General features: G+C 44.1%; 48 protein-coding genes and 4 pseudogenes (1 of these 52 running past the window's edge). 20 read left to right on the top strand and 32 right to left on the bottom strand.

Going from position 1 to position 57,671, the window contains the following annotated elements:
- The 4 genes and pseudogenes from DXA15_RS09315 to DXA15_RS09300 all read right to left on the bottom strand — a co-directional run.
- A pseudogene (locus DXA15_RS09315) lies at window positions 1–1,375 on the bottom strand (peptide chain release factor 3); it reaches 205 nt to the left of the window's first position.
- Between the two features lie 86 nt (window positions 1,376–1,461).
- A complete protein-coding gene (gene rfbD, locus DXA15_RS09310) occupies window positions 1,462–2,322 on the bottom strand; it encodes a dTDP-4-dehydrorhamnose reductase (protein WP_128133861.1) in 861 nt (286 codons plus the stop codon).
- A gap of 4 nt (window positions 2,323–2,326) precedes the next feature.
- The gene (locus DXA15_RS09305; RefSeq protein ID WP_128133860.1) at window positions 2,327–2,875 is read right to left on the bottom strand and encodes a DUF4924 family protein; all 549 of its coding nucleotides are present in this window, start codon (window positions 2,873–2,875) and stop codon (window positions 2,327–2,329) included.
- Entirely contained in the window at window positions 2,872–3,798 is a 927-nt protein-coding gene (locus DXA15_RS09300) for a Mur ligase family protein (protein WP_046146539.1), read from the bottom strand. The genes DXA15_RS09305 and DXA15_RS09300 overlap by 4 nt, the downstream gene beginning before the upstream one ends.
- Window positions 3,799–3,893: 95 nt before the next feature.
- Here DXA15_RS09300 and DXA15_RS09295 point away from each other — a divergent pair, with 95 nt between their 5' ends.
- From DXA15_RS09295 to DXA15_RS09280, 4 genes and pseudogenes are all read left to right on the top strand, one after another.
- Entirely contained in the window at window positions 3,894–4,724 is an 831-nt protein-coding gene (locus tag DXA15_RS09295; protein WP_128133859.1) for an MBL fold metallo-hydrolase, read from the top strand.
- Between the two features lie 125 nt (window positions 4,725–4,849).
- A pseudogene (locus DXA15_RS09290) lies at window positions 4,850–7,170 on the top strand (family 20 glycosylhydrolase).
- 95 nt (window positions 7,171–7,265) lie between these two features.
- A complete protein-coding gene (locus DXA15_RS09285; RefSeq protein WP_010800649.1) occupies window positions 7,266–9,125 on the top strand; it encodes an ATP-binding protein in 1,860 nt (619 codons plus the stop codon).
- Between the two features lie 104 nt (window positions 9,126–9,229).
- A complete protein-coding gene (locus tag DXA15_RS09280) occupies window positions 9,230–11,716 on the top strand; it encodes a S9 family peptidase (protein ID WP_128133858.1) in 2,487 nt (828 codons plus the stop codon).
- 112 nt (window positions 11,717–11,828) lie between these two features.
- Here the strand turns inward: DXA15_RS09280 and ahpF are convergent, their stop codons facing one another.
- From ahpF to DXA15_RS09265, 3 genes are all read right to left on the bottom strand, one after another.
- Window positions 11,829–13,379 carry an alkyl hydroperoxide reductase subunit F gene (gene ahpF / locus DXA15_RS09275; protein WP_128133857.1) on the bottom strand — a complete coding sequence of 517 codons (1,551 nt, stop codon included), beginning with the start codon at window positions 13,377–13,379 and terminating at the stop codon, window positions 11,829–11,831.
- Between the two features lie 314 nt (window positions 13,380–13,693).
- Window positions 13,694–14,260: an alkyl hydroperoxide reductase subunit C gene (gene ahpC, locus DXA15_RS09270; protein ID WP_009859723.1), complete on the bottom strand. Its 567-nt coding sequence runs from the start codon at window positions 14,258–14,260 to the stop codon at window positions 13,694–13,696.
- 160 nt (window positions 14,261–14,420) lie between these two features.
- Complete coding sequence (locus DXA15_RS09265; protein ID WP_128133856.1) at window positions 14,421–15,323, bottom strand: cation diffusion facilitator family transporter; 903 nt, start codon at window positions 15,321–15,323, stop codon at window positions 14,421–14,423.
- Window positions 15,324–15,427: 104 nt separating this feature from the next.
- Between DXA15_RS09265 and DXA15_RS09260 the strand changes: the two genes are divergently transcribed.
- Entirely contained in the window at window positions 15,428–15,730 is a 303-nt protein-coding gene (locus tag DXA15_RS09260; protein WP_128133855.1) for a DUF4884 domain-containing protein, read from the top strand.
- A 2-nt stretch (window positions 15,731–15,732) separates the two neighbouring features.
- Here the strand turns inward: DXA15_RS09260 and pflA are convergent, their stop codons facing one another.
- The 5 genes from pflA to DXA15_RS09235 form a co-directional block, all read right to left on the bottom strand.
- Window positions 15,733–16,455, bottom strand: a complete 723-nt coding sequence (gene pflA / locus DXA15_RS09255) for a pyruvate formate-lyase-activating protein (RefSeq protein ID WP_128133864.1) — start codon at window positions 16,453–16,455, stop codon at window positions 15,733–15,735.
- 13 nt (window positions 16,456–16,468) lie between these two features.
- Complete coding sequence (gene pflB, locus DXA15_RS09250; protein ID WP_128133854.1) at window positions 16,469–18,709, bottom strand: formate C-acetyltransferase; 2,241 nt, start codon at window positions 18,707–18,709, stop codon at window positions 16,469–16,471.
- Window positions 18,710–18,991: 282 nt separating this feature from the next.
- Window positions 18,992–19,579: a zeta toxin family protein gene (locus DXA15_RS09245; protein ID WP_128133853.1), complete on the bottom strand. Its 588-nt coding sequence runs from the start codon at window positions 19,577–19,579 to the stop codon at window positions 18,992–18,994.
- Window positions 19,572–19,793, bottom strand: a complete 222-nt coding sequence (locus DXA15_RS09240; RefSeq protein ID WP_128133852.1) for a hypothetical protein — start codon at window positions 19,791–19,793, stop codon at window positions 19,572–19,574. Before DXA15_RS09240 ends, DXA15_RS09245 begins: the two co-directional genes overlap by 8 nt.
- Window positions 19,794–20,497: 704 nt before the next feature.
- Window positions 20,498–21,115 carry a DsbA family protein gene (locus DXA15_RS09235; RefSeq protein ID WP_128133851.1) on the bottom strand — a complete coding sequence of 206 codons (618 nt, stop codon included), beginning with the start codon at window positions 21,113–21,115 and terminating at the stop codon, window positions 20,498–20,500.
- A 412-nt stretch (window positions 21,116–21,527) separates the two neighbouring features.
- Between DXA15_RS09235 and DXA15_RS09230 the strand changes: the two genes are divergently transcribed.
- The 15 genes and pseudogenes from DXA15_RS09230 to DXA15_RS09160 all read left to right on the top strand — a co-directional run bounded on the left by DXA15_RS09230 (window position 21,528) and on the right by DXA15_RS09160 (window position 35,557).
- A complete protein-coding gene (locus tag DXA15_RS09230; protein ID WP_009859728.1) occupies window positions 21,528–22,841 on the top strand; it encodes a hypothetical protein in 1,314 nt (437 codons plus the stop codon).
- Window positions 22,842–22,877: 36 nt separating this feature from the next.
- On the top strand, window positions 22,878–24,095 hold the full coding sequence (locus DXA15_RS09225; protein WP_128133850.1) for an imelysin family protein: 1,218 nt from the start codon (window positions 22,878–22,880) through the stop codon (window positions 24,093–24,095).
- Between the two features lie 92 nt (window positions 24,096–24,187).
- Window positions 24,188–25,594: a di-heme oxidoredictase family protein gene (locus DXA15_RS09220; RefSeq protein ID WP_128133849.1), complete on the top strand. Its 1,407-nt coding sequence runs from the start codon at window positions 24,188–24,190 to the stop codon at window positions 25,592–25,594.
- A 19-nt stretch (window positions 25,595–25,613) separates the two neighbouring features.
- Window positions 25,614–26,849: a porin gene (locus tag DXA15_RS09215; protein ID WP_128133848.1), complete on the top strand. Its 1,236-nt coding sequence runs from the start codon at window positions 25,614–25,616 to the stop codon at window positions 26,847–26,849.
- A gap of 14 nt (window positions 26,850–26,863) precedes the next feature.
- Window positions 26,864–27,571, top strand: a complete 708-nt coding sequence (locus DXA15_RS09210; RefSeq protein WP_128133847.1) for a hypothetical protein — start codon at window positions 26,864–26,866, stop codon at window positions 27,569–27,571.
- A gap of 21 nt (window positions 27,572–27,592) precedes the next feature.
- Complete coding sequence (locus DXA15_RS09205) at window positions 27,593–28,744, top strand: Rid family hydrolase (RefSeq protein ID WP_128133846.1); 1,152 nt, start codon at window positions 27,593–27,595, stop codon at window positions 28,742–28,744.
- A 25-nt stretch (window positions 28,745–28,769) separates the two neighbouring features.
- A complete protein-coding gene (locus tag DXA15_RS09200; RefSeq protein WP_128133845.1) occupies window positions 28,770–29,462 on the top strand; it encodes a hemerythrin domain-containing protein in 693 nt (230 codons plus the stop codon).
- Between the two features lie 10 nt (window positions 29,463–29,472).
- On the top strand, window positions 29,473–30,081 hold the full coding sequence (locus DXA15_RS09195; protein ID WP_128133844.1) for a response regulator transcription factor: 609 nt from the start codon (window positions 29,473–29,475) through the stop codon (window positions 30,079–30,081).
- A 103-nt stretch (window positions 30,082–30,184) separates the two neighbouring features.
- Window positions 30,185–31,330, top strand: a complete 1,146-nt coding sequence (locus DXA15_RS09190; protein WP_122328813.1) for a Rid family hydrolase — start codon at window positions 30,185–30,187, stop codon at window positions 31,328–31,330.
- A gap of 47 nt (window positions 31,331–31,377) precedes the next feature.
- Entirely contained in the window at window positions 31,378–31,620 is a 243-nt protein-coding gene (locus DXA15_RS09185; RefSeq protein ID WP_128133843.1) for a hypothetical protein, read from the top strand.
- The gene (locus DXA15_RS09180) at window positions 31,599–31,865 is read left to right on the top strand and encodes a type II toxin-antitoxin system RelE/ParE family toxin (RefSeq protein WP_233567055.1); all 267 of its coding nucleotides are present in this window, start codon (window positions 31,599–31,601) and stop codon (window positions 31,863–31,865) included. The genes DXA15_RS09185 and DXA15_RS09180 overlap by 22 nt, the downstream gene beginning before the upstream one ends.
- Window positions 31,866–32,061: 196 nt before the next feature.
- Window positions 32,062–32,754, top strand: a complete 693-nt coding sequence (locus DXA15_RS09175; protein ID WP_128133842.1) for a hemerythrin domain-containing protein — start codon at window positions 32,062–32,064, stop codon at window positions 32,752–32,754.
- 6 nt (window positions 32,755–32,760) lie between these two features.
- The gene (locus tag DXA15_RS09170) at window positions 32,761–33,375 is read left to right on the top strand and encodes a response regulator transcription factor (RefSeq protein ID WP_128133841.1); all 615 of its coding nucleotides are present in this window, start codon (window positions 32,761–32,763) and stop codon (window positions 33,373–33,375) included.
- A 152-nt stretch (window positions 33,376–33,527) separates the two neighbouring features.
- The gene (locus DXA15_RS09165; RefSeq protein ID WP_128133840.1) at window positions 33,528–34,094 is read left to right on the top strand and encodes a DUF3575 domain-containing protein; all 567 of its coding nucleotides are present in this window, start codon (window positions 33,528–33,530) and stop codon (window positions 34,092–34,094) included.
- 15 nt (window positions 34,095–34,109) lie between these two features.
- Window positions 34,110–35,557, top strand: a pseudogene (locus DXA15_RS09160) (DUF3868 domain-containing protein).
- Between the two features lie 78 nt (window positions 35,558–35,635).
- Here the strand turns inward: DXA15_RS09160 and DXA15_RS09155 are convergent.
- The 20 genes and pseudogenes from DXA15_RS09155 to DXA15_RS09075 form a co-directional block, all read right to left on the bottom strand.
- Complete coding sequence (locus tag DXA15_RS09155) at window positions 35,636–36,703, bottom strand: nitronate monooxygenase family protein (RefSeq protein ID WP_128133838.1); 1,068 nt, start codon at window positions 36,701–36,703, stop codon at window positions 35,636–35,638.
- Between the two features lie 141 nt (window positions 36,704–36,844).
- On the bottom strand, window positions 36,845–37,663 hold the full coding sequence (locus DXA15_RS09150; RefSeq protein WP_128133837.1) for a phosphate ABC transporter substrate-binding protein: 819 nt from the start codon (window positions 37,661–37,663) through the stop codon (window positions 36,845–36,847).
- 175 nt (window positions 37,664–37,838) lie between these two features.
- The gene (locus DXA15_RS09145) at window positions 37,839–39,125 is read right to left on the bottom strand and encodes a hypothetical protein (protein WP_128133836.1); all 1,287 of its coding nucleotides are present in this window, start codon (window positions 39,123–39,125) and stop codon (window positions 37,839–37,841) included.
- A 152-nt stretch (window positions 39,126–39,277) separates the two neighbouring features.
- Window positions 39,278–41,192, bottom strand: a pseudogene (locus tag DXA15_RS09140) (beta-N-acetylhexosaminidase).
- Window positions 41,193–41,237: 45 nt separating this feature from the next.
- Window positions 41,238–42,767, bottom strand: coding sequence for a discoidin domain-containing protein (locus DXA15_RS09135; RefSeq protein ID WP_369683052.1), 1,530 nt, complete (start codon window positions 42,765–42,767; stop codon window positions 41,238–41,240).
- Window positions 42,743–43,120 (bottom strand): alpha-L-fucosidase, encoded by a 378-nt coding sequence (locus DXA15_RS27930; protein ID WP_369683051.1) that lies wholly within the window; start codon window positions 43,118–43,120, stop codon window positions 42,743–42,745. Before DXA15_RS27930 ends, DXA15_RS09135 begins: the two co-directional genes overlap by 25 nt.
- Window positions 43,121–43,144: 24 nt before the next feature.
- Window positions 43,145–43,654: a hypothetical protein gene (locus DXA15_RS26180; RefSeq protein ID WP_233567049.1), complete on the bottom strand. Its 510-nt coding sequence runs from the start codon at window positions 43,652–43,654 to the stop codon at window positions 43,145–43,147.
- Entirely contained in the window at window positions 43,651–43,881 is a 231-nt protein-coding gene (locus DXA15_RS26175; RefSeq protein ID WP_233567047.1) for a hypothetical protein, read from the bottom strand. The genes DXA15_RS26180 and DXA15_RS26175 overlap by 4 nt, the downstream gene beginning before the upstream one ends.
- A gap of 29 nt (window positions 43,882–43,910) precedes the next feature.
- Complete coding sequence (locus tag DXA15_RS26170) at window positions 43,911–44,642, bottom strand: hypothetical protein (RefSeq protein WP_233567045.1); 732 nt, start codon at window positions 44,640–44,642, stop codon at window positions 43,911–43,913.
- Window positions 44,643–44,677: 35 nt separating this feature from the next.
- On the bottom strand, window positions 44,678–44,947 hold the full coding sequence (locus DXA15_RS09125) for a 6-bladed beta-propeller (RefSeq protein ID WP_233567043.1): 270 nt from the start codon (window positions 44,945–44,947) through the stop codon (window positions 44,678–44,680).
- A 122-nt stretch (window positions 44,948–45,069) separates the two neighbouring features.
- Window positions 45,070–45,867: a DUF4469 domain-containing protein gene (locus DXA15_RS09120; protein ID WP_128133835.1), complete on the bottom strand. Its 798-nt coding sequence runs from the start codon at window positions 45,865–45,867 to the stop codon at window positions 45,070–45,072.
- A gap of 38 nt (window positions 45,868–45,905) precedes the next feature.
- Complete coding sequence (locus tag DXA15_RS09115; RefSeq protein ID WP_128133834.1) at window positions 45,906–47,330, bottom strand: transglutaminase domain-containing protein; 1,425 nt, start codon at window positions 47,328–47,330, stop codon at window positions 45,906–45,908.
- Between the two features lie 11 nt (window positions 47,331–47,341).
- Window positions 47,342–48,073, bottom strand: a complete 732-nt coding sequence (lepB, locus tag DXA15_RS09110) for a signal peptidase I (RefSeq protein ID WP_233567039.1) — start codon at window positions 48,071–48,073, stop codon at window positions 47,342–47,344.
- A gap of 196 nt (window positions 48,074–48,269) precedes the next feature.
- Complete coding sequence (locus DXA15_RS09105) at window positions 48,270–49,817, bottom strand: O-antigen ligase family protein (protein ID WP_233567037.1); 1,548 nt, start codon at window positions 49,815–49,817, stop codon at window positions 48,270–48,272.
- Window positions 49,818–49,828: 11 nt separating this feature from the next.
- Complete coding sequence (locus DXA15_RS09100; RefSeq protein ID WP_128133833.1) at window positions 49,829–50,689, bottom strand: hypothetical protein; 861 nt, start codon at window positions 50,687–50,689, stop codon at window positions 49,829–49,831.
- On the bottom strand, window positions 50,686–51,318 hold the full coding sequence (locus DXA15_RS09095) for a hypothetical protein (protein ID WP_128133832.1): 633 nt from the start codon (window positions 51,316–51,318) through the stop codon (window positions 50,686–50,688). The genes DXA15_RS09100 and DXA15_RS09095 overlap by 4 nt, the downstream gene beginning before the upstream one ends.
- Window positions 51,315–51,875 (bottom strand): 6-bladed beta-propeller, encoded by a 561-nt coding sequence (locus tag DXA15_RS09090; protein ID WP_128133831.1) that lies wholly within the window; start codon window positions 51,873–51,875, stop codon window positions 51,315–51,317. Before DXA15_RS09090 ends, DXA15_RS09095 begins: the two co-directional genes overlap by 4 nt.
- Window positions 51,876–51,977: 102 nt before the next feature.
- On the bottom strand, window positions 51,978–52,340 hold the full coding sequence (locus DXA15_RS09085) for a hypothetical protein (protein WP_128133830.1): 363 nt from the start codon (window positions 52,338–52,340) through the stop codon (window positions 51,978–51,980).
- An 80-nt stretch (window positions 52,341–52,420) separates the two neighbouring features.
- Entirely contained in the window at window positions 52,421–54,103 is a 1,683-nt protein-coding gene (locus DXA15_RS09080; protein WP_128133829.1) for a RagB/SusD family nutrient uptake outer membrane protein, read from the bottom strand.
- Between the two features lie 16 nt (window positions 54,104–54,119).
- Complete coding sequence (locus DXA15_RS09075; RefSeq protein WP_128133828.1) at window positions 54,120–57,212, bottom strand: TonB-dependent receptor; 3,093 nt, start codon at window positions 57,210–57,212, stop codon at window positions 54,120–54,122.
- Window positions 57,213–57,671 lie beyond the last annotated feature (459 nt).

Here is a 57,671-nt window from a genome sequence, read left to right as displayed (position 1 = left end):
TTACATTGTGCGCCGTATTCATGCAGCAAGCGGTACTGGATAACCTCAAACTGCAACTGCCCTACCGTACCGATAATCTTGCGGCCATTGAACTGGTTGGTGAAAAGCTGTGCCACACCTTCGTCCATCAACTGCTCGATACCTTTGTTCAATTGCTTGGCTTTCATCGGATCGGCATTTTCAATGTATTTGAACATTTCCGGAGAGAAGCTGGGCAATCCCTTGAAATGAAGTTCTTCACCGGAAGTCAGCGTATCACCGATCTTGAAATTCCCGGTATCCGGCAAACCGATAATATCGCCGGCAAAAGCCTCGTCCACCGTCTCCTTCTTCTGTGCCATAAAAGCAGTCGGGCTACTGAAACGCACTTGTTTGCCAAAGCGGACATGTTTATAAGGAGCGTTACGCTCGAAACGGCCGGAACAGATCTTCACGAAAGCAATACAACTGCGATGGTTCGGGTCCATATTGGCATGTATCTTAAAGATAAAGCCGGTAAAGCTATCCTCTTCCGGTTCAACCACACGTTCCACCGCCTGGATAGGACGGGGAGACGGAGCAATCTTGATAAAGCAATCCAGCAACTCCTTCACACCGAAGTTGTTCAGGCAGAGCCGAAAAAGACAGGGGCTATATCCCCTTTCAGATACGTATCCACATCGAACTCCGGATAAACGCCTTCGATCAACTCGATGTCCGCACGCAACTTTTCTGCCAGCGTATCGCCGATATGGTTTTCCAGCTCCGGGCTGTTGATGTCGTTGAACTCGATCTTTTCCGTCACATACTGTTTGCTCGGCGTATAGAGGTCGAGTTTCTGTTCATATATATTATATACCCCTTTGAAACGCTGTCCCATATCGATCGGCCAGCTCAGAGGGCGCACCTTTATCTGCAATTCTTCTTCTATCTCATCCAGAAGGTCGAAAGGATCTTTACCGTCACGGTCCATCTTGTTGACAAACACGATCACCGGTGTCTTGCGCATACGGCAGACTTCCATCAACTTACGGGTCTGGGCTTCCACACCTTTGGCAATGTCGATTACAATAATTACACTGTCTACGGCTGTTAACGTACGGAAAGTATCTTCGGCAAAGTCCTGGTGGCCCGGGGTATCGAGGATATTTACTTTATGGTCGTCATAGTCGAAAGCCATCACAGAGGTTGCAACGGAGATTCCACGTTGTTTTTCTATTTCCATCCAGTCGGAGGTCGCTGTCTTTTTGATCTTGTTGGACTTAACAGCTCCTGCCACATGGATCGCGCCACCGAACAACAGTAGTTTTTCCGTCAATGTGGTCTTACCGGCATCCGGGTGGCTGACAATAGCAAACGTTCTTCTTCTTTTAATCTCTTCTGAATACTGACTCATTTTTATATCGTTTATTTTATTTCAAACAGGGTTATGAACAGGGTTTTCAACATACTTATCAACATATCAACAGGGTTATCAACAACCTACAGTTTCTCCATGCAAACGCGGAGACTCTCTTCCCAATGCGGGATGACAATGCCGTATGTTTCTTTTATCTTCCTCTTATTCAACACGCTATAAGGAGGACGGACCGCCTTTGTCGGGTAATCTTTCGTTTCGATCGGACGGACGCGGCATTCTATTCCGGCCACCTCAAGGATTTTCACCGTAAAATCATACCAACTGCAAACACCTTCATTGGAAAAATGATAAATCCCCGGCACAAAGGCATCCCGCTCGCCAGAGTCAACCACCGTGAGAATGGCTGCAGCCAGGTCGCCTGCATAAGTCGGCGTCCCGATCTGGTCGAATACGAAACCGAGCTCATCCCGTTCTTTTCCCAGACGGAGCACGGTCTTCACGAAATTATTCCCGAACTCCGAATATAACCAGGCGGTACGGATAATCACCGCATCGGGACAAACTTCCTGTAAAATCTCTTCACCGGCCAATTTGGTCCGGCCGTAAGCCGAAACAGGACGAGTGGCATCGGTCTCCACATAAGGACGACAGTTTGTTCCACTAAATACATAATCGGTAGAGATGTGAATCATTTTAGCTCCCGCCTCATGTGCAGCTTTACCCAGTACACCGACAGCAAAAGTATTGATGCGGCGGCACAGGGCTTCGTCGTCTTCCGCCTTATCGACGGCTGTATAGGCGGCACAGTTCAATATATAGTTCACTCCGTTGTCCTTTATCATCGCCCGCACAGCAGCAGGATCGGTAATGTCCAACGTGTCGACATCTGTAAACAGGAAATTATATCCGGAATATTTGCCGGCAAACAAACGAATCGAATTACCCAGTTGCCCATTGGCACCGGTTACCAGAATTGTTTTCATGTCATTAATCTTCTAATTTCAATTCTCCGTTCATATCTTCACGATACTTTTCGGCAAGGAGGGCCAAAAAAGAACTGATCTGTTTGATCGCTTCCTGCGTTTCCGGACTGACGGTCTTTCCCTGCATACGGAGAAGCAGATAGCCATAGATTGCATTAAAACAGGTCTCCAGTTCAGGTAAGTCCTCTCCTCCGGATTTTGCGCGGAGTTGTACTATATAAGGGAGCGTTTTATAGTAGGCCGCCCCGTAAACCATTTCTTTCGTAGATTTAAGCAGCCGCAGATGCAGGTCGGTCAGGGCAATGATGACATTCTTGTTCAACTGGATATGTCCTTTTTCCTTGACACCTTCGCTACGCATCATCTCAATCAGTTCCTCATACCATCCGGCTATTTCTTCCTTCACTTCGTCCGGCTGGTCGTATTGGGCGATCACCGTACGGCGGATCGAATCGATGTCAAACTGGTTGGCACGTATCAGGTCTTCCACCTGCCACATGTATAACAAATACTCGGCTATATTTTCTTTTCTTTTTTGCTTCGCTACAATCATGGTTGCAAAGATACACTATATTCGGATATCGCCCGATAGAAATCAGCATCTTTAACACCTAACTGACGGCATGCCAGACGTGCAGCATTGAGGTTTGTCAGGAAATAACTGTCCGGGACATGTATCGGGAAATCCCCGTAACGGGTCTGGAGGAACGTCGCCCCGTCTTTCTCGATCACAGGATGTTCGCCGTAAGAGATAGCTGTAATATCCTCGCGCACTTCCTCTGCCAGTTGCTTCACAGCCGGGTCGCCTTCAAAATAGATCAGTTTGCCTTCACGCTCGATCAGGGTCGTGAAGTTCCTGAACGTATCATAATAAGCATCCGGAGTGGGATGGTCGGTATCCGGTGTCCATGACAGATTGGTCAATATCGCGATATGGGGACGGAAAAACTCCAGCTGGAAACGTTTCTCCAAAGCAGACGTAACATGTTCATCTCCTTCGATCAGGGCAATACGTGCTTCATAGCTCATATGTACACGGTTCGGCAACAAAGGAATCTCACTGGTCAGGGCATAGTCGAAGGCCAACTTCTGCCGCTGAAGGGCACGAATAATCATCGAGATAATTGTCTTCTTTCCGCGGCTTCCCGCAACAACTACCCGTGTCTTCTCTTTGGTCCGCTGAAATATAAATTCAGGTATAGAGAGAATTAATAACCCTAATTCCTTAGCTCTTATCAGTTCCGGATTATCCTGTTTGACAGTGGCACCCAGAACGACAAAATTATTATCCTTTGTTAATCTCTCCGGAAACCAACCGTTTCCATGGCAAGTACAACCGGCAGCATGCAGCTTTGCTATCACATCTTCTGTTATACCATTGCCGGAAACACTCACATCATATCCCTTCTCATGAATAGCCAAAGCCAGGTCAAGCACAAGAGGTTCGGTTACGGAGATTAAATGAACTTTTCGCATCACTTTGAATTTGTCGCAAATGTACACATTTTCATCAAGCATCAACGTATAAGGAATAGAAAAAACATGCTTATCTTTGACACAAAAAAAGTGAAATGGATATACAGATAATCGATACGGGCTACTTTTATGCAGATGGCGGCGCCATGTTCGGAGCGATTCCGAAAACTGCCTGGAGCCGGCGTTACCCCAGCAACGAAACAAACGGCTGCGTCCTGGCAATGAGGAGCCTGCTCATATCAACCGTTCCTGAAAAAGTGATCCTTATCGACAACGGAGCAGGCACGAAACATCTCCGGCAACTGAGCTATTATAATTTCTTCGACCTGGTCGATCTGGGGGAAGAATTACATAAGCGCGGCATCTCGCCCGGACAAGTGACGGACGTTGTCCTCACCCACCTGCATTTTGACCATTGCGGTTATTCAACCTTAAAAAATGAAGAGACGGGAGAAATCTATCCGGCCTTTCCCAACGCAACATACTGGGTCAGCCGCAGGCAATGGGAAAATTTCCTGCATCCGAACGCACTGGAAAAGGATTCTTACTTCATAGAAAACATGAAGGCGATAGCCGACAACGGGCAACTGCGCCTCATCGATGCCGACACGCAGCTTTGTCCGGACATCGACCTGCGCCTCTTCGACGGACATACGCCGGGACAGATCGTACCTTATATTCAAACCGGCGGACAGACTTTCGTCTTTGCCGGAGACGTGATTCCCCTGGCAGCCAGTGTTTCGCCGGAGTGGATTTCGGCTTACGATACTTTCCCGGTCACTTCTTATCAGGAAAAAGTCCGCATGCTGGAAGAAGCCGCCAGGGAAGGTCAAGTCCTTATTTACTGTCATGATGCTTATACCAGATGCAGTACGGTAAAGAAAGTCAACGACTTTTTCAAGAAAGATAAAACAATAGAAATATAGTAAGTTTACCGATTAGCATCCGGATTCATTTCAGAAATAAAATAAATCACTATCTTTGGAAACAATCTGTTACAGATCATAAGATATATGAAAAAGACATTATCATTTATAACTTTTAATAACGCATGAATAAACTAAGCAAACTAACGCTGTTATGTGCAGCTTTTGCCGGAATGATGGCATGTTCCGATGGTAAAGTCGCGAAAGGCGATTACGGCATCATCCCTCTTCCGCAGGAAGTTTCCATGGTCAATGGAAGCTCTTTTGTGTTAACGCCTTCTACTTCTATCATTTACCCGGAAGGGAATGACTTACTGAAACAGGCTGGCGAGTTCCTGGCTTCTTATATTAAGGAAGCAACCGGCTATGCCCCGAAAGTGGGGACGGCAAAAAGTTCCAAGCCGATCCATTTGTCGGTCGACAAAAGCATCTCCAACCCTGAAGGTTACCGGCTGACCGTTACTCCGGAAGGAATCGAGATTGCTGGCGCGAGCGAAGCCGGCGTATTCTACGGCGTACAGACTTTACGCAAATCGATTCCCGCAGTAGCCGAGGGGATGAACATCGAACTCCCGGCCGTAACGATCAACGACTATCCCCGTTTCGCTTATCGCGGAATGCATCTGGATGTGTCGCGCCACTTCTTCCCGACTGATTCTATTAAGAAATACATCGACATATTGGCATTGCACAATATGAACACTCTCCACTGGCATCTTTCCGACGACCAGGGATGGCGTATCGAGATCAAGAAATATCCGGAACTGACGACAATCGGTTCCCAACGCAAAGAAACAGTGATCGGACGTAACTCCGGTGAATATGACGGCAAGCCTTATGGCGGTTTCTATACTCAGAACGAAATCCGCGACGTCATTGCCTACGCCAAAGAACGCTTCGTCACAATCATCCCCGAGATCGACCTGCCCGGACACCAGCAGGCAGCATTGGCGGCTTATCCGGACCTGGGTTGTACAGGCGGCCCGTATGAAGTATGGACACAATGGGGCATTTCCGACGATGTGATCTGTGCCGGAAACGACAAGGCAATGCAGTTCCTGGAGGATGTGCTGTCAGAGGTAATCGACCTGTTCCCGTCCGAATATATCCATATCGGAGGCGATGAATGTCCGAAAGTACGCTGGAAAACTTGTCCGAAATGCCAGGCACGCATCAAAGCGGAAGGCATCAAGGGAGACCAGAAACACAGCGCCGAAGAATATCTGCAAAGCTACGTGATCTCACGCATGGAAAAATTTGTGGAAAGCAAAGGACGCCATATCATCGGCTGGGATGAAATCCTGGAAGGCGGACTGGCTCCGAATGCGACGGTAATGAGCTGGCGTGGTGTTGACGGCGGTATCGAGGCTGCCAAACAGCATCACAATGTGATCATGACACCGAATACCTACCTTTATTTCGACTATTACCAGTCTACCGACACAGAAAACGAACCGCTGGCTATCGGTGGTTACCTGCCGCTGGAACGGGTTTATTCACTGGAACCGACTACCGGTATTCCTGACGAATATAAGAAATATGTGATCGGTGTACAGGCAAACCTTTGGACAGAGTATATCCCGACATTCTCACAGGTTGAATACATGGTTATGCCGCGTATGGCAGCCCTTGCCGAAGTGCAGTGGACCGACCCGAGCAAGAAAGAATACCAGAGTTTCCTACCCCACCTGGTCCGTATGACAAAACTGTATGACCGCCTGGGTTACAACTATGCCAAGAATATCTTTGACATTCACGCAGAATTCACCACCGATACGGAGAACAGCGAAGTCGTCGTAACTCTCTCTACCCTGGGTGACGGTGATATCTACTACACACTCGACGGCAGCGAACCGACAAGCGCAAGCAATAAATATGAAGCTCCCGTAAAGATCAAGGAAAACGCAACCATAAAAGCCGTTGTCGTTCGTCCGACAGGCAACAGCCGCGTATTCTCTGAAAAAATCAATTTCAGCAAATCGACGGCAAAACCCGTTACTTTGCGTGTAGCTCCGAGTAAAGGATACGATTTCAAAGGTGGTCCTGAAATGACGGACGGCCTGACCGGTGATACAAATTACAAAACCGGCCGTTGGCTGGGCTTCCAGGGAAAAGACCTGGATGCGGCGATCGACCTGAAACAGCCGGTCGAAATCAGCAAGGTGGCTTTCAATACCAATGTGGTTAAAGGCGACTGGATCATGGGGCTGCCGGAGTTACCGTAAAGGTATCCGAAGACGGTAAGAACTTCAGGGAAGTGGTATCCAAAACAATCCCGTCCCTGAAACAAACCGATAAGGATGGCATCTATCCGCAGGAAATTACCTTCGATCCGGTAAAAGCCCGTTACGTGGAAGTGATCATCAAAAGTGACAAACTGCCGGCATGGCATGGCGGCGCAGGTAATCCGGCCTATCTGTTCGTAGACGAAATTATTATTCAATAGGGTAAAACATCAACATTAAAGCCGTCTAAAAGACTTACCTCTTTCCGACAGTAAGTCTTTCAGACGGCTTTTTTACTTCAAATTATACAGGCTTTATGCGAAAAGCAATCATCATGCTAAGCCTTTTCCTCTGCCATTTCACACTAGTATACGGTAATAATCAAGGCAAGCAGGAATACATCCTTGTTCTGAACTCCGTTAATTACGACGAAGTCTGGACGAACGGAGTCTATCAATCTATCTACAACACCTTTAATGGCTCGCAATATGCAATCCGCACAGAAGAACTGATGGTTCCTACCATCGCGAACGCGGATGAAGCCGAAGCCAAAAGAAACTCCTTACTGGAAAAATATCCCATACGCCCCAAAGTAGTTGTCTTTATAGGCGATCCCGGATGGATAGTATACCGTTCCTTATTCGACAGCGAATGGAAAGAGGTCCCTGTCTTAATCTGCTATTCACGCAAAACCATGCCAGGTTGCATCGAAAATCTTCTTTCCCGGAATATATCGGACAAAGAACTTGTCCCTGCCAGCCAGATGTTGAAAGGCTATAATATAACAACCTTATATCAACCTTTCTATATGAAAGAGACGATTGAACTCATGCAACGTATTCAACCGGAGATAAAAAATATTGCTTTCATATCCGATAATCGCTATATCAGCCTGTGTGCACAAAAAGAAGTGGAACAAGCAATGGCTGACTATTATCCGTCCCTGAAGTTAGATATTCTCACTACAACCCGGCTTTCAACCGAACAGTTGCTGGACACAATATCACGTTACAATAAAGAAACCGGAATATTGTATTACTCCTGGTTCTCTAAACAGGTTCAAGAAAATAATTACCTGAATGACAACATACAACGAATCGTTTACGGCTTTGCCCATAATCCGGTATTTACCGTTGCCGACCTACAAGCGGAAAACGGGAACTTTGCTGGAGGTCATTATATCTCGCTACCCGACTTTAGCGAGGAGGTTATTCATACTTTACAGCAAATAGTAGACGGCACTCCGGCTCGTGATATCCAGCCGCACAACGGAGGTGAACCACAAACCTACCTGAACTACCGGCATTTGAAACTACATAATACCGACAGCAATCTCTATCCTCGCAATGCGGTCTATTATCAGCGTCCTCCGAGTTTCTATGAACAGAACAAACTGGCTATTATCTGTATCATCGCACTTGCTTGTGCCATAGTCATAATCCTGGTGATGAGACTCCGGTTTTACTGGCAAGTACAACAGGAAATACGCGAACGCGAAAAAGCCGAAGAAGCCAACCGCCTTAAATCAGCCTTCCTGGCAAACATGAGCCATGAGATACGCACCCCGCTGAATGCGATCATCGGCTTCTCCACCCTGTTAGCCAATGAAGAAAATCTGGAAGAAAGGCAAGAATTCATCAAGATCATCGAGAACAACAATGAGTTATTGCTCCAACTGATCAACGACATACTGGACCTCTCCAAAATTGAGGCAGGAACCCTGGAGTTCATCTACTCGGACGTAGACGTGAATTCTTTACTGACGGAGATAGAACAAAGCAGCCGCATCCGTAACCGGCATCCGGAAATCCAAATCTCTTTCGAAGAACGTCTGCCACAATGCATCATCCATACGGAACGAAACCGCCTGACCCAGGTCATAAACAACCTGCTGACCAACTCTATGAAGTTTACAACCCTGGGAAGTATCCGCTTCGGTTATCGACAGGAAGGCAACAGGCTGCGTTTCTATGTAAAAGACACCGGATGCGGCATCCCTGCGGATAAGATAGATTCAGTCTTCGGACGTTTCGTCAAACTGAACAACTTCCAGCAAGGGACCGGCCTCGGCCTCTCCATCTGCAAAACCATCGTAGAAAAGCTCGGCGGAGAGATAGGTGTCGAGTCGAAAGAAGGGGTAGGGACTTTATTCTGGTTTACTATTAAGGTTGAATAAAGTTCTTCTTTCATTTCTTACAATACATTTCAGGATTTCAAAAGTATAGGTCTCCCTGTCAAAAAAATAAATACCTTTGCAGGAAACATCAAATTTTATTCGCCATGAAAAGAAACCTATTGCTTCTGGCAGCTATCTGTTCCTGCTATCATCTCTTCGCTGAGGAGGTCATAGTCAAGCAATTCAGATATGCCGGCCCGTATGAAGTGAAAAAGCCGTTCCTGAAAGACAGCCTCGACGTAAACAGTAAGAAATTCACCGAAAAAGAATTATTGAAAACAGCCGTTCCGTTTAGCAATGTACGTCAAAGTACACAATTGCTGGAAGCAAATGCCGACGGAGAAAGTACACTTCCGGCCGGCAACCAGTCTTCTTATATCGGACTGGCCTCTTTCTATCTGAACAGCGACCGGTATGTAAAAGGGACTTTGCAGGTTAAAGGCCCGGAAACATACGAGGTCTATGTAAATAACGAAAAACAAACAGCCCCCGACGGAAAGGTTTCCCTGTCACTGGAACCTCATCGTTACGAAATCGTTATCAAATATTTAGCCGAAAGCGATAAAGCCGGCACCCTGAAAGTTTCGTTCGATACGGAAAAAGAGGCTGTTATCACGGCTACCACCGATCCGGAAAAAAGATATACGATCAGCGACGTGTTCGACGGAACACGTTTCCGCTCCGTCAGCCTCTCCCCCAACGGAAAATATCTGCTTACCTCCTATCAGACTACTTATCCCGGCGGACAGACCGCATATTTTCAGCAGATTACCGATAAAACCAACGGACAGGTACTGATGGAAAGCAGTACGAACAATTTCAGCTGGATGCCCCAAAGCAACCGTCTTTATTATACCCGTAAAGGATTACAGGGAAAAGAACTGGTGACCGTCGATCCGGTGACAAAAGCCGAAACAATCCTCTCCCAGAATTTGCCCGATGGCTGGTTCAGCATCGCCCCGACAGAAGATTTCCTAATCTTCACGATCTCCGAGAAAGGGCCGGAAAAAGACAAAGACATGGAAGAAATACTCGTGCCCGACGACCGTCAGCCGGGATGGCGTAACCGTTCCTTCCTACACAAATATGACCTGGCAACGGGTGTTCTCGAACGCCTCACTTACGGCCACAATTCCACCTCGCTTAACGACATTTCGAAAGATGGCCGTTATCTGCTGTTCACCAGCAGCCGGCGCGAACTGACGAAGCGTCCGTTCAGCACAAAAATCCTTTACCGGATGGATTTGCAGAACAGGCAGGTTGATACACTCCTGGAAGATCCGTTCATCAACTATGCCAGTTTTTCACCGGACGGAAAGCAACTGGCTGTTTCCGGTTCGGGAGAAGCATTTAACAAGATTGGCTTGAATATTGCTCCGGGACAAACATCCAACCTGGCTGACGGACAGTTGTTCATCTACGACCTCTCCAATAAGCAGGCGACAGCCGTAAGCAAGGATTTTAATCCGTCTATCCAATCATTTACATGGAATACCGGAGATAAACAAATCTACCTGCAAGGAGAAGACAAAGACTGTGTCCGCCTGTATACGCTCAACCCAGCAAACGGAAAGATCAGTCCGGTTCCACTGAAAGAAGATATATTATCGGATTTCACAATTGCTGAAAATGCCCCCGAACTTGTTTATTTCGGCGAAAGTGCCTCCAACTCACAACGACTCTACTCCATGAATCTGAAAAAGAAAGAGAAAGAGTCTGTCTGCCTGAAAGACTTGTCCAAAGACATTCTGAAAGATATTACCCTGGGCGAAGTGCACGACTGGAATTTCCAGGCGGCTGCCGGAGATACAATCTACGGTCGTTACTATCTGCCGCCGCATTTCGACCCAAGCAAGAAATATCCGCTGATCGTTAATTATTACGGCGGGACAAGTCCGACGGAACGCTCACTCGAAAACCGTTATCCGTCGCATACCTATGCTGCACTGGGATATGTAGTTTATATCATACAACCCAGCGGTGCCACCGGTTTCGGACAGGAATTTTCCGCACGCCACGTCAATGCCTGGGGAAAACGTACGGGAGACGAGATCATCGAAGGAACAAAAAAGTTTTGTGAAGAACACAGTTTCGTGGATGCCAAAAAGATCGGCTGCATCGGCGCCTCTTACGGCGGCTTTATGACACAGTACCTGCAAACTAAAACCGATATCTTCGCCGCCGCCATCTCACATGCCGGTATCAGCGATATTACCAGTTATTGGGGAGAAGGTTACTGGGGATATTCTTACAGTGCACTGGCTACCGCCAACAGTTACCCCTGGAATGCACGGGATATCTATGTAGAACAAAGCCCCTTGTTCCATGCCGACAAGATCAACACGCCGATCCTGTTCCTGCACGGCTCCGTCGATACAAACGTACCTGTAGGAGAAAGTATCCAGATGTTCACCGCCCTGAAGTTACTTGGTAAGGAAACCGCTTTTATACAGGTAATGGGACAAAACCATCAGATACTGGATTATAAGAAACGGGCGGAATGGAATAAAACCATCTATGCCTGGTTCGCCAAATATCTGAAAGAGCAGCCGGAATGGTGGGAAGCTCTCTATCCGCCAAAAAGTCTGTAAAAGAATTGTACTGATGCAAATGCAATACCCGGATATAAACCGACATAGAAACGTTTCTGAATCGATTTATACCCGGGTATTATTTTTTATGCCTTCCGGAAAGTTCTGCGGCTTATAACATTCCCCGCATCCGGTCTTCGAAAGCTGTCAGGGCTGCTTTGGCCCCTTCACCCATCGAAATAATGATCTGTTTATAAGGGACAGTCGATACGTCGCCGGCCGCATAGATACCCGGAACGCTTGTACGACAATGACTATCGATCACGATTTCACCCTGACGGTTCGTGTCTACCACCTCACGGAACGGACCACTGTTGGCTGCCAGGCCGATCTGGACAAAGATGCCATCCAGTTCGATGTTGCGAACGTCCTCTGTCTTACGGTCCTTTATACGGATACCGGTCACTTTTTCACCGTTACCTAATACTTCCATCGTCTGGGAATGCATAAAGATCTCCACGTTCGGAAGACTTCTAGCCTTATCCTGCAAGACCTGATCCGCTTTCAACTCATCTGCAAATTCGAGAAGCGTCACTTTTGAACAGATACCTGCCAGATCGATAGCCGCTTCAACGCCTGAATTTCCGCCGCCAACAACAGCCACATGCTTGCCTTTATAGAACGGACCGTCGCAATGCGGACAGAAAGCGACACCGCGTCCGATATATTCGGACTCTCCGGGGACATTTAGTCTGCGCCAGCTGGCTCCGGTTGCTACGATAACGGCCGGGGCTATCAGTTTTTCGCCGGTAGAAGTTGTCAAGAGCTTTTCGCGTCCTTCCACTTCCACCTTCTCGATGCGGCGGTGTTCAAGGATATCGATCGGATAATCTTTCATATGCGACATCAGGTCGAGAGCCAGTTGCTGCCCCGTCGTCTGCGAAACAGAGATCATATTCTCGATACCGACAGTTTCCTTCACCTGTCCGCCGATACGGTCGGCCACAACAGCCACCGCCAAACCTTTACGGGCAGTATAGATAGCTGCCGCACTTCCGGCAGGACCTCCGCCGACGATGATAACATCGTAGTTCTTTTCTACCACCGGCAGATCTTCCTCTTTCACGCCATACTGCGCTTCGAGTTTGCCAAGCAGTTCGCCAAAGTCTCCACGACCTACATGGATCAGTTTACCGTCGGCAAATACGGAAGGTACTCCCTGCACTTTCATGGCAGCAACCTCTTCCTGGTTGATCGCACCGTCCACCATTTCGTGGGAGATTTCCGGGTTCAGCGTAGCCATGACATTCAAAGCCTGTACAACGTCAGGACAGTTGGTACAGGTCAGAGAGACGTATGTAGTCAGTTTGACCGGGCCGTTCAGAGCCTTCACACGGTTACAAATACTTTCGTCGGGAATATTTTTGCCTTTGCCGTCGCTGTTCAGGATAGCCAGCAGCAACGAAGTAAATTCGTGTCCATTGGGAACGCCCCGGAATTTAATACCGGTCTTTTCCCCGTTTTTCAGCAGAGAGAACTCCAGGCCTTCACCGTCTGCCACCTGTACGGTGATCTTATCGGAACAGGAAGCCACATCGTTCAGCAATTCCAATAATTCCTTCCTGCTTTCATGTTCAGGAGAAACTTGTATATCAAATATATATTCGTTCGTCAATCCGCTAAAGATACCGGATAACTGATTTCTCATTGATGAATCTAACATAGTTGAATCCTTTATTTTAATTATAAATAGCTTTTCCATTGTCAAAAGACTTAGCTATTACAGGTTCATTTGCCGTCTGCTTTAGCTGACGGACTTAATAATGGAATATATCTTTGGACTTTAGTCCCATTTTCTTATGTTTCAGGATATAAAAAAATGTGGCTAAAGCCAAAAGAGAGACAGCCTGTAATCCGTCAGCTAAAGCAGACGGCAAATGAACCTGTAATAATCAAGCCTTCCTACTTATAGAATGGCTTAAATCTTGCTAAACAAAAAAAGGCCGACAATGTGTTGCCGGCCCTCCTGTTTTACTATTAGATCTTACCGACCAGATCAATGCTCGGTTTCAATGTCTCGCCACCTTTTTTCCATTTGGCGGGACAAACTTCGCTCGGATGTTCGGCGATGAACTGAGCAGCTTCTACTTTACGAAGCAGTTCGTCGGCGTTACGGCCGATACCGTTATCATTGATTTCTGCCAGCTTAATCTTTCCTTCCGGATTTACCAGGAATGTACCGCGGTAAGCCATACCGTCTTCTTCGATCATTACACCGAATGCACGGCTCAATACGCCTGTAGGGTCTGCCAACATCGGGTATTTGATCTTACGAATCGTTTCAGAAGCATCGTGCCATGCTTTGTGTACGAAGTGTGAATCTGTACTTACAGAGTAAACTTCTACACCCATTGCCTGGAACTGGTCATATTTGTCAGCCATATCTACCAACTCGGTCGGACAAACAAATGTAAAGTCAGCCGGGTAGAAAAAGAAAATCGCCCATTTGCCTTTGATGTCGTCGCTGCTTACAGTTTTGAAACTACCGTTGTGGTATGCCTGAACTTTAAACTCGGGTGCTTGTGAATTGATAATAGGTTCCATAGAATTTTTATTTTAATCGTTATTACTATTTTGTTTTTGTTACTGGTGCAAAGATAAGTTGCCGATTCGAGGTAAGAACAAAAAATCCAATCGAAAGGTTTTATACAGTCATAGACAAAATCTTTGAGTATCAGTAAATCAGGTTTATAATATACTTGTTTTAGTCTGAGCAACAGCGCCCATCACACTTGAATCCCGACGTTTCAAATTCGAGTGTAGCATGCTGGATTCCCACATGCTGAAGGTCGTGTTTTATCTCCTGTTTGATACGTTCCATTTCTGAAATATCCGCAACGGAAACATGGGCGGTAAGTGCTGTTTCGGTCGTACTGATCGCCCAGATATGGAGATGATGGACGCCTTCAACGCCTTCAACCGAATGTATCGTCTTTTCCACCTTATCGATGTCCGTTCCCGCCGGTACACCGTCCAGAGAGAGACGGATACTGTCGCGCAGCAGTCCCCAGGTAGAAACAATGATAACGATCGCAATCAACAATCCGATAATCGGGTCGATGATATACCATCCGGTATGGGCAATAACAATTCCGGAGACAACCACGCCGACCGATACCAGTGCATCGGCTGCCATATGCAAGTAAGCACCTTTTACATTCAGGTCTTTATCCTTATCCTTCATGAAAAGCCATGCCGTAAGTGCATTTATAACGACTCCGATACCTGCCACCCAAGCGATCGCATCACCCTCGACCGGACGCGGATGCAGCAGTTTTCCTATACTTTCAGCAATAATAATACCGACGGCCACCAAGAGGATGACCGCATTCAGAAGAGATACGAGTACAGTGCTTTTCTTATATCCATAGGTATAGCTGCAAGTCGGGTGCACCTTAGCCAGCCGGAAAGCCAGCATAGCCAGTACCAGGCTGGCTACATCTCCCAGGTTATGCCCTGCGTCCGACAAAAGTCCTAATGAATTATACCAGAAGCCAGCCGTAAATTCAGCTACGACAAAAGCCAGGTTCAGGGAGATACCTATAATGAAAGCCTTGTTCAAAGAGGTTATTTCGTGGTGGTGATGATCGTGATAATGTTGTTCCATAATTTATTCCTGTTTTTATTTGAGTAACAATATAGAACAAAACTAAGTTTTTTACAGCAATAAAAAGTTACCTTTGGCCACAAACAGACTAAAAGAAAAAGAATATGAAAAGAACGAATTTTATTATACTCTCGACTGTGACATTACTGTCAGGTATCATATGTCTTCCTTCCTGTATTACTGAAAAGCCAATATCCAAAGTGGCTCCTGATAATAATCCCAGTTACAAGGTTGAATATTTATTCGAGCATGACGGTTGTAAAGTATATCGTTTCAAGGATGAAGGTCATTATGTCTATTTCACCAACTGTCAAGGAGATGTCAGCAGTGTCGAAAGCGATAGTGTACGCATTGTTAACAAAGTTCGCAGACAGCCGGTAAAGATCATTCGGGAGCCGTCAGAATAAGGTTACACCGTGATACCGTGCTTCTTAAATATTTCTTTGGCATTTGCCAGGCGTTCGGCCGATAAAGGTTCTACCTCTTTCAGTTTGTAGTCGAGACCTTGTGCCTCGTATTTATAAGCACCCATCGTGTGATAAGGCAAAAGTTCCGCCTTCTGTACAACCGTATAATGGCTGATGTATTCGGCCAGTTTATCCAAGGTTTCGTCATTATCCGTCAGTCCGGGCACAATGACATGGCGTATCCAAACCGGGACACCGCGTTTTTCCAGTTCGTCCAGGAAACGTAACGTATTATCCAGTTTCACGGCCGTTAGACGTGGATGCAGTTCAGGATCGATGGTTTTTATATCCAATAAGACCAGGTCGGCATATTCCAGAACCGCCAGGGCTTTCGGTGTGCAGATATAGCCGGATGTATCGAGCGCCGTATGAATACCGGCTTCCCGGCAAAGACAGAAAAACTCCCTGAGAAATTCAGCTTGCAATAAGGGTTCTCCCCCGGTAACAGTCACGCCTCCCTTGGCGATAAAGTTCTTATATCGTAAAACCTCAGCCAATAATTCTTCAGGCGTCATCTGATATTTGGCAAGCCCTTTGCTATCCCAGGTATCCGGATTGTGGCAATACAGGCAACGGAGCGGACACCCCTGCATAAAAACAACAAAACGAATTCCGGGACCATCAACGGTCCCGAAACTCTCTAGTGAATGTATGTTTCCTTTAATTTCCAACTTTCAATTACAAAGAATGATTGATTGTTCTTGAAATCACATCCAGCTGCTGTTCGCGTGTCAGTTTCACAAAGTTTACTGCATAACCCGATACACGGATTGTCAACTGCGGATAGTTTTCCGGATGCTCCATAGCATCAAGCAACAGCTCCTTGTCGAATACGTTCACATTCAGATGCTGTCCGCCGTCAGGAGTAAAGTAACCATCTAACAGGCCGACCATATTAGCGATCTGGATATCACGTTCTTTTCCTAACGTTGCAGGAGAAACAGCGAATGTATAAGAAATACCGTCGTGTGCATGCTGGAACGGCAGCTTAGCGACAGAAGCTAGTGCAGCGATAGCTCCTTTGGTATCACGTCCGTTCATCGGATTGGCACCCGGAGCAAACGGCGTACCGCCTTCGCGACCGTCAGGAGTTGCACCTGTTTTCTTTCCGTATACGACATTAGACGTAATAGTCAGGATAGACTGTGTCGGAGTTGCATTACGGTATGTCTGGTGCTGGCGCAGATACTCCATGAACTTTTCAGTGATGTCGACAGCAATACTATCTGTACGATCGTCATTGTTACCGAAAGGAACATAATCGCCTTCACGTTCGAAACCGACAGCCAGGCCACGTTCGTCGCGGATCACTTTTACTTTCGTATCACGGATAGCAGCCAATGAGTCGGCAACGATAGAAAGGCCGGCAATACCTGTTGCGCGGATACGTTCTACCGAACCGTCATGCAAAGCCATCTCAAATGCTTCATACGCATATTTATCGTGCATGTAATGGATGATCTTCAGTGCGTTCACATAGACTTTAGCCAGCCAACGCATCATCTGTTCGTATTTCTCCATCACTTCGTTGTAATCCAGGTATTCGCTGGTGATCGGTTCAAACTTCGGAGCCACCTGTACACCTGATCTTTCGTCGCGGCCGCCGTTGATGGCATACAGCAAACATTTAGCCAGGTTGGCACGTGCACCGAAATACTGCATCTGTTTACCGATCTTCATCGGAGACACACAGCAGGCAATACCATAATCATCTCCATAATCCGGACGCATCAGGTCGTCGTTCTCATACTGGATAGCGGAAGTATCGATAGAAACCTTCGCACAAAAACGTTTCCAGTTTTCAGGAGCGTTGTTGAACCACAGTACCGTTAAGTTGGGTTCCGGTGCCGGGCCAAGGTTATATAATGTATGCAGATAACGGTAAGACGTCTTCGTCACCAATGAACGGCCGTCGACACCCTGTCCGCCCAAAGACTCGGTTACCCAAACAGGGTCACCGGAGAACAGGTCGTTATATTCCGGAGTACGAAGGAAACGGACGATACGCAGTTTGATAATAAACTGGTCGATCAGCTCCTGAGCTTCTTCTTCCGTCAGCTTGCCTTCACGGATATCTTTTTCAATATAAATATCGAGGAAAGTAGAAGTACGTCCCAATGACATAGCAGCCCCATCCTGGTCTTTCACCGCAGCCAGATAACCCAGATAGACAAACTGAACCGCTTCGCGTGCATCCTTTGCAGGCTTAGTCACATCGAAACCATAACCGGCACACATCTTTTCGAAAGCCTTCAGCGCCTTGATTTGTTCGGATATTTCCTCACGGCTCTGGATGATCTCTTCGGTCAGTTCCTGTATATCGAGTCTTTTCAGATAATGTTTCTTTTCAGCGATCAGGATTTCCGTACCGTAAAGTGCTACGCGGCGGTAGTCACCGATAATACGTCCGCGTCCGTAAGCATCCGGCAGGCCGGTGATGATAGCGGAACGGCGTGCTGCAAGCATTTCATCTGTATAAGCGGAGAATACGCCTTCGTTATGCGTCTTTCTGTATTTCGTGAAGATTTCTTTTGTCATCGGGTCCAGTTTGTAGCCATATGCTTCCAGACTGTTTTCCACCATGCGGATACCACCCTTCGGAAAAATGCCACGTTTAAGAGGAGCATCGGTTTGCAGGCCGACAATTACTTCGTTTTCTTTGTCAATATAACCTGGTCCGTAAGTATCTATACCTTGAGGATATTTTGTTTCAGCGTCGTAAACACCCTTCTCCCTTTCAACCTTAAACATTTCGGTCAATTTATCCCAAACTTTCTTCGTCTTGTCTGAGGAGTCTTTCAAGAAAGAGTCGTCCCCTTCGTAAGGTTTGTAGTTGTTCTGGATAAAATCCCTTACATTAATCTCTCTTTTCCAAATTTCGCCTTTGAACTGCGCCCAGTTCTCGTTTTCAAACTTCATACCTTATTTTGTTTTCTTCGGTTTTAATTTCGATGCAAAGGTACGTTATTTATATGGCATGCGAAACAATCAACAAATACATCATGTATTCCCAACGGCCAAAATCCCTACAAATAGTTACTAAAACGGTAGATATAGTGCCGCGTATCGCCTGATATAGGTATCAAACAGGAAGGATTATAAATAATATCAAAAAAATAAAAAGAAGGCATGATCAATAATACAACTATCGGTTTTTTCTTGGTGGCATAGATATTCGATTACGTCACGTCGAGAATATGTCTAAGTAAGAATTGAATTTGCCCAATTAGGTATTACATCAACGTATTGTTTCTCCAGTTTACCTTCGGTTAATCTGAATAGTAATTGAGCTTCATTGAAATCCTTTGAATTATCATAAACATAAGTACGATCTACAAATTTAGATGCAATAACACAATTCATAATCGATTTCTGATATCTGGATATAATCTTTGTAATTGGAACATCATGACCTCCGGCCAGAATTCTTCCCGCAATACGAGACGCATTAATGACAGGTGAACTTGTACAGACAAAAAATAGCCGGATAAAAAAACCAGCCTCTTTTGCACGCAAGATATAGTCTAACTTGTCATAAACAGATAACACAGTCTCAAAAATCAAACTTTTCCGTTCTTTCAGACATTGTTCCCTTAGTTCCTCCGAGTATTTAGCTGCTTTCATTACAGCTTCAGATGAATTCCAGTCTCCAAACTTTTCCTGTGCTATATTATCAGGATTAATATATATGCTATCTTCCATCCAGTCATGTTTAATAATTTTCGACGTGATAGAAGTTTTACCGGATCCATTAGGCCCCGCTATAATTATTAATACCGGTTTATGCATTATTCAAGTTGATATTACGAGTAGCAAATTTTATTTTCTGTTCACGAATATACTCCTGCATTTTATGAAAAAATTCTGAATTAGCTTTGTCTGCTTTCTGTTTAGCCTCTTCAGCAACTTCTTTCATCAGCTGAGACAACTGTTCATCCGATGGTTCCGTTGTTATGTCGGTCAGGCTATATTTCATATCAACCTGTTGCTTTTCTGATGTCATAGTTTATATCTATTAAAACGTTTATACAAAGATACTAATCCATCTGAAATGTCTGATACATTTATTATTAATTAATGCAAGGCAGTAATATCTTTCTTTTCCCGCCGTCCGTAAATAAAAAAGGAACCATCCTTCACAGGAGAGTCCCTTTTTTATGTCGGAAACAACCAATAAAAAATTTCCGACACACGTTTAATCATCTTATATGCTTACATAATTAGCAAAAGGTTTTGATATAGCGATTATACTAATAGTGTTACTTTTTTTCTATGTTGCAAAGATAGAGCCGTCAAGGGGAGTACACAATACCTATTATATAGTATAAAAAGAGCTTCCTACTACCTATTCTGTGTTATAATCGGGAAAATTGATCATTGGAATAAACAATATTTGCGAAAATTGCTTTCTTTGATAAACAAAAAAGAGCCATTCTTCACAGGATGGCTCAGTTTTATATATGAAAGGGACAACCAATAAAAAAACTCCCTTCCATGGGTATTTACCTTAAATAATAGGTGTACATAAAAATCAACAAATCGGATTTTGGTCAGGACGATTTATACTAATAGTAAAACTTAATTGATACGGCAAAGGTAAACCCCCGGAAAGGCATTGGCAATACCTATATATATGTAAAACGAGCTCATTTCTAACCATAAATAGGGATTACAGGGTAAAATATTACCTATATAATTATTCAACCTTCAGATTTTCCCCCGCAACATATACCACAGACCTGCCACCCCACGACGGCGAAGAACACCCTGGCTAATAAAATCGTTCAGTTCCTTCATTGCTTCATAAGGTGTCAATCCGGTCAGCCGGATATATTCCTTTCGAGTGATACAGATATCTATTTTAAGAAAAGACACCAGCCTTTTCTTTCTCTCTTCCACGGTAGAGGTAATTTTTTTCTGTTTTCGTGTAAGGGAATGCACGCGTTCGAACTTCATCGCATGTTTGATTCTTTTACGGAACTTGCTGCTGACTCTCAGATGCACATTTTGAAAGGTAACTGATTCCGCTCTGATTTTATCATTCTCGTCATCCGTCTCCTGAAGGCATTTCAATGAAGTGCTAAAGAATCCGAGGTCCCCCATTTCCACGGTGTACCCATCGGCAAGCAGATCACAAAGGTCATCGATAATGGCAGTAAGTGCCCCGGCAATCTGATTCTTCGGCAGAAGTTGGAAGGCAGCCACATGTTTAATAAACTCTTCCTGCGTATAGGTTTTTATCGGACAGACACGGGCATGCAGCGATTTCTTGCCATCTTTCCCTTTGGGAGAAGGCGTTTCATACAGGTCATAGTATGCACTCATAGTATTAATTATTAGTCATTTGAATATTGTTTGTTTCTTTTTGACGAATCAATATGCTTCCTCAAAAATCTAATTCTTCGTCTTGAAAATTTATTCATTCGACAGATATTCTTTATTCGTTTGACAATTGTTGAATAATTATTCGATATCTGTTAAATACATAAAGAACAATTATTGAATAAATAAATATTACAGACAAAGATATAAATATAATCAAAGGATAAAGATTCCCGGAGTGGTTTTATTTTCCGCGAACAAGAATCAGATAAAATACAATCTATATAACCGGAAGTAATGCCAGGTCAGTAAAGCAAATACCTACAACTAGGTAAGTTCAACCACTTTTTACCTACTATATGCGATTGCGTAGGCTTCCTACACAAGCTAATTTTGCCAAAAATTTTAAAAAGGCATGAAAAGATTAGTGAATTTCCTTACGTTAGCGATATGTGTTTGCTGCCCGGTTTTAGCTCAAGAAAGCGATATGAACTCTACCGTTAAAGCAAAAGAGGTCTACGATGATTATCAAAAGTTTCGTTTCGGAGGTTATGGGGAGATGGCTGCCAGTTACTTAGATTACGATTGGAATTGGACAACAGCCAACGGAACAGCAAAAAGAAACAGAGGAGAAATATCCATACCTCGTTTTATTTTAGCGTTTGACTACAAGTTTTCCCCAAAATGGGTGTTAAGTTCCGAAATCGAATTTGAATATGGAGGAACCGGAGCTGCCCGGGAAATCGAATGGAAAGAAGAAAATGGTGAATATGAAACCGAAATTGAAAAGGGCGGTGAAGTAGCTCTCGAACAATTTCATATTTCTTATTTAATGAATAAACATTTAAATTTCCGCTTCGGTCACATGATCGTTCCTGTCGGATTAACGAATGCGCATCATGAACCATTGAATTTCTTCGGGGTATATCGTCCGGAGGGTGAAACGACCATCCTGCCTTCCACCTGGCATGAAACAGGCGTTGCGCTGTTTGGTGACTTAGGTAATTTCGACTATGAATTACAATTGGTTTCCGGTCTTGACCCGCAGGCTTTCCGCACAGAAAACTGGGCAGGAAAAGCGACTCAGGGCGCTTTCGAAATCAGCAATTTCACAAGCCCGGCATTTGTAGCACGCGTCAACTATAATGGAGTAAAGGCATTCCAGGGACTACGCGTCGGAGCCTCTTTCTATTACGACCAAATGGCTAAAAACGGAACCAAACCCACAAGAAACAGTAAGTATAAATTCCCGGTTACGATATTTTCGGCAGATGCTCAATACAAAAGCGTGAATAACAATTTAATTGCTCGTGCCAACATCATATATGGCAATCTGGAGGACAGTGATGCATTGACCAGCATAAACAATGGTTCTTCCAATGCTTCCGGTTACCCCAAATCAACCGTAGCCAAAAATGCCATAAGCTATGGAGGTGAAGTTGGCTATAACATTGGTTCTTTCTGTGGAAAAAAAGCACCTAAGATTTATCCGTTTGTACGTTACGAATTTTACAGTCCCATGTACAAAATGGAAAAAGGAGGTAATGTCAAAGTTGCAGACAAACGTCTGGAAAAGAGCCTCATAACGGCAGGTTTAAATTATTATGCACTCCCCAATCTGGTTATAAAAGCAGACTATACCCACAAAATTGTAGGTGGAGGCGATTACAACAGCCAAAACATGGCATCTATAGGCATTGCTTATATAGGCTGGTTCATAAAAAAATAAAAAGAGAAAGTATAAATTTATAATAGAATTTGAAAGATGAAAAAGAGTACATTATTTCCCCTCTTATTAATGGGAGTTTCATTGAGTTTCTTTTCTTGCGGTGACGACGATCCCGACAACAATGTTCAGGGATGGACTTTTGACCTCTTGCCTAATGACACAGGTACAAAACCGACAGAAGCACAAATGAGTGCGACTGTTACGCAATACGTAGATCATGTTGTATTACCGACCTATAAGGATTTATTAGACAAAATGACTGCTTATACTGCTGCCGTAGACAAATTCGTAGCATCTAATAGTCAAAATGACCTCTCCGATGCATGTTCCGCCTGGCGTGCTGCCCGTGTGCCTTGGGAACAATCGGAAGCTTTTCTTTTCGGTGTCGCAGATAAAGGTTTGTATGATCCAAGCTTGGATAGCTGGCCATTGGATAAAAATGGGATTGATAAAATTATAGAGTCCGGAGATTTTAGTAATGTAGATGGTGATGTTGATGACGACGAAGACGCACCTGCCGATGCTCCTCAAAACCTTCGTGGCTTCCACACAGCAGAAAGAATGTTGTTCGATAACGGTGATCCCCGTCAAATATCGAAATCACCTTTCAGTGACAATGAAAAGAAATATCTTCAAATTGTATCTAAACACATGCTGAAAGATGTTACAGCATTATATAATGGATGGGACAAAGGTTTAGGAGATATCAACGTACCAACTTCTTACGGGGATGCGATGAAAAAACATGACGGTTCGGCTTATACAGGGTTAAGTACTGTTTACCAGGCCATTGAAACAATATTAAACGGGGATAACGGTATGGCTGGTATTTCCAACGAGGTAGGAACTCAAAAGATCCAGGACCCTGTTGATAAATGGAATGGCAGTAACAAAGATGCATCAGACCCGAACAACCCGGGAGTATTAGCCGTAGAATCATGGTATAGCTGGAATTCTATCGATGACTATGCAAACAATATTGTCAGCATCAAAAACTCATACTTCGGAGGCCGTGACCTGGATAAAGAGAATGCAAGTGCCAATAGTCTGCATGCACTGGTCAAGGTTATAAACCCGACATTGGATAGCTTGATGGTTGTACAGATCGACAAAACAATTGAAGCGATAGAAGACATGCCACGTCCATTCCGTAACAATCTGGGAGCTGAAACAGAAATCAAGGCTGCGACGGATGCATGCAAGGAATTGACAAACGGATTAGGAAAAATCCGTGCCAAGCTTTCTGCCGAATAACACAAACATAATATAAGTATCGGGAAGGAACCTTATAACAAAAAGGTTCCTCCCCTCTTTTGCATTTAAGCTATATATCAATAACCAATAAAATGAAACAGAGATTACTCATATATTTCTCTATTATCGGATGTTTGCTTTGCAGTTGTGAAACGGAAGATATCGAGAACTGGCTAGTCAAAAAGCCGAATGGCCAGGTAGCATCCCCCGAAGAACTCTCTGCCGGTATCTCTACTATTTTTTCCAATGCGCCGGACGCCTATGACTCTCAGGCAGAGTGGGTGACAGGAGAACTGGAAAAACGTTTTAACAGCGGCGACGGACTATATGACGACGCACGTGGCGTAGAAAATGTATCCGGAGGTGGCTTAGGTCCGCTATATGCCGGATATTCCTGTGGAAGCTGCCACAAAAGTACCGGTAGAACACGTCCTGCCATAGCAGATGGCGGGTCAGGAGCCGGTTTTTCTTCGATGCTGATTTACATCTCCCGCAAAAGCGGAGGTTACTTCCCTGACTACGGGCGTGTCTTGCACGACCAGGCCATTTATGGTACAAAGCCGGAAGGACGTCTTAAGATAACAACATCGGCACAAAAATACAAATTTCCTGACGGTGAAGAATACGAATTGATGACGCCTCACTATCAGGTCACAGAGTGGTACGCCGACAGTATCCCGATGTCGGATATACGCATATCTGTCCGCCAACCCCTACGCCATGTTGGAATGGGACAAATGATGGCACTCGATCTGGATTTACTGAAACAAATTGCAGCAAAAAGTAATTATCCGGAATATGGTATTAGCGGACGACTCAATTATGTAACGGAAAAAGGGAAAAAACAGATCGGTCTTTCCGGAAACAAGGCGAACCATCAGGATCTGACTGTTGAACTCGGTTTTTCTTCCGATCTGGGTGTAACGAACGACCGTTTCCCGCATGAAGTAGGCGAAGGACAAAGCAATATGATGGGATTTGCCATGTCGGGCGTACAGGTTTCGACCGAGGATATGGAAGATGTAGACTTGTATTTGCAAACTTTAGGTGTACCGGCACGTCGCAACATTAACGACGCTACTGTAAAAAAAGGAGAGCAACTATTCTATCAGGCTAAATGCCACCTTTGCCATGTAACCACCCTAAAGACACGGCCACGAGGAACCGTCTTGCTCAACAATACAGAACTACCTCAACTCGGCAATCAAATCATTCACCCCTATTCGGACTATTTGCTTCACGATATGGGAGTGGAACTGGGTGACGATTATCCAAGCGGAATAGCAAACGGCAACGAATGGCGTACGACACCGTTATGGGGACTGGGATTACAGGAAGTGGTCAACGGTCATAGCTATTTTCTGCACGACGGACGGGCACGCAACCTGACGGAAGCCATCATGTGGCATGGCGGCGAAGGAGCCGCATCCCGCACATTATTCGCCCGTATGAGTAAAGATGACCGTGAAGCTCTTATTAAATTTCTTCAAAGTTTATAAACAAGTCAAACAAATTGAAATGAAAAAATTATATATCGCATTGACAGCAGCATTATTATCTGCAACAATTCAGATACAAGCACAAGATACTACTAAAAAAGAATTTGACGACAAATACGTAGAAAACGATGTGGTCTCTTTGGCAGGTAAGAAAGGGTTCTCTTTTTCCACGAAAGCAGGTGATTTCCTGTTCAAGCCTTATGCCCTTGTACAGGCTAGTACAACCTATAACCGGTATGACGACCAGGGACTGGAAAGCCATTATGCTAAAAATGTGGCGAATTCTGGTTTTGCCATACCTAATGCCATCCTCGGTTTCACAGGGAAGGCATTCAACAAAGTTACTTTCAACTTATCATTGAATCCAGCTAAAAGCGGTGGTGCATTATTGCAGCAGGCATGGTTCGACATTGCTATAAAAGAATCTTTCCGTATCCGCGCCGGTAAATTCAAAACACCATTTATGCACGCTTATCTAAGCACATTGGGAGAAACGTTGTTTCCCGTATTACCTTATTCGGCCACTCAATCCATCTTACTTCCTTATGACCTCAATTATGTGATACCGAGCATGTCGACCGGTTTTGACCTGGGTGTCATGGTACATGGATTAGTTAATCAAAAATGGGAATATCAGGTAGGTATATTCAATGGCACCGGCATCGATGTCAATACAGCGACAAAGACAAACTGCGATGATCATGAATGGTTACCATCCCTACTCTACTCCGGCCGTCTTGCCTTTATGCCGAAAGGAGAGATGCCGAACTCCCAAGGTTCACCGGAAAATCTGAATGATGATAAAATGTCTATCGCAGTTTCTGCCTCTTACAACGCTGAAGCCGAATTTCTTTCCGCCAGCGATGCCCGTGTAGGACTGGAATTTACCTGGATCAAAAACCGCTGGTATTTTGCTGCGGAAGGTTACTTCATGAATATGCATTTTACTAAAATCATGCAGAAACCTGATAAAAATTTCTGGGGAGCTTATGCACAGGCCGGTTACTTTATTACACCAAAACTACAGGGGGCATTGAGATATGACATATTCGACCGCAATGCTACAGATGACGGTGGTTTGTTAAATATGCCGGCAGTAGGAATGAACTATTACTTTTTCAACAATAACCTGAAATTGCAGGTCATGTACCAGTATATGGGACGTACCGGACACGCCACCCAAGGTGACCGCGACGAAGACGGTATCGGTATCGCACGCCATTCGGCAACAGCAATGTTACAGTTTACGTTCTAATAAACTTATGTATTATGAAGAATAAATATACAGGGCTCGTTTGCTCCTTTCTTCTAATGCTTTGCGGATGCGATGAAGGAACAATTTATCCGGACGAAACGATCGACTCGGGACGAACCGCTTCCGTAACAGTAACCCTCAAGGGTATTGATGCCTGGCCGAAAGAGAACTACTTATCTCTTGCAGCCTTTGGAACAGACACGCAAATACCCTTATTGACAAAACGCATCTCCAAACCGACAATCGACGGGAGAGAACGGACAGTCAAACTGAACAACCTGAGTCCTGATACAAAAAGCATAAATATTGCCATTATCAGCAATGGGAAGAAAGTGATCTATTCATACTGTAACCAGCCAGTTGAAAACAACGGAGAGAATATTGAAATTAATTTTGGAGAGTTAGAATTGGCAAGCTTCAAACGTATCCAGTCTCAAGTCTTTAAAACAAACTGTCTTTCCTGTCACGGAGAAAGTAGTTCGGGATTAGCCGGAAACCTCGATTTAAGGGAAAATATAGCTTATAAATCATTAGTCAACGTTAAAGCTCCTGTATCGGAAGAAGGAATGAACTATGTAACGCCCGGTGATCCTCATAATAGTTTTATACTCGAGATACTGGAAGAAAATCCTATCCATAAAGATATGTTCAACAGTACAGGTAAGCAAGAAATTCTTGCGCTTATAAAAACATGGATACAAGAAGGAGCTCCAAACAATTAATGAGGAATAACAAAACAGACAATGACATTCACAACAAAAACATACGAACAAAACACCATATACGCTCAAATTTGTTCTTTTGAAGGCAAGGGAGGGGTAACGGAATATCATATTATGTTTTCCGTTACCGACCCTTCACTTTCTTTCGGGGAACAGTTGGATTCTTTGCAAAGAGCATACGGCGCAGTGACTAAAAAAGAGGCTGGTAATGCCGTAGCCGTTTTCCGTCGCTACTTTCTGAGCGATGCGGCCAACCAGGCGGATATATTGATGGAACGGGAATGTGAAAACCCGTTCTGCGCCTTATCCATCGTGCAACAGGCACCCCTCAACGGCACAAAAATAGCCTTATGGGCTTGGCTGCAAACCGGGATGACGACAGAAACCTGCAACTCAGGAATGTTTGAAGCATCCCACAACGGGTATCGCCACCTATGGAACGGAGGTGCACACAACAAGGCAGCGACTTCCGAATACCAGACCCGGTTGCTGCTCAACGACTATGTGATGCAACTGACCGAACAACATTGTACCCTGGCTGCCGATTGTATACGGACCTGGTTCTTCGTACAGAATGTAGACGTCAATTATGCCGGCGTAGTAAAAGCCCGCAAGGAAGTTTTCATCACGCAGAACCTGACGGAAAAGACACATTATATATCCAGCACCGGTATAGAAGGACGCCATGCCGATCCGGATGTATTGGTACAAATGGATGCCTACACGGTCAACGGCCTGCAACCGGAACAGATACAGTTCCTGTATGCCCCTACCCATCTCAACCCGACTTATGAATACGGGGTGACTTTTGAACGGGGTACCGCCGTCTCCTACGGCGACCGGAAGCATATTTTCCTGTCCGGTACAGCCAGTATCGACAATAAAGGCGAGATTGTCTATCCCGGCGACATATTGAAACAAACCGGTCGAATGATGGAAAACATCAGCGCCCTACTGGAAGAGGCCGGGGCTTCCATCGGCGACATCATGCAGGCCATCGTTTACCTGCGCGACCCGGCAGACTATGAGAATGTACAGAAATATATCAGTACCCATTATCCGGAATTGCCGCACCTTATCGTACTGGCACCGGTATGCCGTCCGGGATGGCTGATTGAAACGGAATGCGTGGCTGTTATACCGGCCGACCTTCCGCAATACCCCTGTCTATAAACATAACATCCTAAAAATAACAACTATGTATAAACAAGGAAAATACACAGAGACAGATAAAATGAGCGACCTGATTTGCGAGAACTACCCAATGGTTCTCGTAATGAGCCGCTTCGGCATCGACTTGGGATTCGGAGAGAAAAACATCGGCGACGTATGCCGGCAAAATGAAGTGGACAGCTGTACCTTCCTGACCGTTGTCAATTTCCTGACGGAAGAAACTCCCACTGTGATAAACGGCATCGACAACTGCCTCTCTGTCGGTTCACTGATTACCTATCTGCACAATGCGCACGATTATTTCCTGAACTTCCGCCTCCCGCATATCCGCCGCAAACTGACGGAAGCGATTACCGGTTGCCCGGGTGATATTGCCTTCGCCATCACCAAATTCTTCGACGATTATGTTTATGAAGTACATAAGCACATGTCGTACGAAGAAAAGATTGTCTTTCCTTATGTTCGCAATCTACAGGACGGTGTGAAGGACTCCAAATACAATATCAGTATTTTTCGCAAACGGCACGACCAGATAGAGATGAAAATCGTAGAGCTTAAAAATATCCTGCTCAAATACTATCCCGGGCCTGACAATTACCTGCTGAACAGTGTCCTGTTCGACATCTTTGCCACCGAACAGGATTTGGCTTCTCATAACCGGGTAGAAGATTACCTCTTCGTCCCCGCCGTACTGGCAATTGAAAAAACAATAAAATGACTACTGCTTTATGAGTCCTAACATCAAAATAGCTATTGCCGAACCGTCTGCCATTATCCGTTGCGGACTGGTTACTTTACTGAAACGACTGCCCGGACTTCGCATCCAGCTCACAGAAATAGCGACCGCCGAATGTCTCATAGAAAGTCTCCGCATGCATCGCCCGGAGGTCTTGATGATTAACCCGGCATTACCCGGTTATTCCGGCATACAATGTTTAAAGGAGGAATGCGGATGTCCCGAAATGAAATGCCTGGCCCTTACGTATATGGCTACCGACCATACCCAGCTCCGGTCGTACGATGACCAGATTAACATCTACGACAGCCCGGATGAGTTAAAGCATAAACTGGAACGGCTAAACGCAGAGGAAGCCTGCCCGGATACGGGAGAAGAGGAACAGCAGACACTCAGTTCGCGTGAAAAGGAGATTGTTATATGTGTTGTGAAAGGAATGACTAATCGCGAAATAGCTGACCGCCTCTATCTATCTACCCATACGGTAATCACACACCGCCGCAATATAGCCCGCAAACTGCAAGTACATAGTGCCAGCGGTTTAACCGTATATGCAATTGTAAATAAACTGATTGAATTGAACGACATAAAAAAAGCCTGATATATTTTTCTTACAGCTTTTGTTTTCTTTTCACACTCCAAAATTTGGGTTCATACTGATATGCTGTATCTTTGGGAAAAGAAACAAAACATATCAGGATACCATGAATCTAATTTCCAAACAATACGATAAGACAGAGGTGCAAATCACCTCATTCGAGACTAAAAAGGGTATTACAGAATATCATCTTCTCTTCCAGCAAACGGATTGCCTGGAAGATTACCCTACCCAACTACAGAATCTTCTGCAAGCCTATACGCAATGTGTAGAAGAACTTCCCGGAAACCCGACAGCCGTATTCCGCCGCTACTTCCTGAGCGATGTCACCAACCAGACAGCATCGCTGATGGAACAGGACCGCAGTAACCCGTATTGCGCTTTGTCCATCGTACAACAGGCACCGATGAACGGTACTAAAATAGCTCTTTGGGCGTGGCTTCAGACCGGAGTACAGACGCAGGTTCTTCCCAGTAACCTGTTTGAAGCACGTCATGGCAACTACCGCCAACTATTCGGGGCTAACCTGTGCAACCGTGCTGCCAATTCGGAGTATCAGACACGACTCATCTTCCGCGATTATATCATGCAGCTGACGGCCGCCAACTGCACGTTGGCAAACAACTGTATCCGCACCTGGATATTTGTTCAGAACGTAGACGTGAATTATCCGGGAGTCGTCAAAGCCCGCAAAGATGTATTTGCTACACAGAACCTGACGGAAAACACTCATTTTATTGCCAGTACCGGCATTGAGGGACGCTATCAGGATACCAATGTTTTCGTGACAATGGACACGTATGCCGTATCGGGCATCGGACAGGAACAGATTCAATATCTCTATGCCCCCGACCACCTGAGCCGGACGTATGAATATGGCGTGACTTTTGAAAGGGGAACAGCCATCACATATGGCGACCGCCGCCATGTATTCGTTTCAGGTACCGCCAGCATCGACCGGTATGGTGAGATCGTACATCCGGGAGATGTCATCAAGCAATCGGAACGTATGATTGAAAACATCACCGCCTTGCTGAATGAAGCCGGAGCCGACCTGAACGACATCATGCAAGCTATCGTCTATATCCGTGACACCGGTGATTTCGCCCGCATTGAACAATACATGAAAGCGAATCATCCGAATATGCCTTACCTGATTGTCCGTGCCCCGGTATGCCGTTCCGGCTGGTTGGTCGAAATCGAATGCCTGGCCGTCGTTGCCGTAGACGAACCGGAGTATCCGCCACTATAACCGATTATATTCTTACATTTGTAGTAAAACCAATAAACAAGAGCGATATGACATTAATTGAACGCAAACAAAAACTTCTCCAACGCTTGGAAACTGTATTCGACGAACATCTTATTAATGAAATCGAACAGTTACTCGACCAAAAGGAGCAAAAAAACGATATCTTATACTTTTCTTCGGAATTAAAAGGAAAGATAGACCGTGCTTTGGAACGAATGAAAGCAGGAAAAGGAGTTTCTGACGAAGAAATGAAAAAAAGATTTGCCAAATGGTTAGCACCAGAACAATAATATGGGATGAAGAGGTCTTGCAAGAAATAGAAGAAATTGCAGACTTTTATGACGAACGCAATGGTAATAACCGGTACAGCAATTATTTATTAAACAAGTTTAGAGAAACAATAAAGCAGGCTGTATCCTTTCCTTTATCAGGAAAAGCTACGGAATATCCTCACTTACGATATATTATTGCTGCTCCGGAATATTCCCTCTTTTACCATTACAGCGATGAACTAATTACCGTTCTCGTTTTATAGGATAACCGCCGTAATCCGGAGCGTCTGGCCTATACCTTACGTAATCAAGACCCGCAATATCTGAACGAACCAACGGTTCCTTATGGAAAGCAAACGTCCTCAACAAACGTGAAAGATTAATAACGTTCAAAGTCATTAAAAGAAAAAGGAGTACCTTTGGTGAATTAATAACACCAAAACAAGAAAGAAACAGCCTATGTATAAAAATGGGAAATACCGGGAAACCGACAAAATGAGCGACCTTATCTGCGAGAACTATCCGATGGTTCTTGTGATGAGCCGCTTTGGTATTGCCTTGGGATTCGGAGAAAAGAATATCGGAGAAGTATGCCGCCAGAACGGAGTAGACGCCTGTACTTTCCTGACAGTCGTCAATTTCCTGACGGAAGAGATTTCCGCTCCCGTCACCAACGTAAGCAATTGCCTCTCCATTGATGCATTAATTACCTATCTGCATAACGCACACGATTATTTCCTGAATTTCCGTCTGCCGCATCTGAGAAGAAAACTTCTGGAAGCCATCGCTGAATGCCCACAGGACGTAGCATTCGTCATCCAGCGCTTCTTCGACGAATATGCAGAGGAAGTCAATAAACACATGTCATACGAAGAAAAAGTCGTTTTCCCGTATGTCCGCGGCTTGCTGGAAGGGAAGAAAGACCCGAAATACAATATTTCAATCTTCCGCAAACGGCACGACCAGATAGAGATGAAGATTATCGAACTGAAGAATATCCTCATCAAATATTATCCGGGCCCCGGAAGCAACCTGCTGAACAGCGTGCTGTTCGACATCTTCGCAACGGAACAGGACCTTGCCTCCCACAACCATGTGGAAGACTACCTTTTCATGCCTGCTATACTTGCTTTAGAAAAAACAATAAAATGATGCCCCATGAGCACCAATCTGAAAATCGTTATTGCTGAGCCTTCCGCCATTGTCCGCTACGGGCTGGAGACCATGTTGAAACGTCTCCCCGGCCTGCGTATCCAGGTATCAGAAATAGCGACGATCGAATCGCTTACGGAGGACCTCCGGACACACCAGCCGGACGTCCTCATCATCAACCCTTCCATCCCGGGTTATTTCACTATCCCTCACCTGAAGGAGATGACCGGTTGCCCGGATATGAAATGCCTGGCCCTGCTCTATTCCGTAGCCGAACATGCCGTTATCCGGTATTATGACGACCAAATCAGCATATTCGACAGTGCAGACGAAATGAAGCTCAAACTGGAGCGCCTGCATACCAAAGGCAAAGACGGCGAAGGGGATGGCGATGAACAACAAACATTGAGTACCCGCGAAAAGGAAATCGTTGTCTGTGTCGTCAAAGGAATGACCAACCGCGAAATAGCCGACCGTCTCTTCCTTTCCACCCATACAGTCATTACACACCGGAGAAATATCGCCCGCAAATTGCAGGTACATAGTGCAAGTGCATTGACTGTATATGCCATTGTCAATAAGCTGGTAGAGCTGAGCGATATTCAAAAGCCACGGGAATAATCCGGTTCATACCGTATTAACATAACAAATACAAAAACCATCGTTTTTCTTGATAATTAATCATAACCTTTCACCCTTTTTATCAAACAAACCAAACAATCGCCGGAACCGTCCTGTTAAGAAGGAAGAGTATAACTAATATTGAATATCACATGAAGAAATTCTTTTTAATAGGGGCAACGTTATTATTATCCCTCTATGCAAGTGCACAGCATGTAGCATTAAAGAATAATATCGTCTATGATGCCACTGCCACTCCAAACCTCGGTCTGGAAGTGGGATTAGGGAAAAAGGTTACAATGGACCTTTCTGCGGGTTATAACCCATTCGAGTTCGACAACGACAAACAAGCCAAACACTGGCTGGCCCATGCAGGCGTACGCTTCTGGACCTGTGAGAAGTTCAACGGTACATTTATCGGTGTACACGCCTTGGGCGGACAGTACGACGTGGCCGGCTTCAAACTGCCGTTCGACATGTTCAAGAAACTGCGCGACCATCGCTACGACGGTTATATGTATGGCGGCGGTATCAGTATCGGACATCAATGGATTCTGAGCAAACGCTGGGGTATTGAAGGCGAGATAGGTGCCGGTTATGCCCGTATGCACTACGACGAATACGCCAAAGGCAAAGACATGCCCAAACTACGCACCGGCAACCACAACTATTGGGGTGTAACAAAAGCCTCCATCTCATTTATCTATTTTATCCACTAAAAACGAACAAACAAAATGAAGAAGTTATTCTATATAGCAACCGTTTTATTATGCTCCGCCTATGGGAGCATACAGGCGCAGGTTGTCAGTCCCGACGGCATAGCATACAGCGACCTGCAAGTTAAAAAAGAGGGAAGCCAGGTGAGCCTGTCTACAACAGCCAACCTCAACAACATGCAACTGAAATCGCAGAACATGGTCATCATAACCCCGGTTCTCCAATCGGCGGACAAGGCGCACACTATCAAATTCGACCCGTTCGTGATTACCGGAAAGAAACGTATGAAAGCACTCGACCGTGAGATGGGCTTCGGCGCAGAACCGTTCGAACAGACTCCGACAGTCATCTTCCGCCACAAAAAGAACGAGGCGGAATCTATCCCGATGACGCTGACCGTACCGTACGAAAGCTGGATGCGTAACGCCTCACTGGTCATGCAGGCCAATACGACCGGATGCGCTTCATGCGACGTGGCAAGCAATATCACTCCGCTGTCATCCCGTATCCTGCCGCCGGTTGTCGCACCGACCTACGAGCTAAGTTATGTGACACCTCCCGCAGAGCCGGTAAAACAACGTAGCGAAACGCACTCGGCCTACCTCAACTTCGAAGTGGGTAAGTCTGTCCTGCTGCATGACTTCAAAAACAACGCCGCCGAACTGAAAGAGGTAAGCAAGATCGTTAGCGAAGTACGCAACGACAAGAACCTGAAGTTTACGGAATTCAATATCACCGGATATGCTTCACCGGAAGGTGGCTACGATTATAATATGAAACTGTCGGAAAGCCGCGCCAAAGCATTCGCCGCTTATATGAAGGATAAGGAAGACATGCCGGCATCCCTGATGAAGGTGAACTGGGAAGGTGAAGACTGGATCGGCCTGCGCAACGCGGTCAAGGCATCCAACCTGTCCAACCGCGATGAAATCCTTAAAGTATTGGAAGTGTCCGATATCAATAAACGCAAAGCGCAACTGAAAGCACTGAACGGCGGCAAGACCTACCGTATGTTACTGGATGATTATTATCCTGCCCTGCGCCGTATAGACTATACGCTGGCTTACATCGCCCGTCCGTTCGACGTGAACGAAGCCAAACAGGTGATCAAAACGAAACCGCAGTACCTGAGCCTGAACGAGATGTTCGTGGTAGCCAACACCTATCCGAAAGACAGCCCTGAATTCAAGGAAGTATTCGACATCGCCGTACGCCTCTACCCGACCGACCCGGTGGCACAGCAGAACACAGCCGCCCTCGAGATAGAACGTGGAGCTGACGATGCAGGTATCGCCCGTCTGCAAAAAATCAATACACCGGAAGCATGGAACAACCTCGGTGTAGCTTACGCCAAGAAGAAAGAGTATCAGCAGGCGCTCGACTATTTCGGCAAAGCTGCCAACGCAGGCGTTAAGGCTGCCGCCAGAACCGGGATGAACTGAGCAAATGGCTGGATGAACAATAAACATCAAAGATAACAAAGAAAGCCCCGATAGGCATCATGCTTACCGGGGCTTTTTGTATTCATATAAGTAGACAAAATTTATTCTTTTGCTTTCCACTCACTAATGAGTTCGTTGATTGTCTCCTTCACCGACATGATACGGCTGGTCCTCCAGGCATTGCTTCCGGCAAAGGCATATCCGTTTTCAAAGTTTCCTTTGAAAGCATTATACAGCGCCGTAACGATGCAGTATGGACTCTTCGAAATATCACACGTCTTGATGCAGTTGAACGGGCACGCTTTCGGTTGCTTGATGCCGGCCTTCACCTTCTCGAGGAAGTTGCAATGGATGGCACGCCCCGGCATTCCGACAGGACTCTTGATAATCTCGATGTCCTTTTCTTCCGCCTTGATATAGCTTTCTTTGAAAGCATCGCTGGCGTCGCACTCGGTAGTAGTGACGAAACGGGTTCCTAATTGAACGCCCGATGCTCCAAGGTCCATCACGCGTTTGATATCTTCACCCGTATAAATGCCTCCTGCTGCAATTACCGGGATTCTCTTGTTGTATTTCTGTTCGAAAACAGATACTTCCTGCACAACCTGCGGAAGTAATTCTTCCAGTGAGAAATGTTCGTCTTCCAACTGGTTTTCCTTATAACCGAGGTGACCGCCGGCCTTAGGGCCTTCCAGTACAACGGCATCGGGAAGATAGTCGTAGTTGTTCTTCCATTTCTCGCAGATGATACGTACGGCACGGGCGCTTGATACGATGGGCACCAGCTTCGTCACGCTGTCTTTCTTGAGGAACGACGGCAGGTCGAGCGGCAGTCCGGCACCGCTGAAGATGATATCTACCTTCTCGGCGATACTCGTCTTCACCAGTTCTGCGAAATCGGAAAGAGCCACCATTACGTTTACACCGATGATACCTTTCGCCTTTTCACGGGCTTTACGGATTTCTTCGGCCAGGCCCAGATTGCCTGCTTCTGTGTAATTGGGTGATAGCTTTTTATATAAAAGTCCGAGACCGGCGGCGGAGATAACGCCAATCCCACCTTCATTTGCTACGGCTGAGGCTAAGCCGGATAGAGAAATGCCTACGCCCATCCCACCTTGGATGATTGGGAAGCGAGGTTTCAAATCTCCGATTGTTAATGTCTTCATGAAATGTTTATATAGTTTATAAATGCGAGGCAAAGGTAGCACAATAAACCAAATGATGTGCAAAAAGGACCAATAATATTGCACAAGTATAACACTTTTGTGCAATATTATCGATCCGTGGGAAAAACGGGAGTTATTATCTTATTTTACGGGGATATATCCTACTTTTTTAACAGTCTCCTGGCCTTCAGCAGAGAGTACATAGTCGATGAAAGGTTTTACCCTACCTTCACTCTTTGCTTCATAGTAATAAAACAAAGGACGGACAATCGGATAAGTCTTATTTTTCGCATTGGCAAATGAAGGTTCAACGAAACTTTTGCCGGCATCATAAGACACATGCAGCGCCTTGACATCTTTGTTTACATAGGCCAGCCCAACGTAACCGATAGCGCCTTTTGTCTGGCTGACCGACTGGATAATGGCTCCGGTTGCAGGCATGCTCAGTATACCGTTCATATAGTTCTTATTTTTCAATACGCTTTCCTTGAAGAACTCGTATGTACCGGATGAAGTCTCGCGTGAATAGGCTACAATCTTCATATCGGCTCCGCCTACTTCCTTCCAGTTCTTGATTTTTCCGGTGAAGATACCTTCCAGTTGTTCGCGGGTCAGGTTATCCACCTTATTGGAAGGGTGAATCACCACAGCCAGAGCGTCGTAGGCAATAACCACTTCCTTTGCATTCTTCTTTGCTTCCTGCAAACGGACTTTCTCGTCGAATTTCATTTTACGGGAAGACATGGCGATATCGGTCGTACCTTCCATCAGGGCGGAGATGCCGACACCGGAACCACCGCCTGTTACAGTCACTTTGGTTCCTTTATTCTTATTCATAAAGTTTTCAGCTTCTGTCTGGCTGACCGGCAAACAGGTATCACTTCCTTTAATTTTCTGTGCAAATACATTCGTTGCAAACAAACAGGCTGCCATAGCTGCCAAAAGAATTGTCTTTTTCATTACTCTTATTTGAATTAATTTCCTGATGCAAAGGAACAACACAAGTATTTCAACTACATGAAACAGATATTACATTTCTATGAATAAAAAGGATACATGCTATACCCAAAAAGGGTGCATGCTCTTCGGGAAAAGCATGCACCCTTTTCAAAAAATGCCTGTCGGCTGTTTATTGTCAGAATTTGTATTGCAAACGAACCGTCAGCACATTATCCTTACGGTCTTTTTCATATCCTTTTACGAAGTCGCTCTTTTCATTGAAGTTGAATTCGTAGTAAGCCTGGACACGGATATGTTTGTTGAAACGGTATAAACCGCCGATGCCTAATGTACTTTGGGCCAAATCTGTTTTAGAAGTAAATGAGTTATCCGTACCTATTTCGTTACCTTTCAGTTTCGTATTAGGGTCGTATACATCATATTTAAGTACGGCAGAGAATGGGGAAGTCCCGATGTCCTGTACCAGGTAGAAGAAATAACCGATAAAAGGACGTTTGAACAAGGCATTTTCGGGAAGATTCTCCGGACGTGTTCCGGTATTCGGACTTTTGCTGCTGGAGGCAATTCCCGGCTGTGTGCCTAAAAGACCTTCGGCACGTAAAGAGGTTGTTCCCCATGAACTCAAGAAACTGAACCGGGCATCCATACCGATATATTCACGTTTCATATACGTTCCGGTTTCACCTTTATCAACTTCGATAAAACGCTTGCCGTCCATCTCATAGGCAGTTGTAGTCGGGTTGTAGACGCCTCCGTTGTAATAAGAAATACCTGCTCCCCATTTACCCCAGTTGCCGATTTCCTTGTCAGCACCCAGACGACCGATAAAGTCTTTGCGGTTATCGGTTTCGCGGTTGATACTGTTTCCGGCAAACAGACCGGCATCCAGACGGAGGAAAGCGAGAGGACTTTCTTTTTTGGTACGCAGCGTCAGCATAGCACCCAGGTCACGTTCGTCCGGAAAAAAATACTGGATAATCGTTGCACGTTCAGGCGATTCCAGGCCACTGGTAGAGTAACCTATCTCATGTCCGAAAGGACGGTTGAAGACACCGGCCATCAACTGGCTGCGTTTCGTCCAGGGGTCTTTGATACCGATATAAAGGTCACGGAAGCTGACGCCTTTGTCGTTGGCCTCAATCTGTACTGCTCCGGTTCCGATGCCGTCGTTATATTCAAACTTCAGTCGTCCCCGGCGGATACCGATACGGTTAAAACCTTTATCTTCATGTTCGTTCTTATCGCCGACTTTCAGGGTTGCATCCTCCTGTCCGTACTGAAATTGACCCTGGATATAGGCAGAAACTTTAAATTTACTCAGTTTCTGCACTATTTTATCCAGTGTTGCTGTCTCTTCCGCAAGCGAATCGATGCGGGCATCTATTTGTTCCGTGTTCTGAGCTTCCGCGAGAAAGGGAAGCAGCGCCAACAGGACAAGCGCCATTAATTTTGTTATCTTCATTCCTAACTTTGTTGGTTGCGGTGAAAAATATGTTACATCACTGTTTCCGGCAGCAAAGAAACAGCTTTTCTGTTTCACACATATTTCAACCTTATTACAAAGATAAAACCAAGTTGTTACAAATATGTTACAAACAACTCGTTAAAAGACTGTTACTCAACAGTCAGATTCCCGTGACCGGTTCTTTTGTCGGACTCGGCACGCTTTGCCAGTTCCTTTGTTGTCAGGGTGATTACTTTGCCAACCGGTTTACCGTCGCGATAGGTCACGATACGCAACCAGGTTGCATTTTTCGGTATGCTCAACGGCTCGGTATATTTCGGAGTATGGCTATCCGGGTCCGTATTATCGAATGTATAGTAGATATCCGTTCCGGCAATCTCACTACCTAGTTCCACCTGCAAAACACCATCCTGCAAGTACGGGCTCACAATTGCATTATACATACTGCGGGCATAGTTTATATCTGCCTGGTCGGCACGGACAAAATGTTTTTCGACACGCGGCCAGAATTTCTCCCAATCCGTTTTAGCCGGCCCGCTCCATAATACTTCCGACAAGGCCCATCCGCGCGGCCAGGTCATGTATTCGACATGACGGAAAGTAGGAAGCGATTCAGCCCACAGGTTTCCTTGTCCGCCCAGCACCATTTCGGCCGGAACGCCTTCCGGTACGGGATTGAAACTGTATGAATCTTTCAGACGGCACATAGAATAGGTATCCGGTTCAACAGAAGGTTCCCCTTGCCATAAATCCAGGTAACAATGTTCCGTCGGAGTCATAATCACATGATGGCCGGCTTTAGCCGCTTTGATACCACCTTCCATACCACGCCAGCTCATTACGTTCGCATCGGGAGCCAGACCGCCTTCCAGGATTTCATCCCAGCCGACCAGTTTCTTTCCTTTCGACTTCAGCAAATCGCCCATCCGGTGGATGAAATAACTTTGCAGTTCTTCTTCATTCTTCAGGTTCTCTGCCTTCATGCGGGCCTGGCAACGAGGACATTTATGCCAGAAGCCTTTAAAACATTCATCACCTCCGATATGTACATATTCATCCGGGAAAAGGGCGGCAACTTCCGTCAGTACCTTATCCATGAACTCGAATGTATAATCCTTTCCGATACAAAGGGTATTTTCATCTTCTCCGTAGAACTTATTTCCGACATTCACAGCATCCGGAGCTTTCATACAGGACAGTTCCGGATAAGCGACCAACGCTGCGACGCTATGTCCGGGTACGTCTATTTCAGGAATAACACGTACATAACGTTTTGCTGCATAGGCCAGCACTTCTTTCACATCTTCCTGGGTGTAGAAACCGCCGTAGGTAGTTTCCTCTCCCGGTTGCTGACGTTCACGCTGCCACCATTGGCCCACACGGGGAGCACGCCAGGCACCAACTTCCGTCAGTTTCGGCAAGGACTTTATTTCCAGGCGCCATCCCTGGTCGTCCGTCAGGTGCCAATGGAAGACATTCATCTTGTATTCGGCCAGTTCATCAATATACTTCAAAACTTCTTCCTTGGTAAACCAGTGGCGACTAACGTCGAGCATCAGCGCGCCAGGGGAACTGGGGTTTGTCAGTGATTTCAGCACAAGGAATAGTCCATTTCTTATCTTTAGGCTGCACAGTATTGCTTTTAATCTCCGCCGGAAACATCTGTAACAGTGTTTGTACACCATAAAAGATACCCGCAGGCTTATTGGCTGTAATAAGGATATCTGAATGTTTCACTTTCAGCTGATAACCTTCATCCCCTAAAGACGCATCCTCCACCAGCTTGAATTCTATTTTCCCATGCTTTTCTACCGAAAGTTCAAAACCTGTAGCAGGTGAAATTTTCTCATTCAAATATTCGGCAATTCCCACCAATGCCTGATTCGACTGATCGAGCGTAATCGCAGCATTACGGGTAAGCGTAAAAGAATCAGAGTTTACTTTCATTTCCTGTGGAACAGGAATCAAGGCAAGCGTATCACGCTCACTTACAGACTGACGGGAACAAGAAATACTTATACAGACTATTCCCGTCATTAAAAATGCATGTAATGACTTCTTCATTCTATTTCAAACATATTTACAATTAGTGCTCGAAGATAAGAATAGTTATTCAATTACCACATCTAATTCTGCACATTCAATCGTAGGAGCGTCATTTACAACACTTCTCGCCGAAAGTTTTACATAACGCGCTTGCACCAGTTCAAAAGAAACTGTCTGCAAAACAGGGTTGTTTTGAATATTCGAGAACTCGCCTTCTTTCACAACCTGCCACTCTTTTCCATCCTCCGATACTTCAAACTTATATTCGAATATCAACCCATCCGAGCCTATTTCGGTATTGGGCAAATATTGAAAACCTTTTACCCCCAACTTATTCGTCAAATCGACAACAATCGAACGTTCAGCCTGGCGATAAACCGTCTGGTAATTTCCATCCAATAAATAATCGCTTGGAGTAATCCCTTTCGACAAGACCTTCCATTCTGATTTTTCCTGTCCCGAATGAAGAGTAGCCTGTTCCTCCGAAGTTTTTATATTCCTTTCTTCTCCCCGATAAATTTCGACGTTCGATAATAAGGGGCAAGCCTTTGCATCATTAATCGTGAAACGAAGTTTTTGTGTTTCCACTGTTGGGAAACGCAAGATTCGCTTATATCCGATTGTCGAGCCTGTCGCCACAACCTGCCATTCATCACCGACAAAGGCTTCCAAAGTAAACGCTTTTACACGCTGTCCCAAGCGAATATATTCCTGCACCAAGAATTGATTGATCGCGGTAGGAACTTTAAAATCAAACTCCACAGAAGCAGAAGTCACCTCGTCATCCGTTGCCCAATAAGAATCTTTGTTTCCATCAATTAAATGAGCAGCAGCAAAATCTTTCCCCCTCACATTCGAAGCCCTGACCTCTGCTTGTAGTGCTAAGTTTTCTTTGAAGTTATTCTGTAAGATCTTTGCAACTTCCATTAGGACGGCAGAATCGGTCGGGTGAACCAACCCACGTTTGTCGATCAGAATATTCAAATTCCAAGTAGCATTACGACCGACCGAATGATAATACACATCAAGTAACTGATCGACAGTCTTCACCTGTTCATCCTGATCTTCATGATAGAACCACCCCGGACGAATAGAGACATTCACTTCTGCCGGTACCCAGTACGAACCATCTTCATGTCCATTCTGCAATTGCTGATAATGAGGCCATCCCGGCCAGACTTCTTCTCTTCGAAGCGTGCTCCAATTTGTCTCACCTACCCATCCGGCCTCGTTTCCACACCAACGAACATCAGGACCTGCATCACTAAAAATTACAGCATCCGGCTGTAATTTTTTTACCAATTGATTGGTACCGGGCCAGTCATAATAGGTCTTACGATCTACGCTACGTGTTTCATCCGCCCCGCCATAATAACCGGAACCGCCATTTGCACCATCAAACCAAACTTCAAAAATATCTCCGTAATTCGTCAACAGCTCATTCAGTTGATTTCTGAAATAGGTGATATAAGCTTCCGTTCCATATTCTTTATGATTTCTATCCCAGGGAGAAAGGTAAATACCCAACTTCAATCCATATTCTTTACAGGCGTCAGCCAGTTCACGCACTAAATCCCCATTACCATCCTCCACGGAGATTGTTTCACACTATAATCCGTATAAGCCGAAGGCCACAAACAAAAACCATCATGATGTTTTGCCGTCAGAATAACCCCCTTCATTCCAGCGTCCTTAAATAACCGACACCACTGCCTGCAATCCAGTCCCGACGGATTAAATAATTGGGGATCTTTATCACCATATCCCCATTCCATATCGGTAAACGTATTCATACTGAAATGAATAAAAGCATAACGCTCCAGCTCCTGCCATTTAAGTTGGGCTTCCGTCGGAACTGGTCCGCATGCCTCCGGCGCTTTCGGCTGCTCACAACCTGTTAAATTAAATAATGCGATCAAAACCAATAATAAACAATCTTTTTTCATCTTCCCTTTCTTTTATTAATCTGCTTATTCTACCATAAATAAAGCTCCGCTTCCTCCCTGCAAATCCACTTGAAAATAGGTCGTATCATCTTCTTTGCCTATAGCCTCCAGTGATTCTTTTTTACCTGTCTCCGGATTAATCCAATAACAGTTTGTGGCACCGGCTTCAGCTAAGTCTATACCCAACCGGACACGCTGTGTCAAAGGAGCAGCCTCTTCCTCCAACTTCGAAGCATACCCGTTGGTGACCATGAAAAACGTCTTTTCGCCTTCCTTGAAGAAGCCCGGGTCACCCTGCTCTTCCTTCGGTATGACATCAAAGAAACCAACATACAAATCGGCACCTTCCTCCGGCTCCGACACGATCCTGCCCTCAGCCTTTTTCAAGAACGAAGCCTCCGGATTAAGAACGGAAATCATCCCCGGTTTGCCTTCCGTATATTTAGTGGTACCCGGCACATAACGGACATCGGTTGTTTTCAAACGCACCAAATAATCGCCAATATGCAGGCTCTCGCGATTGCAACGGTTCACCCAATCCATGTGTTTGGTCGGATGCCGGGCATCCCCTGTTCCAGCAATAGCGACCAGTCGGTCGGTGCCGTTTGTCCTCCATAACCATCCCCTTGTAAGAAGCGGAACCAGTTCAGCCACTTCCCGCCGAACGTCCAGGTCATATAATAATACAGGCGCAATTGCGATTCAGTCAGTTTGTAGGTGCCTTCGTTTACAAATCCCAGCGAATATTGTCCGAACGCCATATAATCTTTCTTGTTACCTTCCCATCCGCCTAACGCCAGATCGCGGTATTCGGCAGATGCCCGGCCATGTCTTTGGCTCCTATATAATTATCCTTATCCCAGGTATGGAAATAATACCAATCGTAGGTCAGCAAATCCGGCTTGGCAAGTTTGATGTAAGTAAGCATATCCGTCCGGCTCCACTGCCCGGCGAATTGATTGTTATGCAACAAGGCGTCCGGATACAAACGGCGCGCCACGTCATACCACTTTTTCAGTATCTTCGCCACGTCAAACGAGTAGTTTTCTTCGTCACCGAAACAGATCGTAGTCAGTTTGTCCAGGTACTTCAACTGATCTTCCGAAAGGAACCCGTTCTTCTCTTCATAATCCGTCGGTTCTTTCTTCAACTGATCGGCATGAGGCGCTTTGGCTATTGCCCACTGGCTATCGGGAAATTCCTTGAAATAAGAAGTGTTGATCAGAGGCGGTCCGTAAAAAGTAGGCCCAGTAAACCCCGTCAGCTTCCAATCCGGAATCGACAGGTTATAGGCTGGCTGCCCGGCTTTTCCACCCAATTCATAATTATCGGTAGCCACCCAACACTGCAACTGCAACCCATGTTTGATCAACATACGGCTTGCACGATATGGTTCCGGTTCAACCACTTCTATTCCCGGTTCATCCGGTTCGTCCGTTTCCGGTTCCTCTTTTATCGGATCGTTATCGTCCGAACAAGACAGCATGAACAATGCCGCCAATAACATCCAATGTTTCTTCATACACTTTCTATTTGATTACTGAATATGTTTTTATTTTAAATAATATTACTCCTCCGCAGTTCTTCGTATGGTTGAACTTCTTTGGCATCTTCGGGCCAACTCCTGTCGCCCAAATCAAACCGATATTTAGGGAAGAAACTGCCATCCGCTTCATCCATTTGATAAACCGTATAGTCCAATGCTTTTGTATAATAAAAATCCAATTGAAAGGAAGAAAACGGATATCGGCTACCCAAGTCGAAACTATTCCATGAGGCGGGAATCATGAAAGCCTTCTGCTTCGTCTCCATCTTTTCAGATTTCATTGGGGGATAATTTAATCATAGGTCACACTCCACGTTGCTGTCAACTGAACAGACGTACGCCTGTCGATCAAACAGAAGCGCCTCTGTCAGTCGAACAGGTGTACGTCTGTCGATCGAACAAATTATTCGATTTCCGGACGGTCGCTACCTCCACCGTTGCCAATACGCAAAGCATGCTCGTATTCAATCACACGCGGAGCCTTCAATAAGGTATTGCTATTGGAATACTGCGTGACAATACGGAGCGTATATGTGCCTTCGGCCAATTCTGCCGGCACACGGGCAATCACTGTCTTCGGATCATTCTGTGTCAAGCGACGGGTAACTGCCGTTTCCACGCCTTTCGAATCGATAAAGAATACACCGACACCTTCAGCTTCTCCAGCAACCCGGATCTTTTCGCCGGAGATCAAGATATCGTCGCCCGGTGTCATCGAACCGTCGGTCAAGCCGGTAGCCGTATCAGTCACCAAACCGATACGCGCGGTACTGTCTTTCACGCCCAGCACTTCCAAGCCAACTACCGAAAGAGCTTTCCGCAGCTCGGCAGAAGGACTTATACTGACTGAAACCTTATGTTTCTCAGGATTATACTTCTCAGTAGAACTATTCCATACTCCCCCCACACTCGGTGAATAGAGGGCAACCCCGGTCAATACGCTGGTGCCGTTTTGCAACAATTCACGGATAATACGGTCGTGCTGGTTGATGACAGACAATAAAGTATCATACTTTATCTCAGAACCTTCCTCGATAATCTGTTTCGCGATGTCTTCGTTGCGTGATGTTTTCCCTACAGTAGATACTTCTGCTGTGTAATCGTTCTCTACGTCTTTGGTAAGCAGGTTCAAGTTCAACCATACTTTCCAGAATTTTGTGAATGCACTCATGATATTATAATTTAAATTAAACGCAACCATAAAGTTACGCTGGTTATATATTCATTTGGATTTTCTTATTACCACCAAATCATTTCTCCTTTATTCAAGGTAAAACATCGCCCTACGAACTTCTTGTCTTTGTCTGCCAAATACAGCAAGGCATTTTGAGGAACTTCCGGGAAAATAATATGATTATTAGTTGCAATTTCAGTGCCGATATATTGCCATTGGTTAGCATTCCAATAAAAAAGAGAATAAGCTTCGCCATTAACAGGCCTTTTACGTGCTTCGCCGGAATACAGGCGGTCGAAAATATCTTTCGGTAATCGATCTTTGTTGGCCACAGCAGTTGACATTTCGGTCATTAAAGGTAATAGATAAGATACTACACATCTTTCCGTCGAATCATCCGCTGTCAAAAATCTTTTTTCACCTACCCTATCCACTATGAAAGGGCGATCAATCGGATATATATTTCCTTTTCGATAGACAACCGGCATGTAGAGCATTTCATTCTTCACATCTTTAAAAGTCGCTATCCTATTTTGATACGTATCAGTATAGGCTGTGGCCGTCCAGTCATCCGAATAGACAGCAAGATAAACCGATTCTTCCGCAGGAATCGTATCTGTAACCTCTATCTCCACATCCGATACAGGCAGATATTCGGCCGTCACATCCATCATTCGACAGTCTGATAAAAAAGGTGGCAAATCATCCATTGAAATATGCCCTATCAACTGTTTTAACTTTTTATTAGCAGAGAATGTTTTTCTATACACTTTTCCCGGATAACGTGCAGGATTCATCCTTTCGGGGTTTTCAAAGTTATAAATCCGGAAAGGGTCGTATGCATATACCCCTTTTTCACGTCCCATAAACGGAATCATCTTCCCTTCTATATAAACCACATTCCATGAATGCCCACCGGTCGTATTTCCCCAACAGGGACTAAAATCAATCGTACAAGGATAACCTAACGCCCTTAACGGATACAACACAGACTTTGCCATGTGGTAGCAATCGCCTTTTGTCAACGTGTCCAAATAACTCCACGACAAATAGCGGGCAGGTATCTCTCCGTAACTAAAAGAAAAATCCTTACTCAGCAATGCGTTAACCGTATCACACACTTCCACTACATCCAAAGTGTTCTGAAACGAAAATTTATCCAAACATATCTCCCGCCAATTTTCCAACGGTTCGTCTTCTATGACAGGTGGAAGCAAATATTCTTCAAACAAGCTAAACGGAATATAAGAAGTTTCCAGCCGTTTCTTATAAGTACTTACTGCCCTTTCAATGTCTTGAATTAAAAAAGATTTATCGATTGTCAAACATTCCAATTTTTCAGGAGGCAACTGTTCCTGCAAATGCAAATAGGCATAAAGACACAAAGAATCTCCGGAACTACGAAAATAAACTTCGATTTCCTTGTCATTTGTCTTCACGCATCCGGCGAAAACAAACGCTAGCACCCAAAACAAATATTTTATTTGCATATCTCCAAGCTTTATAGTTTTTTACCTATTCGACCATATCGAAGCCGTTTTGTTTCAGGATCAACCGAATAGCAAACAAACAACGACTTACCCACAATGAAATCTTCGGGCAATAATCCCCAATGGCGAGAGTCATTCGAATTCATCCAGTTATCGCCCAGCATAAAATAGTAGTTCTTCTTGAACACATAATAATCCAATTTTCTTCCATTGAAAAAAAAGGTCGAATCCTTATATTCCAAATCCATCCTCGTTTCATAATCCATACACCGCCAATACAACATATAATTATCTTTATTTAAAGGTATGGTATCTCCTTGCTTAGGTATATAAATTGTCTTTCGCGAACCAAGTTTGCTATCCACATCCCATTTTCCTTCCTCCTTCAAAAGAGTATCTCCCGGAAGTCCCACACATCGTTTTATATAATAATTACCTGTATTGTATATCATCCTCCAACCATTATCTACAAAAGGGAAATTGAACACAACCAAATCATTTCGCCGAATAGCCGACAACGGGAAAATCCGTTTTACCGAAACCGTATCCCGGTCCGTATGCGCCAATCTCCAACCGGGGATGAACTGGCACGAAACGACATAGTCGCCTTTCAACACCGTCGGCATCATCGATTCCGACACGACATGCGAGAAAACAAACACCGAAGAACCTGCAAACAAAAAGATATTTGCCAACAAGAATACGATTCCTCCTATCATATATAAAGTCCTACGCTTCATCATTATAAGGATTTATGTTCTTTTATCAATTTCTCCATCTCCTGTTGTATATTGAAAGCCAACTCCGACTGGATGCGAACTTCTTTGTTCACTATATGTTCTGCCCACTGAAGAGCTTGCTCTTTTTGTTCATATTGAAGGTATAAACGGGCTAGAAAATAACAAGGCAGAAGACGTTCAGGCACCAAATAATGGCCATTCAAAAACAGTTTTCCGCCCGTTTGAAATCATCCAAGCTTTGATAATTCATTCCGGCTAATATATAAGGGCGTAAATCACAACAATACGATTGCAGCTGATGGATCGCACAATTAGCTTCAAAGTATCTTTTTTCAACAATCAAGGCATCTATATAATTGGTCAAATACAAACGCTGATCGCGCAAATAACGATAACCTTGTTTAAATTCGTTTGTATAAACAGCTTTATTCCATACTTTCAATGCTTCATAATGCGCCAACCTGTTTCCAAACAAAAGGATAGACAGGCAGAAAAACAACAACATAGTCGTTTTAGCTACCCAAAGGTTCGGACATCCCAACGTTATTCCCGCCTTCTCAGATTGTACTGATAATAAAAAAGCAAATACGATCAAAAAAGGTAACAATCTGAGCGGATAAGAAAACAAAGAAAATATAAACAATACGATCAATGAACCGGTAACTCCTTTATGGGTACAGCGACTGTTCCGCAAAGCCATATAAAAAATAGCGATAAGGAATAAAACCCCTCCAATGCCCAACTCCACCCCTATATGGATAAATTCATTGAACGCATATTCCGGACAATCTGCCAACTTTTCATCCAAGGGGAATATGCCCGGTGTGGTAAAACAGGCAATCTGTTTCAATCCGTATGCTGCCGAAAAATTCCCCAAACCGACACCGGTAAAAAAGTGTTCTGCCAATACCTGGAGAGATACGAACCAAACCTGAAAACGCCCGAACACCGAGTTACTTTTCAATATAAACAAGAAATAAATAACAATAGTAAAAGTGATAAAACATAAAATAACCCAAACAATCTTTTGCCAGTTTTTTATCTGTTTCATTTTTTCAAACCATCCATAATGCGATACAACGACATAAAGAGTACCGCCAAAAGAAGCAATCCATGCCGTCCTACTCATAGAAGCAGGCAAAGCGGCAACAAACAGCAAAAGTAAAAAGACCAATAAGCCTTTAATTCTTTGTTTCTCTTCATTCAAAAAAGCATATACTGCCAACGGAACACAAATGGCCAGAAAACCACCAAAAGGCCCCGGATTCAAAAAACTTCCAGTGATTAAAAAGTTAGCATGATAAGAAGGCAAAAGCCTATATATTTGAAGTATTCCCCAAACGGCCTCTATGCCTCCCACTCCCAATAAGGTAAACAAGACCGGACGTACCGACAATCTTTTCACAACAAAAGCATACCGAAAACAGATATAATAGACATATAGCAAAATCGACAAGCACAAATACGTTTCAGAGATGGATGTCGATAAATAATAATTGACAGCCAAATAAGAGATAAAAAGGAAAAGGATCATATCCAATACAGATACACGAAACAGTTTGCCTCCACCTTTCCGGAACAAAAAATCCAAAACGGTAAACAACAAAATCACAAATACAGTCAGATAAAACCAACCGTACCGGTAATAAATGGCACCATACGCCCACTGGTTGTTGACAACAACTACAGCCAACAAAGGAGCGACAAGGGCTATCGTATATAAGTATTTCCAGATAATACCTTTCATATTTTTACATTTTAAGGAAATCGATACTCCTGTTTCAAAAAGTCTTTATCGCAACAATTTCCCTTTGAATATTCATAATGCGGGTAACGAAGCGAAGCCCCTTTAGGAATGGTGGAACGTATCACCACCTTTCGCCCGTTCGGAAGCAACAAGGAATCCCCCTTTTCCAATTGCACATCCGTTTTATAGTCCGCCCATATTTCTACAGCATCACGAATAAAAAAAGTTGTATCGCACAACTCCACATCGCTTTCAAATGTGGCTGTATTACGTATGTAACTGACAAAACTATCCCAATACATTTCATTCATACCAATGATGTCGTCCGGATACATGGCAAACAGGAATGGGAACTTTTCGCCTTTCTTATAGACAAATGTATAAGGGGTTTCTGTCTCCGGATACATTTCTGAATAGAGTTCGTCCGCTTTAATCGGGACAATCCTACATTTCTTCGGCATAGCCGCAGCGACATCCGGATGGTCGCTTTCACCTATCTGAAACAGAAGGACATTATCACTACCAGCTCTTTTTATCAATTCGTTCAACCAATTAAAGAACTTCACTAAACAGGTCGAACATATATTCACGTCGTACCTCACCAAAATATAGCTGTCTTTGGGTTGAGAAGCAAGAAAGGACGAAATTCGTTGATTCATAACCAGCGGCTTATAGGTTGCCTCCTGATTCTTCCGCAGGATATAACCGAGATAATGGTTGATTTCTTCATAATTGGCATTCGAAACCACCAGATCAGAATTTTTCCTTTCTAAGCGAGCAATACGAATCTGCTGATAAACCGTTTTGTACAACAAATAACCGTTTAACAGGACAAACAAAACGAGTAAGGCTGATATAACTGTATTTTTCATTTAAATCGACTCAAAAGTTTATCGTAATCGTACAACACCAATACCGGATTGTCTTCTTCTTTCAGATTTTTATATAACTCTGGTACTTCCGGGTGATTGGTGGTGCGAATTTTATCTTCCCACCTATATAGTTCCTCTGTTGTCAAATACCGGATCAACGCATCTTCTGATGTGGACATTATATTATGATAAAACAATGACAATGGATTTGAATTATACTCTGTTCGGTATAAATATCCTTTATTGGATGAAAAGTTCCAAAAGATAGCATCAAAGTATCCTAATCCTGAATATTGTAAATGCAAATAATTATCTGTAGAAAATAAACGATCTATTCCTATTGAATATCCATTTTGATTTAACTTGCCTTTTGCTTCTGCAATTATAAAATAAGGAGCATATTCATCCACAACCTCTTTAGAGGTATATTTCAATCCTGTCTCAAGAATAAACTTAGGAACAAACTGTTCTTTGGTCCACTGATAAATCGTATCGGACAATAACCTAGTTGCATAAAAATTCTTTCCTATACAATAATTCGCTTTACCTAAAGAATTACTGTTATCTCCTATACCTAAATAGGGTAAATGATAAGATTGGATAGTTACTTCATTCTTTTCATCATTCAAAACCACATAATTATATAACTTGTTGGAGAGTTATTAGGTTGTATCAAAATATGTCTCTTATCCAAAAGATTAACATGTGAAACTAAAATGTTTTTATGATTAATTTGAACCTTACTCCTATTCAGATAAGTACCATCCAAAGTATATCGTACCATATATGAAGTAGAAGCATCGTATATACAAATACATTTTTGAAAAGGATCAATATAAAGATGGGTTGCATTTACGTATTCTTCAGGACCAGGTCCACGTTTCCCTATGCGTTGAAGGAATTTACCAGAACAGTTGAATGCAAAGATTTGCGCATTCATATCCAATAGAAAAATTTTACCTTCAAATATTTCAAGCTGTTTTATCTCTCCTCCTACCAAACAGCTATCCGTCGTCTCCAACGGCACGAAATGAATGGAATTAAGAACATCTGCATCTGTTAACTTTTCAATCTCACCTTCCTTGATACTGATCGTTTGCAAATCACAAACCGTTTGTCCTTTCTGATTTTGCCCCGAACATGCAATCAGAAATATATAGAATATAGAAAATAATAAATACTTCATAGGATTTCTTTATTCATTATTACTACATGTAACTGACGTTGCTTTGAATTTATTACACACTATCATTAGGGATTAATAAATCAAAACAACGTCAAAATAGGATTAAAGAACCTGAAATGGTTTATCTAAATGCTTTTTATCACAACAATTTTGAGGCGAATCTGAACATACAGGAACTTGAACATTAATTTTAACTTCTCCGCCACCTACAATATTTCCGATAAAGCTAGATTCACCATTTACCTTTACATACCCATCTATAGCTTCGCGAGATTCCCAATCTTCCCTATACCCTATTTGATACTTAATTGGATCACATCCCGCATTACTAGTTCTAGTTATACTTGCCTGAGCATCCTTTACTTCCAGTGAATCACTCCTACCATCCTGTACCACAAAGAATACATTAACACCAGCTAAAACAACAGCCATCATTACTCCTAATAAATACATTACTTTTTTCATAACCGTTTAATTTAAAGATTAATAATTTATTATCGAATGAATAGCAGGAGGAGCCCCCCTCCTACTATTCTAAGAATTATTTACCAACCCGAAGTCTGTTCAATATTCGGATTTGAGTTCAATTCATCTTGCGGGAGAGGCCATGCATCGTATTTCGGGAATGTACATGTACGGTTTTCCAATCTCACATAATTGTCTGTCGCCGGATTGTAAGCACCTAAAGCCGTACCATTCATAGTCTCGTTACCGATGCCCCAACGACGAATATCCCAATAACGTTTATTTTCAAAGCAAAGTTCGACACGACGTTCACGACGATACAGTTCACGTACTTTTTCCTGTGTATTGTAAACCGCCTTGTTCATATTCGGCATACCGGCACGGTTACGAATCATATTGATGTATTTTTCTACATCCGGATTCTGCCACTCACCGGTTTCAACCAAAGATTCTACATAGTCGAGCAATACTTCGGCATAACGATAGTAAGGATAGATCAAAGAACCACCGGAAGGGCGAGGACGGTCTTGTTCATCCAGGAACTTCTTTAAAATATATCCTGTTTTTACCGCACCTACTGTACCCACATTATTTGCTCCACCATCTTCAAACGGCTTATATTCGAAACCAGAGATAGAAGTATTATCATTCGGCACGATAACAGTTGCATACAAACGCGGGTCACGAGGTTTGCATAACGGGTCGTGTTCAAACTTCGTGCGTTCGTCTGCAGGCAGATCTTTCAATGCAACGCCTTCGGCTGTTTCATACTCGTCTACCAACGATTTCAACACGCCGGAAGCCCCCTGACCACTCAAACTCTGGGGAGCATTACGGAACCAGGCTTCAGAGGCAGCACCATTTTTGTAAATGATGAATTCCTTATTCTTATGGCCAACATAAGTAAACATACCGCTATAATGCCTTCCTACATAGTCATTACTCATATCCGGATCATAATACAGTTCATAGCCCATACCTCCACTTTTGGCTTCCTCATTAAGTGCAAAGAACTTTTTACAAGCCTCTTTCACCACATCATATCTTTTAAACTGAAAATTCACATCAATTTTCAGCATCAATGCATACGAGCGGCACATACGAGAACGGCGGCTGTCATCGAACACCCAAGGGAATACATCTCTATTGGTGATGGCGATAACTTCATCCAAATCTTTGTTGATGAAATCGAGTACCTCATCCACACTGTTCCTTCCTTTATAAATCTCGGTACCTTCCAACGACTTATCTACAATTGGAATACCATCGTGATATCCATAGTACATCAACAGACGCATGTGGTGCCAAGCACGCCATGTTTTGGCTTCTGCAATCATACGTTCACGTTCATTTTCATTGATGAAGTATGCACTGTGTACATGCTCCAAGAAGCGGTTGCAACGGCGGATACACTTATAGAAATCAGACCAGAAGTCACTCACATAACCACCGGTTGTAGCTGTAGCAGTACCATTCCCTATTTGAGCGATTTCACCTTTGAAGTTTCCTGCCCAATGCATATTGTCCGTCATACCTTCCATGTGCATCAAAGCCATATAAGGAGAAGCGTAATAATAAGAACCACCGGGCCAAACAGCACACGCTCCTAAAGCACTGCTACATTCTTCTTGCGTTTTCCAGAAATCTTCATCCGTGATTCCTGTCGGGTGGTCGTTTGTCAGAAAGTCTTCACAACCACAAAGTAAAAAAGAGGAGGCAAACACAGCCAACATCTTTTTATTTAATACATTATTTAATTTCATGACGTATATTCCTGTTTTAGAAGTTCAAATTAAGACCAAAAGAATACGTTTTCACCATTGGGTAAGAACTCATCTGCCCCTTTCCTTCCGGGTCGATCAAATCGTCCTGTGCAAAAGTAAACGGGTTTTGTGCATTGACATACACACGGATACTCTGGATACCCATCCTCTTCAAAGCCATCTGGTCGAATGTATACCCCAATTGGATATACTTGATACGGCAATAGCTTGAATTGAAACGCCAGAAATCGGATTGGCGGTGGTTGTTACCATAAGATGCATTCGGAGCCAAACGCGGATAGCGTGCACCGGTATTGGTCGGTGTCCAATAATCCATTTGGGCAGTGATTGGTGTCAAACCATCCCCTGTAATATCCAATCCGTATGAGAACGGAGCTGTATAGTAAGATTCCGAACCGCTTACGCCTTGGAACAACGTTTCAAAACTCCACTTCTTCCAATTCAACGAAATGTTGGCAAAATAGTTCAACTTCGGCTGATCATCACCACGTACCACACGGTCATCAACTGTAATACTACCATCCTTATCGGTATCAATATAGTGGATATCACCCGGCTGCTGCCCGTCATAGATAACCACCCCTTCTTTCGGGATCCAATTTCCGCTGGCATCTTTCGTGAAGTCGCTTTCCTGCAACAATCCATCGGATGGATAAACATAATAACTGTTCAAAGCATATCCCTCTGTATGGATACGGGTACCGTTGTCATACGGGCCACCAAACAACTCTTCGATTTCATTTTCATTATGGCTCAGACCACCATGGATGTTAAACGAGAAGTCTTTCGTCAATTGCTTTCCGTAATTCAGATCCAATTCCCAACCACGGTTTCTCAGTTTACCGGAGTTTAATAGAACTCTCTTGTTTTTACCCAAAAACGTACCACCGATAAAAGATGTTGGCGGTGCAAGAATCAAATCGGTAGTCAACTTGTTGTAATAGTCGAACGTGATATCCAAATCCTTAAACAAGGTCATATCGAAACCGACATCCAACATACGAACCGTTTCCCAAGTCAGATTCGGGTTACCGAATTCCGTTTCAGTACCGTCGCCTGGACTAATCAAATTCTGGTATTTGTACAAGCCTATGTTTTCATTACCCAACATACCATAAGATCCTCTGATCTTCATGTGGTTGACAAATGACAATTCCTTCATGAAGTTTTCCTCCGTCACGTTCCAACCGGCACCTATAGAGGGGAACACACCATATTTATGCCCTTTTCCGAAACGAGAAGATCCATCACGACGAATCGTACCTTCAAACAAATAGCGATCGTTGAATGTATAGTTGGCTTTGGCAAACAAAGAAACCATTGACCACCGGTCCCAGTTTCCACTATTGGTTTGTTCTTGGTTATAACCTCCCAATACGAATAAACGATGTTTATCTTTTTCTAAGGTATATTCAACCGTACTTCCTAAATAGTAATAAGAACTACGGTTTTGAGAAGCATTGTTGATAGCCCCCCATGTTTGCAAGAACACATCCGTTTCGTAATCGAAGAAGTTATAAGAACGGCGTTTTTCTGTATTAGCCGAACTGCTGACACGGTAAGAATATTGTCCACGGACGATCAACTTCGGAATGATCTCCCAACGAGGAGCAATATTGATACTTACGTTATCCTCCAAGGCTTTGAATTCACCACCCCGTTCAATCATGGCTGCCGGGTTGCGCTGCTCCGGACGGTTACCATAAAAAACAACATCGCGTCCCTCTTTCATCGGATAAACCGACATGACATTAGACGGTGTACGATAAATGAACTCTAGAATCTTGCTTGCATGGTTACCACCACGATACATCGGTTCGTAACGGTTCGTACGGTACGCATTGAAGTCCATGTTGACAGAGAGGTTATCCAACAAATTGACCGACGTATTGGCACGGATATTCAAACGGTCTGATTTTGCTTTTTCTATCAAACCCTGGTTCTTCAACCAGTTAACATTCAAAGCAAAACGGGCAAAGTTACTACCACCGGATATACCGACAGAGTGGTTTTGGATGAAACCGTCCTTAAACATATAATCCGCCCAGTCCGTATTCGGATACTTGATCGGATCTGTTTGGTTGCGAGTAGCATCGATAGCCTCTTGCGAATAAGTCGGATCACCACCAATATTTTGCTGTGCAATATTGGTCATTTCCATAAAAGTAGCGCCATCTACAAATTTGGGCAAATAAGTAGCTTTTTGAACACCGACATATCCATTATAGCTAACATTTACTTTACCCGGCATACCACGCTTGGTCTTTACCACGATGACACCATTGGCTGCGCGGGCACCATACATGGCAGCAGCAGCGGCGTCCTTCAAGACGGTCATACTCTCAATCGTATTCGGGTCAAGATTATTCATATTCATCGGAATACCATCCACCAACACCAACGGGTCGTTGTTTGTGTTAAGAGAAGAGATACCACGAATCTTGATCACGGCATTGTCGGCACCCGGAAGACCGGTTCTCTGTGAAACGTACAAACCAGTGATACCCCCCTGCAAAGATTGTGACAAAGAAGTAATAGGTTTTGTTATCAAATTAGCTGTTACGTTCAATGTAGATACGGCAGAAACGGAGTTCAAACGCTTTTCTTCCGACATACCGGTTACGATTACTTCATCCAATTCTTCCGAGTCGGCCGTCATAGCGACAGACAAGTTACTGATTTGACGGGATACAACGTATTCGTAATCTTTAAAGCCAATGTATTTAAACACCAATATATCTCCTCTTTTGGCTTTGATACTGAAATAACCGTTTCCATCGGTAATCGTACCCAATGTTGTACCTTTTATGACTACATTCACACCTGGCAATGACATAGGTGGTTCTACATTTTCCATGACCTGCCCCTGGATAGTCCATTCACGGTCGTCAGTAATCTCATCAACCCCTGGTTGATTACCCGAGAATGTATTCTCTACTGTAATATCGCCCCCAGCAAATCCAACAGGCGAACCGGCAGCCCACAAACTTGGTCCTCCTCCTAGCAAAGCACTGCTCAGCGAAACAAATAAAAGCGAACGCTTTAAAACTTTTTGATTAGATAACAGAAAAAAAACTGTGTTCTTCATAATGTTATTATTAATAGTTGATTAAATTCATTTTCTGTTTGTAGCAAAGGGTCATAATTTATCTGATGATTAACAACTGTTCTTATAACCCTGTTTGAACTGTGATAATTTTTACTTTCTCCTAATAGCCCTCCTTTCTTTAATTTAGATTAACATTACTGAGGGCGAAATTACAGTTACCACAAAATTCAATGGGAGCAAATCAGATTTAACAGAAGATAATATTGTACTTGAAGGGAGAAAAATTGGTTTTTATAGGGATAAAACTGTATCAAACAAAACACAATCGACTAACTAACAGCACATTAACCAAAACACAATAATACTGTAGTTCTAGGAGAACTATGTTAATATGGGCAAATATAACGTATTTTTATTCATTTTTCTAATAATATTCCATAGTTCTATCAAAAAGAAGAGAAACGAATGTGTTATAGATTGTATATATTACATAACATA

Origin of the sequence: Parabacteroides sp. AM58-2XD, assembly GCF_003463685.1 — a bacterium.
Taxonomy (GTDB): domain Bacteria; phylum Bacteroidota; class Bacteroidia; order Bacteroidales; family Tannerellaceae; genus Parabacteroides; species Parabacteroides segnis.
The sequence above is the reverse complement of the archived record's forward strand: the minus strand, read 5'-3'. Positions and strand labels throughout refer to the sequence as shown.

Coding starts and splice junctions, on each gene's coding strand:
- rfbD (WP_128133861.1), bottom strand. CDS start 2,322: ATGAAAACAATTCTGGTAACCGGTGCCAATGGGCAACTGGGTAATTCG.
- DXA15_RS09305 (WP_128133860.1), bottom strand. CDS start 2,875: ATGATTGTAGCGAAGCAAAAAAGAAAAGAAAATATAGCCGAGTATTTG.
- DXA15_RS09300 (WP_046146539.1), bottom strand. CDS start 3,798: ATGCGAAAAGTTCATTTAATCTCCGTAACCGAACCTCTTGTGCTTGAC.
- DXA15_RS09295 (WP_128133859.1), top strand. CDS start 3,894: ATGGATATACAGATAATCGATACGGGCTACTTTTATGCAGATGGCGGC.
- DXA15_RS09285 (WP_010800649.1), top strand. CDS start 7,266: ATGCGAAAAGCAATCATCATGCTAAGCCTTTTCCTCTGCCATTTCACA.
- DXA15_RS09280 (WP_128133858.1), top strand. CDS start 9,230: ATGAAAAGAAACCTATTGCTTCTGGCAGCTATCTGTTCCTGCTATCAT.
- ahpF (WP_128133857.1), bottom strand. CDS start 13,379: ATGTTAGATTCATCAATGAGAAATCAGTTATCCGGTATCTTTAGCGGA.
- ahpC (WP_009859723.1), bottom strand. CDS start 14,260: ATGGAACCTATTATCAATTCACAAGCACCCGAGTTTAAAGTTCAGGCA.
- DXA15_RS09265 (WP_128133856.1), bottom strand. CDS start 15,323: ATGGAACAACATTATCACGATCATCACCACCACGAAATAACCTCTTTG.
- DXA15_RS09260 (WP_128133855.1), top strand. CDS start 15,428: ATGAAAAGAACGAATTTTATTATACTCTCGACTGTGACATTACTGTCA.
- pflB (WP_128133854.1), bottom strand. CDS start 18,709: ATGAAGTTTGAAAACGAGAACTGGGCGCAGTTCAAAGGCGAAATTTGG.
- DXA15_RS09245 (WP_128133853.1), bottom strand. CDS start 19,579: ATGCATAAACCGGTATTAATAATTATAGCGGGGCCTAATGGATCCGGT.
- DXA15_RS09240 (WP_128133852.1), bottom strand. CDS start 19,793: ATGACATCAGAAAAGCAACAGGTTGATATGAAATATAGCCTGACCGAC.
- DXA15_RS09235 (WP_128133851.1), bottom strand. CDS start 21,115: ATGAGTGCATACTATGACCTGTATGAAACGCCTTCTCCCAAAGGGAAA.
- DXA15_RS09230 (WP_009859728.1), top strand. CDS start 21,528: ATGAAAAGATTAGTGAATTTCCTTACGTTAGCGATATGTGTTTGCTGC.
- DXA15_RS09225 (WP_128133850.1), top strand. CDS start 22,878: ATGAAAAAGAGTACATTATTTCCCCTCTTATTAATGGGAGTTTCATTG.
- DXA15_RS09220 (WP_128133849.1), top strand. CDS start 24,188: ATGAAACAGAGATTACTCATATATTTCTCTATTATCGGATGTTTGCTT.
- DXA15_RS09215 (WP_128133848.1), top strand. CDS start 25,614: ATGAAAAAATTATATATCGCATTGACAGCAGCATTATTATCTGCAACA.
- DXA15_RS09210 (WP_128133847.1), top strand. CDS start 26,864: ATGAAGAATAAATATACAGGGCTCGTTTGCTCCTTTCTTCTAATGCTT.
- DXA15_RS09205 (WP_128133846.1), top strand. CDS start 27,593: ATGACATTCACAACAAAAACATACGAACAAAACACCATATACGCTCAA.
- DXA15_RS09200 (WP_128133845.1), top strand. CDS start 28,770: ATGTATAAACAAGGAAAATACACAGAGACAGATAAAATGAGCGACCTG.
- DXA15_RS09195 (WP_128133844.1), top strand. CDS start 29,473: ATGAGTCCTAACATCAAAATAGCTATTGCCGAACCGTCTGCCATTATC.
- DXA15_RS09190 (WP_122328813.1), top strand. CDS start 30,185: ATGAATCTAATTTCCAAACAATACGATAAGACAGAGGTGCAAATCACC.
- DXA15_RS09185 (WP_128133843.1), top strand. CDS start 31,378: ATGACATTAATTGAACGCAAACAAAAACTTCTCCAACGCTTGGAAACT.
- DXA15_RS09180 (WP_233567055.1), top strand. CDS start 31,599: ATGGTTAGCACCAGAACAATAATATGGGATGAAGAGGTCTTGCAAGAA.
- DXA15_RS09175 (WP_128133842.1), top strand. CDS start 32,062: ATGTATAAAAATGGGAAATACCGGGAAACCGACAAAATGAGCGACCTT.
- DXA15_RS09170 (WP_128133841.1), top strand. CDS start 32,761: ATGAGCACCAATCTGAAAATCGTTATTGCTGAGCCTTCCGCCATTGTC.
- DXA15_RS09165 (WP_128133840.1), top strand. CDS start 33,528: ATGAAGAAATTCTTTTTAATAGGGGCAACGTTATTATTATCCCTCTAT.
- DXA15_RS09155 (WP_128133838.1), bottom strand. CDS start 36,703: ATGAAGACATTAACAATCGGAGATTTGAAACCTCGCTTCCCAATCATC.
- DXA15_RS09150 (WP_128133837.1), bottom strand. CDS start 37,663: ATGAAAAAGACAATTCTTTTGGCAGCTATGGCAGCCTGTTTGTTTGCA.
- DXA15_RS09145 (WP_128133836.1), bottom strand. CDS start 39,125: ATGAAGATAACAAAATTAATGGCGCTTGTCCTGTTGGCGCTGCTTCCC.
- DXA15_RS27930 (WP_369683051.1), bottom strand. CDS start 43,120: ATGAAAAAAGATTGTTTATTATTGGTTTTGATCGCATTATTTAATTTA.
- DXA15_RS26175 (WP_233567047.1), bottom strand. CDS start 43,881: ATGGCGTTCGGACAATATTCGCTGGGATTTGTAAACGAAGGCACCTAC.
- DXA15_RS26170 (WP_233567045.1), bottom strand. CDS start 44,642: ATGAAGAAACATTGGATGTTATTGGCGGCATTGTTCATGCTGTCTTGT.
- DXA15_RS09125 (WP_233567043.1), bottom strand. CDS start 44,947: ATGAAATCTGAAAAGATGGAGACGAAGCAGAAGGCTTTCATGATTCCC.
- DXA15_RS09120 (WP_128133835.1), bottom strand. CDS start 45,867: ATGGTTGCGTTTAATTTAAATTATAATATCATGAGTGCATTCACAAAA.
- DXA15_RS09115 (WP_128133834.1), bottom strand. CDS start 47,330: ATGCAAATAAAATATTTGTTTTGGGTGCTAGCGTTTGTTTTCGCCGGA.
- lepB (WP_233567039.1), bottom strand. CDS start 48,073: ATGATGAAGCGTAGGACTTTATATATGATAGGAGGAATCGTATTCTTG.
- DXA15_RS09105 (WP_233567037.1), bottom strand. CDS start 49,817: ATGAAAGGTATTATCTGGAAATACTTATATACGATAGCCCTTGTCGCT.
- DXA15_RS09100 (WP_128133833.1), bottom strand. CDS start 50,689: ATGAAAAATACAGTTATATCAGCCTTACTCGTTTTGTTTGTCCTGTTA.
- DXA15_RS09090 (WP_128133831.1), bottom strand. CDS start 51,875: ATGAAGTATTTATTATTTTCTATATTCTATATATTTCTGATTGCATGT.
- DXA15_RS09085 (WP_128133830.1), bottom strand. CDS start 52,340: ATGAAAAAAGTAATGTATTTATTAGGAGTAATGATGGCTGTTGTTTTA.
- DXA15_RS09080 (WP_128133829.1), bottom strand. CDS start 54,103: ATGAAATTAAATAATGTATTAAATAAAAAGATGTTGGCTGTGTTTGCC.
- DXA15_RS09075 (WP_128133828.1), bottom strand. CDS start 57,212: ATGAAGAACACAGTTTTTTTTCTGTTATCTAATCAAAAAGTTTTAAAG.